A 57,671-nucleotide genomic window follows, 5' to 3' on the forward strand; every position below is an offset into this window, starting at 1 on the left:
CCCACGGAATTTTGAGCAGCATAAGTGCGTAAACCTGCAAGGTATCGTGAGAGAATATCCTGAGCCTGATGCTGTTGGGTGGGTGTTACAGTAGCGCTAGTAGAAGAAGCTATTGCCTGACCATACAGAGTATCATAATCTTTCCAGTTGGGTAGTTTTATTGGCGCCACACCGCCAGTAACATAGCGAATAAAATTGGCTGCTTGTTGTGCTTGGCTATCTGCAGTTAACCCTTGTGTTGCACCTTGCTGTTGTCCTCCTGATGTTTCTTGGCTTTGAGTTGTATACAGTAAAGGAGCTGTTAATGAGTTGCTGTTAAGCTGCCCTAAAAACTGTTGAATGTAATTATAAGAAAAAAAGGTAGTTGCATCGGGAAGAGTTCCTATGACATTGTTAGAAACAAGAGTCTCTGTAAGGTAATTGCAGCTTTGATCCCAAGTAGTCCCATCATAGCTCATGCAGTAACTGTAATCGGGGGTACCCAAAATATTTAATACAGACTGAGTTACAGGATCTGAGATTTGACTTGAGTTTGTTGCAATGCCTTGAGTTGAGCCTTGGCTTGATGTTTGATCGATTAAAGGATTAACACCCACCCCAGTTGAGGATTGGCTCGAATAATCTTGAAAAGTAGCATTAGCATAAGGATTTATCGTTCCTGCACTGTTCACATCAGTAGGGACAAATTGTCCAAAAGAACTGCTGTTAAAACTATTAAACGGGATTGAACCTAAGAAGGTATAAAATAAAGAAACTTGTGCAATTTGTGTTGAGGTTAAGTTAAGAAGGGTTTGGCTAAGGTTAAAGTTTTGAATTGTATTTGAGGGGGATTGGGTTATATCATAACCTATATATTGTCCCCAATTTTGTAAATATTGAACTATTTCTTGCATGTTGGTAGACATTTGTTGCGAATTATACAAGCCTGTTGCATTATCTGCTGCGGCAGGAAAAGTCGTAAGGCAAAGCAGATTAAACAATGCAAATTTAGATGGTAATTTCATTTATTCTTCCCCTTCGAGTGCACGTAAAACAAGTTTTAGACGATACTGACAAAAAACTCGAGACAATAACCTTAAGCGTTCAAACACAATGTTTCTTTTGAGAAAAACTCCCGCGGGATCATTGCTTCCAGTGCTAGTCTCTTCTGCATGTATTAAAATACGCGAAGCACTACCGGGGTGAACTGTATCAATTGCTTGGAGTAAACGAAGTCCCCTGCCGGATTTGATATTTCCCACAATGCGAATAAATTTTTCTTCTTCTGCTAAGAGGCCCATATCTATTTTTTCTATGTCATCAAGTTCTTTGCCTAATTGCTCCATAGCTTTTTCAAATTCTGGATTTCCATCCAGAGTCCAGTCTTCAACGCTCTCCATAAACGTGATAACTCTATAAATCATAGGATCAATATATTCAAACCAGTACTTGGCTGAGGCTTCATGGCTTAAATCAGGCATTTTTTACTCTTTCTTTACTGTAAATATGGAATGGACGAACTCTATACTTACTACTATAGTATATTATGAAGGGTAAAAGAAAGAAGTAAAAAATATGAAAAAACACCGTCGCTCACGCATTGGAACTTTATTCTCACAAATATTTAAAATTCGCATTTGGTTTGATTGGGAGCGAATAAAAGCAATCACTGTAGCTTTGGGGAATGGGATTAAACACTTATTTGTACCTCATCAAAATATTGAAACTGAGGAGTCATTTACTGATGCTACAAAGAAATTTGGGCTCAGTGATGAAAGTTTGCTCTCCAAACAGAAAGCATTATTTCGTCTGAGTATGCTAATGGTATTTCTCGCAGTTTTAATTTTGGGTTATGCAAGTTATCAACTTTATCTGGGGTCTATAAAGGCTTTTATTGTGAGTCTTGTAGTTACTTTAATCGCATTGGTTTTAGCCTTCCGCTATCATTTTTGGTATTTTCAAATTAAACAGCGAAAGCTTGGATGTACTTTTAATGAGTGGTATAAGCAAGGTTTATTGGGGGAGAAGAAATGAATAAATTGGCAGTGTCTCTGCTTCTCTTTTTAGTTCCTGGTTTGGTTTTAGCAGATGGTTCTTTAAGTTTTGCACCTCCTGCCAGTGATTATTCTGTCGTATTTCTGGGCAATTTATTCGGTGTTGTTGATGGAGTTTTAAGTGGGACCGGCAGCCAAATTATGGGAAGTATATTTGGCGTATTTAATGCGGCAGTTCTCGCACTTGGTGGAATTGTAATTTTATATACGCTCATAGTCGCTACCATGAACACGGCCCATGAAGGACAAATGCTTGGCCAAAAGTGGTCCTCCATTTGGATTCCAATACGTTCTACAATCGGTTTGGCATTATTGATTCCAAAGGCATCTGGTTATTGCATGATGCAGATTTTTGTGATGTGGGTCGTAGTACAGGGGGTAGGGGCTGCAGACAAAGTTTGGGATGCTGCGTTAAGCTATTTAAATCGTGGGGGGTGATTATTCAGGCCCAACAGTCAAATCCTGCGTCACAGCTCACCCAAGATTCGAGCTCCGGAGTTGGGGGTATTGCTACTGGCGCAGAAACCATACTGGCTGGTCAAGTATGTATGCTAGGTTTACAGACTCAACTACAAAATGCAAGACAAACATATCTCGATCAACAATCCAAAAATACAGGACCTTGCAATAGTGCTACTTCAGGCTCAAGTATGGATACGTTTTGTAAGACAGCTGTTCCTGATTTTCTAAGTTCAGTCAATGTAGTCGCGGTGCAAAATGCAAATCCAAATCCTAAAGAGAAATTCTGGACTGTGGACATGCCTAATTTTGATACCACCTCCCCTTATTATTTCTTAAATGGAATCTGCGGTAGTATCAAGTGGAACAGTATTACCACAAATCCAGCATTCAGTAGTTTACCTACCTATACGAATGGAATAAATCCAAATGCATCTAAAGATGGGACAAATAATACAAAAGTAGGTGACACTACTCTATCTCCTTCAGAGGTGACCTTAACATTAATGTCTCGGGCCATTGCTATTCAGCAAATGTACTCTGATTTGTCGGGTACTGCTCGGTCAATCATTAGTAATGATCCTCAAATGTCGACAAACAATAATAGTAATAATAATCCTGCTACCACATGGGCAAATCAGCAATTTGGCATACCTTTCACGCAAAATGGGACGGCGTGCTCCGCAACAGCAAGTAGCTGCGTTTCTTGGGGACCTTTACCAGGCTATGCAGGTGGAACTTTATTTACAGGGTTAGAGTTAATCAATGCGATTAGTGATTATAATGGTATTATGATGCCAACAATTAATTTGGCACGTATGATAAACGACGATAGTGATGAACAATCAGCTACTGAGTTCATTTCTAAGGCATCCACCCAGGGATGGCTGATGGCTGGTGCCTACTTTTATAATTTGATAGAAATACAAGGTTCTTCAACAAAGAATGCAGGCCAAGTTGATAGCAATACAGGTTTGAATGGCAGCTTATTTACTCCTTCTTCAGTAACGAGTCCATTTACAGTTACTGACCCCAATACCGGTGCCTCTACCTGTAATCAAGGAGATCAGACAGGCAATGGAAAAGATTTTACTAATTTGTGTGTTTGGTTTAATCAAAATGTGACAGCTGTAAACCAGCTAAAACTTCTAATAACTAATACTTCAGCATCTAAGGTGCCGGCTCCTTCTGCAAAAATGAATTTAGTGAATGGTGATAGTGCATCAACAGTATTTGGTTTTTTGAACAATTCATTGATGATGCAAACTCCTGGTCAGCCAGGAGCGGCAAAAGTGAGTTTTGCTCAAATCCCTGATTTCAATATAAATCCTCAGCCTTATAAATTGCAACGACAATCTTTTTCTTGCGGTGGAGTAAAACCATTTTACTCCATCTGTATTGGACGTATCATAGGAGAGGTTGTTTATAATCTAATTATAGTGACTATATATAATCTATTCATTGAATTATTTGGGGGTATTATTGGTATTGTCATCGCGGCATTCTTAGAGACTCCGCTAAAAGGATTAGCTGAAATTTTTCAGCAAGGTCTTAACGTGATTGCTCAGCCCGGAGTTAACCCAGTAATAGCTTTGGCCAATATGGGAAGTCAATATATTAATTTTGCTGGTAATTTATGGATGTATTTGTTGGGTTTAGCTGTTACCAGTGCATTAATCCCTATATTTGGTGTATTTATTTTCGCACTATTGACTCTGGCAATGCCACTGGTAATTGCTTGGGTGGGGATTATGGTTAGTATAGGTTTTGTCACGTCATATTATATTCCTGTATTGCCCTATATTATATTTGTGTTTGGTGGACTAGGTTGGTTGATAGTTGTCATTGAAGCAATGGTTGCTGCACCAATTGTTGCTTTAGGAGTTACCCATCCTGAAGGGCACGATGCCTTTGGTAAAGGCGAGGCTGCTATTATGCTCTTGCTTAATGTATTTTTAAGACCGGCGATGATGATTATTGGATATATTGCGGCTATAGCATTGACTTATGTGGGTGTGTGGATTTTGAATGCAGGCTTTGATCAAGCGATTGGATTTGTGCAAGTGTTACAAAAACAATCCCAGAGTACTCTTACTGTGCAAAGTACTATTTGGAAAGAAGTTGGCGGGGGAGGAGATTATTCGGATTGGAGTGGGGTTTATGCATACTTCTTCTCCATATTAATTTATACATCCTTGTATTTAACGATCGTTCAAAAGTCGTTTACGCTAATTACTTATTTGCCAGATAAAGTCTTGCGTTGGATAGGAGGTACTCCTGAAAGTATTGGTCAAGAAAGCGCTCAATGGGGTGAGGAAGTAAAAGGTAAAGTGCAGGAGGCGGGTAAAGAAACGCAAACAGCACAAGGAACTATGGAAAAAACCATGGGTGGTATCGGTATGAAGGCTGTTGGTAAAGCCAAAGGGGCCTTGGGTAAAGCCTTTGGCGGTAGCGGAAGCACGAGTGGAGAAGGTATACAAGATGGTGGAGAGGCCGGAAGCAGTAATACTGGTGCCAAAAATCCAGGGCCATCTTCTAGCTCAGTAGAATCGACACAACATGCAGGCGCACCACCCGGCGCTGGTGGCGGCGGTTCACCCCCACCAGTTTCAAAATAATATATGAGGAACTTTAAATATTATGCCAGAATTATCCGCCCCGAATAGTACGATAACAAGTCATTCTGATATGATTAATGACAAGCTTAAAGAGCAAAATGCAAAGGCAGATCAAGAACGGTTTATGCTCGAATTATTTGCATTTTTGCAAAGAAAGAATGACTTACTTTTACAGCAGCAATTTGAACAATTGCAAGCTTCATTAAAAGATATTGCTCAAGACTGTGGCTATCAAGATCTTCCTACTGCATTGAATCTGGCAAAAAATGCGCGTGGGCAGACAGCATTAGTGAAAGCATTACAAGATCAAGAGTTTGGCTTAGCAAATACTTTGCTCAATTCTGGTGCACAATATGATGATCAAGCTAGGGCTGAATTTGATATTGCGATAGATAGTGAACGTGGGCGGCAAGCATTAGCGAATCATACGATTAGATCTCCATCTTCTTATACGCCATCAGATCCACAAAAGTTGCATGTAGTTAAAGAATATGGTTTAGTCTTAGGTGTGGAAATGACCAGTAAGGATGGCACTCCATCTCAACGAGCACACATAGGTCCTGCGTATAGTTTGATGACGAAATCGGTCGCTGATTACAGTAAAACTTGTACTAATCAACCGGTTAAAGATGACTTTAAACAAATTGCCAATGCATTTAATTTTACAAATAATGTATCTAAGTTTCAAAGCAGTCATCCTACTGGAACTCCTGAGGCGGGCAAGGAACTCTCGAAACGAATTCAAGCAGGAGAAGTAACAACAGTTCCTGTAAGTTGTAAAGGTCATGCTATGGGGTTGTCTTTTGCTCCAGTGGCAAATGATCCTAATAAAACGTATTTAGTATTTACCAACCGCGGAGAAGGGGCTGAGAAATCAGGTAAATTTGGAACCCAAATCTACGAAGTAGATAAGCGTGATGTGACTCCCGAGTTTATCAATAAAATGATGAATGGTCATTTTAAAGGGAACTCGCATGATGAAATAATGGGTAATATTCAGCGAGTTACTAAAGGTAAAGAACCTATTTGTCATATTGAACAAAGTCCTCAAAAGTACGACAATTGTTCTATTGCTAATGCTCGTTCTAATATCCAGGGAATACTTTTTTGTCAAGAAGCTAACCGTAAAGGAGGCTTTGATAAAGTGAACAAAGAAGAGGTCAAGGAGCGTTATAAAGATTTTAGTGACGACATGAAAAGTAAAAAAGTTCAAGAATTGGCAAAAGCTATCACAAAAGATCCAGAAAATTCGGATTTAAAAGCTTTAGCCCAAGGTTACTTAGATAAGCCAGGTAGTAAATTTAAGCATCATTTAGAATCGGTAGTTTCTGAAGAGCCATCCGTGCGCATGAAATCCCCATAATTGTAAGCAGGTCACCGGGAGATGATGAATCTTCTGAACAGGCAGGTTCAAGAGGTGCTAAAAATGATCGTTCCTTGGTAGGAAATGACCTTTTAGCCTAATTTTAAATTTATCTCGAATCAAATGATAATTACTATAATTGGCGCAACTAATATGGATTAGAGATTCCACGCAAAAACTCACTCATTTCAATAGGTTCTTGACCAATCCCTAATGAATGACGAACATAATTTGCTGCTTTTAATATATTTTCTAAATTGTATTTTTTGAGTTGAATCGAATGTAAATAGGCAACAAAAAACTCTGTTTTTAAATTTCCTATTCCCCTCCCCATTCCTGCCAGCGTGACATCAATAAAACGTACTCCAGCACTTATAGCAGCTAATGCATTGGCTTGAGCTAAACCAAGATTATCATGAGCATGAAATCCGAAAGAGGTTGTAGGGTAGAGGTTCATGTATCTATCATAAAGTGATTTAACTTGTGGTGGTAATAAACTGCCATTAGAGTCAGCAAAGTAAATAATATCTGGTTTGTAATCATTGATTTTTTTCATTACTTCATCAAGCTCATTCTCTTTATAGCAAGAAGAATGAGTTAAATTAATTGCAACATCTATATTTGCCTTTCTAGCCATTTTTATTTTAGGTAGGGCTGATTCGAGATCACCTTTTGGAATACAGATTCTTAATAAATCAATACCACATTCTTTTAATTCGATTAGATCGTTTGGGGTTATATTATTGGGGTAAATCATTACGGCTATTTTAGCGTGTTTAATTAAGGATCTACAAAAAAATAAATATTCTTTCGTACACCATCCCGCTCTACCTATGTCCATAGGTACTAAAGAGCCGTTACGATAGCCAATTTCTATGTATTCGATGCCAGAGTTATCAAGAGGTTGAAGGATTTCTTTTAATTCAGTGTCTGTAAAATTAAAATTAGTTCTATGTCCTCCATCCCTTAACGAGGTATCTAAAAGTATTATAGGCTCGCTCATATCATTCCACATACAAAAATATGCTTCTTTATTAATTATAGCTAAAATAACAACACTTCAATAAAGAGAATGATTGACGTGGTATTAATTAAAGTATAAAAATGCTGGGAAGGTTATTGTTGATATTCTTTTGCACCAGCAATAATTAATTTATATACTCGTTCACTAATAATGCCTTGCTCGAATTTTGCTTTGGCATCCCAAGTCATGAGCTGACCTTTTTGACGAACTAGTTTACGCGTGGCGGATGTGACTTCGTTAGGATCACCTTCAAGTAAGATATCACGAACTTCTTCGTCAAATACTAAATACTCTCTTAAGGCAACTCTCTTGTCATCTACAGTAGGTACTAATTTTTGCCATATACATAATCTTATTGTTTCTAAGATATCTATCGTTCTGCCAAGTCGTTCTTCACCAGAGAATGAAGTAACGAGTCGGCGCATGGTTTCTGCAACTCCTGAAGTATGCAAAGTTGTATATACAGGATGTCCAGTGAGTGCAGCTTCTAAGGCAGCGCTGATCGTTTCTGCATCTCGGCACTCTCCTACCATGATTAAGCGAGGCTTTCTACGTAAAGCATTTCTTACTCCATCTGCAAAACTTGGTAAGTGTCTTGGTATTTCGGATTGACTCACTACTGCGGATATGGTTTCGATTTCATCATAGACGAATTCAATAGGTGATTCATAGGTTAATACTTTGCGATGAGAATCTTCAAACTCGATTAACTGTCGAATAATCGATGCTAATAACGTTGATTTACCTGAACCTGTGGCTCCGGTAATAAATACAATTCCTTCTTGAGGCGCAATTGCTTGAAGAACGTTATCTGGCAGATGCATCGTTTCTAATCTGGGTGGCGTTGTGGGAATTGTTCTTAAAGTGATTTGGATTGCATCATGTCCTTCTACCAGACAGGCTGTTCCATTCACCCGATAGCGGTATCTAACACCTCGATTAGGGCGAAATTCATAGTGTGTATCTATATCCTTACCTGAAAGAAGCTGAGTCGTCGCATTAGGTCCATAAATGGCATTAATTAAATCACCAAGCTCCGTGTTTGATAAACGTCGATTAGTAATGCGGAATAATTTACCATAAACTTCCGCATAAATAGGTTCGCCTGTTTGAATAGTAATGTCCGAAGCATTTAAACGTTCAGTGTGTTCCAACATTCGATCCATGAATAATGGAGTAAAACGAGTAGGCTCATCAGGCATTAAATGAATATTGTTACTCATATGTTTTCATTAATGAATGTTATTGTTGTCGTTTACTGGGGCAATCATAGGTTGCCACGATTTATCTGTTATTATAATTTTAGACCGATTTGCCAATTTTTCCATATTTTTGAAATGTTCTAGAGCGTTTTCGTCTTTAGAAACAGCTGCTCGCCATTGCTCACTATTTACATTAAGAGCCGGTAATGCAGTTATTCTTAAGACTCTATCATCAATATGGATTTCTGATGCATCACCTGTTACTCCTAAGTCAGTATGAGAAACATATGGAGGAGAGACCATATTCATTGCTAATAGTTTTCTATATAAGATCATGCCACCAAAATCTTCTTTAATTCTTGCAATGTTTTCCTCAAGAATAGTATTGGCCTGATCAACTCCTTGCCTCCAGCCCTTAGCCGCATAAATACACCATATTTTCTTTTCGACTTTTGTTTTAGGAAGTAAGGTATAGTTAGGATATTCTGGCTTTACATAGTCCAGCCATAAATATTGGCGCCAAGTAGGGGGAGTGGTTACAAAATGAGCCTGCTTTGCTACTTTATAGGTACGATCAGAAATACGAATCGTTTGTGTATCTGCAAGATTAAGTGTATTTCTTCCTTCCAATAAGACTGGAGGTAAAATGTTATGCTCTAATATGAGTGAATTAAAATCATAAATCGCGTCAAGTCTTCGCGATTGTCTAATAAGGTGTTCATCAATAACTTTCGCTCTCCATGCTAAGCCTCCTTGTGCCCCAAGACTTAATGCAGTTTCTTTGATAGCCATTTGACGAAATTTACCTTTGAGCTTCTTATTTCTCTGGTTTTTATTGACATTAGCCATGGCTTGTATACCAGCCAATGAGCCAGTATCACCTACGTATTTTGAGGAGGTGCATGCCAGCAACAATGCAGATAATACAACTGTTATACTACGAATAAATTTTGCCATAGCGTAATTCAACTACTTGACTGTTAGGGTAAACGTGAATATCTGCTTTTTTACCAGCTTGGTAATCAATATCACGCAAAATTTCAGCTAAACTTTGATCTTTTATATTTATACTAATTAAAACGGGAATCGATGGTGCTTTTCCTAATACGCGAAATCTGTAATGAGCCGATTTGGCAATACGAGCAGCAAGTTCTTCTATTGGGCCTGACCAGTCTACGCTAGCTCTAGCTTGTAGATTATAGGCATTGGGTATGGTCAAAGTATTGTCTTTATGGGGTGGCATGATCACCTTTTCAACACGTGCCATTTCGTGCATGGAATCACTTACAGATACCGCAGCTTCTGCTAACTTAATTGTGGCATCATCACTAGGATTATTGACAGGTGGCTTTTTAAAAAGCGTACCGGTTGTCTTGCATCCTACAAGCAGGACAGAGGCAATAAACAGCATCAGAAGCTTATTGTTCATTCAATTCTTTAAATGTTTGGAAATCTTCGTTTGATTGAAACAGGAGCTAGCCTCCTTGTCAAGCCTATCGAGAGTGAATTATATGAATTTAAATAGAAACTATTTTTAAAATTCATTATATGAACAGTTTTCGTAACATGGAATGAAGCTTAGAGTTATTTGTAGTGAAGCAACACAAAATTTATAATTTTTCAAATAATCCGTAAGCTACTTGTCCTGCTTGCTTCATTTTAACTTGTCGCCAGTCTTGCTCATCAAGATGAATTGCAACTGCTGATTCCAGATAAACAAGGCCACCCGTTTTAATAATCTGGCTATGAGTGATATCTGCAATACACTGAGGCAGATAATTTTTTGCAAAAGGTGGATCAAGAAAAATCAGGTCAAATTCTTCTTGGCTTTGTTTCAGATAGGATAATGCGTCTGTTTTTAAGAGTTTGAGTTTAGGGCTGTTGAATGCACTAATGACTTTTTGTAGATGTGTAAATGCTTTGGGTGATTGCTCTAGGAAAACAACACGTCCCGCTCCTCTTGAAAATGCTTCCAGGCCTAGAGCTCCGCTGCCTGCAAAAGCATCCAGGCAACGCGCCTCTCGAATATCGTGCATTAACCAGTTAAATAAAGTTTCGCGTACTCTATCTGGTGTAGGACGTAATCCTTCTTCAGTAGGGAAGGACAGCTTTTTACCCCGATAAATCCCACCAATAATGCGTATACTGTGTTTCATGATTGCCCTACAGTGATGAGTAAAAATTTATCAGGATTCACTTGTTTTTTAAATGCTTCTTTTACTTGTTCACTGGTGACTGAATTAATATGAGCAGTATAATTATCCAGAAAATCATCAGGTAAATGGTAAAAAGCCATACGTAATAAAATGGTGGCAATACTGCGATTACCGGATAAAGAAAGTGGAAAACTTCCTGTGAGGTACTGTTTAGCAGCTTCCATTTCTTCATTACTAGGACCATCATTGATGTAGGTAGCTAAAGTTTTTTGAATAATGTCTAAGGAATTTTTGGTTTGTTGATTTTTAGTAGAGTAGCTGATGAGAAATGGTCCTCTTCCTGGCATAGGTATAAATTGGCTGTCAATACCGTAGGTTAAGCCACGCTTTTCTCTGATTTCAATGGCGAGTCGAGAAACTAAAAGCCCCCCTCCTAAAATGTAATTTCCTACTATGAGAGGAAAATAATTCGGATTGTGGTGATCAATACCGATTTGACCAAGTCTTATGATCGTTTGTGATGATGGAAATGGGATATTGATTGCTTGAGCCTGGGACAGTTGTTGGGCTTTAGGGATTTCTGGAGCTGGCTGACCTTTGGGAAGCTCTTGAGTCAATTGATCTGCGAGTTGATGAGCAGTTTGACTTGTAATGGCGCCTACCATGACTAAAACAGCATTATTACCTACATAGTAGCGTTTATAAAACTCAATAATCTGGTTTTTATTGATTGCTTTAACCGTTTCAGAGGTACCATTGACCGAGTGTGCATAGGGGTGTTGTTGGTATAATGTTTTGAAAAAATTGAGATTTGCTACCTCTTCTGGTGATTCTTGGCGTTGTTCAATGGCCAGCAATTGTTGTTTTTTTTCTCTGATGAAAGCTTCGTCAGGAAAGTCAGGATGATTGATAATCTGAGTAAACGTTTTACTGGCTTGTATGAGTTGATCTTTGCTGACCAGGGTTTTAAGATGTAAAACGACCATATCTCTATTAATTTCAACATGGTATTGAGCTCCGGTATCCGCCAATGTTTCAGCAATAGTAGTTGCCTCTTGGCCTGAGTTTCCTTGATTCATCATCTGGCTTGTCAATGCAGCTAGACCATATTGAGGGCCGTCATTTGCAGACCCTGCAGCAAAAGCTAAGCTGATATCCAACATAGGCACTTCCATGGCTTGGTAGAAAACCACTTGAACTCCATTTTGAGTTTTCCACCTTTCTGTTTTAAATGTATTTGCTGTCGCTGTGTGTGACAAACCAATCATTAATGCCATAATGCATGTGCTAAAAATTCTCATGGTGTTACCTTGTATTTTTGAGGTTCTAATATTGCAATTGTTTTATTTTTTTCTTGAAAATAACGTTGTGCGGTTTGCTGAATTTGTTCTGGAGTAACCGCTTCAATTGCTTTGGTATATTCCCCTGCTTTTTGCCAACCTAGACCAATTGTTTCTAAAAGACCTATTTCTGAGGCTTGTCCGAAAATTGAGTCCTTTTCAAAAGTTTTTTGTGCAATAATTTGATTTTTAATTCTTTGCAATTCTTCCTGACTCACTGGCTTTTTCTTCAAATCATCCAATTCTTTAATAAATGCTTTTTGTAAGTTGCTTAATTTATAGTTTTGACTTGGAGTACCATAGATGATGAATTGTGTTTGATATCGTGTATATGGGTTATAATATGTATCTGCTCCTGCAGCAATATGATTGCCACGAATTAAGTTTTTAGCAAAGCGAGAACTTTCGCCTGCATCTAATATTCCAGCAATTATTTCTAATGCATAAGGTTCATAGGCTTTATGAGCAGTACGTGTACTGGGAACAGAATAGCCAAGCATCAGCAATGGTAGTTTTGCTGATGCTTGCACATGAACACTTTTTTTACCCAACATAGGGGGTTCTTTTTGTACTTTGCGTTCGGGAATAGCTTTCTGAGGCAATGCACCAAAATAGTTTTCAGCTAAAACACGAACTTGCTCTGGATTAACATCACCCACCACAACTAAAGTAGCGTTATTAGGAGCATAGTATTTTTTGTACCATTCTCTTAGATCTTCAATATTCATCTGTTTCAGATCACTCATCCAGCCTATAACAGGATGATGATATGGAGCACTGAAATGAGCAGTTGCAAGAAAACGCTCAAAGGCTAACGCTTGCGGATTATCATCAGTACGCATTCGTCGTTCTTCTTGGATTACTTTAATTTCTTTAGCAAATTCATTAGTATCAAGGGTTAAATGATTCATACGATCTGCTTCTAATTCAAAGCTAGTTGCTAGTTTTGAGGCATCTATTTTTTCAAAAAAAGCAGTATAATCATTGTTGGTAAAGGCGTTAGCTTGCCCCCCAATTGATGCAATCGTTTTGGAGAAGACACCTAACGGGAATTTTTCTGTTCCTTTGAACATCATATGTTCTATGGCATGAGAAACACCTGTAATTCCACCGGGCTCATCCGCAGAGCCTACTTTGTACCAAATCATTGATACGACAATAGGAGCTCGATGATCTTCTTTGACCAATATTTTTAATCCATTATTCAAGATATACTCTTGAACTTGGCTAAAGGTCTGGCAAGATAGTACCATGAGTAGCGTAAAGAGTATTTTGCGCACAACTTAACCTCAAAGTAAAAAAGATGATAGAATTTCACATTTTTTAGGATTTGTACACTATATGATTAAATGGTTCAAACGCAGTCATACTCCCGCTGCTTCAGAAGCTGATGAGTCCCAGCATAAAGAAGAGTTACTACCACAAGCTCCTACGAAAGATGTGGAGCAAGAGCAAGAGCCTGTAAAACAAGGATTTTTTGCGCGTTTTAGGAAAAGTTTAAGTAAAACGCGCCATCAGTTAGGTGATGGCATTGGCCGGTTATTGTTAGGAAAAAAAGAAATCAGCCAAGATTTGCTGGATGAGTTAGAAACTCTTTTAATCAGTGCTGATTTGGGTATAGAAACAACACAAGCAGTATTAAAGCAATTGACAGAAGGTTTAGCGCGTAAGCAATTATCTGACGGTGATGCGGTTTATGAGGCACTGAAATCTCATTTACAAGCAATTTTAAATCAAAAAAATCAATCACTGACTTTAGAAACTCCTGATCATTCTCCTTTTGTTATTTTAATGGTTGGCGTGAATGGGGCCGGTAAAACAACTACAATAGGAAAATTAGCAAAGCAATTTCAACAGCAGGGTAAAAAAGTGATGTTAGCTGCTGGAGATACCTTTAGAGCTGCAGCAGTAGAACAATTGCTCGTTTGGGGGGAGCGAAACGATATTCCTGTTATTGCCCAACATACAGGTGCTGATAGTGCCTCGGTTATTTTTGATGCCCTGCAAGCAGCTAAAGCACGAAAAATGGATGTATTAATTGCGGATACGGCGGGACGATTACATACCCAAAGCAATTTAATGGAAGAATTGAAAAAAGTAAAAAGGGTATTACAAAAACTTTGTCCGGATGCGCCTCATGAAACAATGTTGATATTGGATGCAACTATAGGGCAAAATGCATTAGTTCAAGCAAGGCAATTTAATGAAGCGGTTGGATTAACGGGTATAACCATGACCAAATTGGACGGAACAGCTAAAGGTGGAATTTTGTTTGCTATTGCTAATGAACTAGGGATACCCTTTCATTATATAGGGATTGGTGAGGGAATAGAGGATCTGCAACCCTTTGATGCTGCGCAATTTGTTGGTGCATTATTTAATGATCACATTTGACCAAGTCAGTAAACGTTACCCGGGTGGTTTTGAGGCTTTAAGCCAAGTTAGTTTTACCTTACAAAAAGGAGAGATGATTTTTCTTACTGGGCATTCAGGAGCAGGAAAAAGTACTTTACTTAAATTGATCGCTCTATTGGAAAGGCCTACTTCTGGCCAATTAACAATGAATGGCATACGTTTGAATCATTTAAAAAAGCGCGATGTGGCTGCTCATCGCAGTCAATTAGGGATTACTTTTCAATCACCTTATTTACTGAATGATCGGACAGTTTTTGATAATGTAGCTTTGCCTTTGCAAATTCAAGGCATGGCTTCTCCGATGATAGTCAAAAGAGTACACGCAGCACTCGATATGGTGGGTTTGCTTAGTAAGGAAAAAATGCTGCCTATTCACTTATCTGGTGGAGAACAACAACGTGTGGGTATTGCCCGCGCTGTAGTTCATAAGCCTGCATTGTTGTTAGCGGATGAACCTACTGGAAATCTTGATCCCAAACTTTCAGCAGAAATTATGCTGATTTTCGAACAATTTAATCAAGTAGGAGTGAGTATCTTAATTGCTACCCATGATTTGCCATTAATTGCAGGAATGAAACATCGAATCGTGATGCTTAAAGGAGGCCGGATGTGTTAAAGGGAATGCGAACAATCCTTGCCTATCACCTGCAAGCAGCAATACAAAGTTTAAATTTATTATGTCGTAGGCCCGTAGCGACCCTGATGACCTCCATTGTGATTGCTATTACCTTAGCGTTACCCGCTCTTTTTTGGATTATTTCTGATAACTTAGCTCACCTAACAGCAAATTGGCAACGTGGTGGCCACATTTCCCTTTATTTAAAACCTGGCTTATCTGAAGCAGAGCAACAAAATATAGTGCAGGAAGTACGTAAAACTGATGGAGTAGCACACGTTAGCTTAAAGTCTTCCGCGGAGGGACTGTCGGAGTTGACACGACAAGAAGGGATGCAGGATATTATGCGCTATCTTCCTGAAAACCCTCTGCCCGCAGTGATTGATGTGATACCTGATTTGGTGGCTAACTCACCTGCTAAATTGGACTTATTAGCACGACAGTTGCAAACGATAACTCAGGTTGAGCATGCAAAAGTTGATATGGAGTGGATAAGCCGTTTGCATGCTCTTTTGAGTTTTGCGGCTACATTTGCTGATTCATTACTTGCTTTATTGGCAATGGCTGTAGTGGTGATCGTTGGTACCACTCTTCGTTTAGCGATTCATAGTCGACAAGAAGAAATTCAGGTTTTAAAACTAATCGGTGCGCAAGATCCTTTTATCCTCAGACCTTTTTTATATTCTGGAATTTGGTATGGGGCAATCGGAGCTATTTTTGCAATCTTTTTGGTTAATATTTTTATATTCAGTTTAGGTGCTGCTCTTAATCAATTGGCAGTCGTTTATCAAATGCACTATCCGCTAGCAGGGTTGTCAATGCGCCAGATCTTGCTACTTGTTTTGTTTGCAATTATACTAGGATGGATGGGGGCAAGATTATCTGTGAAGCGACAGTTAGCCTCTATAGAGCCTCAAATATGAGCTCTTTTATACAGCGAAATTTTAGAGGAAGAAGCATGAGCCAATATTTGCAACTTGCCGGAATAAATTTACCTGTGGGCAGTATTGATGCGTATATTCACAGGGTAAATCAAATTCCTATGTTATCTTTAGAGGAAGAGATTGCTTGTGCTGAGCGTTTCCATTCTGAAGGTGATTTAGAGGCCGCAAGACGCTTAGTACTTGCTCATTTGCGTTATGTTGTTCGCGTCGCTCGTGGTTATTTAGGATATGGCCTACCTTTGAATGATTTAATTCAAGAAGGTAATATCGGTCTGATGAAGGCGGTAAAACGTTTCGATCCTAAGATGGGCGTACGCCTTGTTTCTTTTGCAGTGCACTGGATTAAAGCAGAAATCCATGAGTTTGTTTTACGCAACTGGCGTATTGTTAAAGTTGCTACCACTAAAGCACAGCGTAAGCTATTTTTTAATCTTCGCCAAATGAAAAACCGCCTAGGCTGGATGAGCCATGAAGATGTGACTGCTGTAGCGAATGATCTGGGCGTAAGCCGTGAAGACGTGCTTGTTATGGAACAACGCTTGAATGCAATGGACACACCTTACGATGCTCCAGATGCAGATGATCATGATGATTTTCATACCGCTCCTGAACGTTATTTATTTAATCCAAATGACGATCCTTCTGTGTTGTTGGAAAATGATAGCACTAGTGATCAAGGACGCGAGAAGTTGATGTTAGCCTTAGAACAATTAGATGAGCGTAGCCAGGATATTTTACAGCAACGTTGGTTGTCAGAAGAAAAATTGACCTTACATGATTTAGCTAAAAAATATGATGTATCTGCCGAGCGTGTTCGACAATTAGAAAAAAATGCCATGAAAAAGCTTAAGCAGTATATGGAAAGTTAGGTTTTTCAGTAAACGTGCCTTGTCTGGGGATAATAAAGAAAACTTGGGTAAGGCTTTTAATCCCTATCCTCTAAAAAATCACAAACTAAGCGTTCCACTCGTTCATCCATTAATACACTGATATGATTCGCCTCTGGAAGTAAGCATAATTTTGCATCAGGATACTTCTTACAGAACTCGATGGACTCTTTAGTACTAATCGTTTTATCCAGTTCTCCATGGATACATAAAAAAGAAACATGCGGTGTTTGTGAAATAAAATGATTTAATCGTATCAATTTCAGGTCAAATTGCGCTTGCTGACGCATCACTTGTCTTAATTGAAGATACCCATGTCCACTCAGCTTAAATTTTTTTGCGATACGGTTTACAGGACTTCGCATTTGAGTTGGTGATGCAATTAAAATGGCGCATTCTGGTTTATATTTTAATTGCCAATCGGGAAGCTGGCCTGACACATTCAATGTGTTAAGTAACATGGAACCACCAAATGAATGTCCGATAACTGCATAGAATGGTCCATATTGATTGATCGTATCTCTCAAAATGGTTATTGCATCTGTCCAGGGTAATTGCAACCCTTTAGCTTCTCCATGCGCTGGAAAATCGAGGGCATATACTTCATATCCTTGTTGATATAAGGAGTCGATTAAACGAGCCATATAAGCTGCACGCGATATCCACCCGTGAGCAATCAGCACTTTTTTATTGTTTGTATCGTGTTGAGGCGCAAAACGATGCAATACATAATGACGAGGCAACTCTTGGTGAATAACTTCAGTGCGGATTCCCTCAATAAATTCACAAGCACGTTTGGCAAAATCTCTGTATGGTTTTTCCAAAGGAAAAAAGATAGGCGTAATAAAAGCCTGATAACACAATTGCGCATGTAATAAATCTCGTACATGGGTTAATGATGAAGTGATCATGATTAATTCCCCCGTTAGATTTTATTTTAAGTGTAGTCGAAAAAAAGGGGCACTACTTATAATTTTTAGACAAATATTCATGACTTTATCTCTGCACCTCAATTAATATAAACTACACTCTTTTTAAACTAAAAATACGTTGAATTCATTCTGAATGACTAGCTACTGGATTTTGAACAAAATAGCTATTCTGATGACAAATTTACGATCTCACTATTTAGGTTTATTTATTTTGTCTTACTTCAGGGAGCTTGATATGCATACTTCAAATCATATTTATCGCGATGGGGAACAGGAACTTCTGGGTTTTTTAGCATATGATCGATCTATTGTTGGAACTCGACCTGCAGTATTAGTTGTCCACGATTGGTCGGGTCGTAACGAATTTGCGTGCGATAAAGCAAAAATGCTTGCGGAGATGGGCTATATTGGTTTTGCCGTAGATATGTATGGTCAAGGGAAACTTGGTGCTACTGTAGAGGAAAAGCAAGCCTTAATGACTCCCTTAATGTCACAACAATCTTTGTTACGCCAGCGGATAAAGGCCGGATTAGCTGCTGTTTGCTGTATTCCTAAAGTAGACGGTAACCAAGTTGCAATTATAGGTTTTTGTTTTGGTGGTTTATGTGCCCTTGAATTAGCACGTTCTGGTGCGGATCTTAAGGGCGTGGTGAGTTTTCATGGGCTATTACATCAACCTGGAACTCTTAAATCAGAGCCTATCAAAGCGAAGATTTTAGCTTTACATGGTTATGATGATCCTATGGTCCAGCCCGAACAGGTACACGCATTTTGCAAAGAGATGACGGATGCCAACGTGGATTGGCAAATGCATATGTACGGACATGTTCAGCATGCATTTACTAATCCAAATGCACATGATACTCAACTGGGCACTATTTATAATGAAGTTGCCGCACAACGCTCTTGGCAAGCGATGAGCTATTTTTTGCAACAAATTTTTGCTAAATAACATGTTCGACATCAAAGGCATGAAAATACCTTTGATGTCGCTCCCCAAATGCCGCCGCGAATGTAATTAAAAAATTATTATAATGGGGTCGATTGTGATGGAACAAAGAATTATAATTCGCAAAAATAATTTTGCTTCTATGCGTTTTTCCGTAAGCTCCAATACTAGTGATGCGAATTATAGATATTGAAATATGTTTTGTCTGCTTCGCTTTATTCAAATAAGCATTAAAATTAATGAATCATGGAAAATGACGCAATAAATAGGAGCAACCCATTTGAGCTTTTCATCCGGTTATAACACTATGCAATTGCATCATTTTTTTGAACGTTCCGTGGATCATTATTCAAGTAATATTGCTTTAATTTGTGATAATGCATTTATTTCCTATCAAGAATTAGAGTGTCGTGCGAATCAATTGGCTCATTACCTTTATGAGAAAAAAATAACCAAAGGGAGTGTCGTAGGGATCCTATTAGAGCGATCCGTAGAATGCTATATTGCCATCTTAGCTATTTTAAAAACAGGGGCAGTGTATGTTCCTATTGAAGTTGATTATCCAGACGAACGAATTAACTATATTCTCTCTGATCTGGCGTTTGATGCTGTTTTAACCACATCGCTGCAAGTGGCAAATAAAAAGTTGATTTGGCCAGTTTTTTATACGCTTGATACGCTGAGTGAGGAAATCGCCAAACAACCTACAATCCGCTTAAGGCCTCATTGCAAACGAAGTGCTGATGATTTGTGTTACATCATTTATACCTCAGGCTCTACTGGAAAACCCAAAGGGGTAGAAATTACGCAACGCAGTATTTGTCATTATGTTCAAATTGCTAGTGAACTCTATAATATGGACAGTAATGACCGTGTGTATCAAGGTTTTTCTTTGGCTTTTGATGCCTCATTAGAAGAGTTTTGGATGGCTTTTGCTAATGGAGCTGCTCTAATTGCATGTACTGCAAAAGAAATACGCTCCGGGTTGGGCTTAATTTCTTTTTTAGAACAACATAAGGTCAGTGTTTTTTCAACGGTACCTACTTTATTAGCTACGTTGGAAGAGCAACTACCGAGTTTACGGCTGTTAATTTTGGGTGGGGAAACTTGTCCCACAAGTTTAGTCAAACGTTGGAGTAGAGACGGATTACGGATTGTCAATACTTATGGCCCTACTGAGGCTACAGTTATTGCTACTTATGCTGAATGTCATCCTGAAAAAGAAATTACCATAGGCCGGCCTTTACCGGGTTATGAAGTGCTTATCGTGGATGAGCAATTACAAGAAGTAGAAACAGGTGTAGAAGGCGAGTTATGTATTGCCGGAGTTGCTTTGGCGCGGGGTTATGTAAATCGGCCTGAGAATACAGCAGAAAAATTTGTGTTGAATCCAAAAAATAAAAAGCAACGCTTGTACCGAACAGGTGATCTGGTTTCAAGAACGGCTCATGGGGAATTACGTTTTGCAGGGCGTGTAGATGATCAAGTCAAGTTGCGTGGATTTCGTATTGAATTAAACGAAATTGAAGCGGTCATTATGAGCTATGTTGGAATTAAACAAGCAGTGGTTTCTTTGCAAGTACTGGAGCAGCCTACTTTAGTTGCTTATTTAATTCTTGATAAAAGCCCTATATTTGACGCCAATAAGCTTAAGGCTTTTTTAAGATCTTGTCTGCCTGATTATATGATTCCCTCAATAATCGAAGTTTTAGAAACTTTTCCTGTTTTGGCAAGTGGCAAAATAAATAGAAAAGAGTTGCCAAAACCTGCACAACAGAAAACTGAAAAATTAAAAAATACACCCACTTCTACACTTGCCAAAGAAATCGCACTGGTTTGGGAAGAGGCATTAAACTGTTCAAACATTTCAATGGATGATGATTTTTTCTATGATTTAGGTGGCCATTCGCTGTATGCAGCTAAAGTCATTTCTAATTTGCGCAAAATACCTGCTTTGCAAAATATATCAATTTTAGATTTATATAAAAACCCTACAATTAGACAGTTAGAACAGAAGTTTCATGATGCGAAGACTCATTCGAACTCTCATAAAGAAGAGATCGTTAAGGAGAAGTACAAGGTCCCAGCATGGAATTATTATTTGTGTGGTTTGGGGCAGGTATTTGGTTGTTTCTTACAATATGGTTTAGGAACTTTGCAATTATTAGCGGTGATTCTGTGTTATAGCTGGGTCAGCTCTAAATATTCAATGATCTCAAAAGAGTCAGAGCTTGTATTTTTTGCTTTATTTTTATCGATGCCATTCATTTCTTTATTTATAACAGTAGGATTGAAATGGCTATTATTAGGGCAAGTAAAACCAGGAAAATATCCCTTATGGGGGTGGTTTTATTTTCGTTGGTGGTTGGTGCGACGACTGCAACATAATTTGTTTCTGCCTAAATTTTTGGTTGGCTCTTCTTTGATTAATATCTATTATCGATTATTAGGCGCTAAAATAGGAAAAAATTGTTATATAGGGTCTATGTATGTGGGAACTCCTGATTTATTCAGTGTAGGAGAGAATACTTCTATAGGCACTGACAGTAAATTAAATGGTTATATCGTTGAAGATGGTTGGTTAAAAATAGGAACTATAGCTATAGGTGATCATTGTTACGTAGGCCCTCGTTCGGTAATTGGGATCAATACAACAATTGAAAGTCATGCCGTTCTGGACGAAATGTCGATGCTTCCTGATCAGGGCGTACTCCCGAAAAAGACTTATTTTTCAGGTTCTCCGGCAGTATCTGGCGCTCTTCCTGCCGATCATATTACCCAACGACAAGTAAAGATTACAGAGCCAACTAGAGTGAAGAGTATCTGTTTTGGTCTTCTTCATTATCTAGGCATAGTCTTTGCCATCATGGTGTATTACTTGTGTCTCATCCCATCAATTTCATTAATTAGCTATTATTATGATCAAGGACGTTATTTTACTACCATGTTTTTTGCCATCCCTTTAGGGAGCATATTATTTTTAAGCTCTTATTATCTTTGTACCCTAATTTGTAAAAAGATTATTTTGCATAAGGTAAAACCCGGCCATTATCCTTTAAAAAGTTGGTATTATCTTCGCCATTGGACGTTTATGAAAATTTTTGATGTTAATGAAATACACGTTCTGGCAGACTCCTTGTATCTTCCTGCTTTTTTGCGTTTGCTTGGGGCAAAATTGGGCAAAAAAGTGGAAATGGGTGAAACACCGCATCTTATACCTGATCTTCTTACCATTAAAGATGGAGGATTTACCGCCAGTTCGGTTGCTCTAGCTTGGCCTAATGTTTACAACGGCTTTATTTCTTTTGCGCCAGTGTCTATTGGACAAGAAGCATTTGTGGGTAATGTAAGTTTGTTACCTGCAGGCCAATCAATTGGTGATGGGGCACTGTTAGGGTGTCTTTCTGTGACTCCTCCTGGTGAGCAAGCAAAAGAACCCTATTCTTCCTGGTTGGGTTCCCCGGCTGTTTTTCTCCCTCGGCGGGAATTAGCGGTTGGATTTTCTGAGCAAGAGAGATTTAATCCGCCCCTTAAACTTTATTGTCTACGCTTGCTTATTGAGTTTATAAGAATTATTTTACCAACAGCATTTTCACTAATCATTTTGTTTAATTTATTGTATGTTGTGGATTATATGCTCATGGAGCACTCCTGGTTTGTTACGGCACTTGTATTACCTCCAACTGAATTATTTTTTACTGCCAGTCTGATTAGTTTATTAATTGCTTTAAAGTGGATAATGTTGGGTAAATTGAAACCTTTAACTAAACCATTGTGGGATCCTTTTATTTGGAAAAATGATGTGATTGAATATTCGTATAGCTACTTTATTAACCCCCATTTTACTGAAAAAGTTTTAGGGACTCCTTTTGCGCTTTGTGTTGAACGTTGTTTGGGAACTAAAGTAGGCAAACGAATTTATGTGGGTACGGAAGGATTTGCAGAGTTTGATTTAATTACTATTGGTGATGATGTATGTATTAATGACGGGGCGAGAATACAGACTCATCTTTATGAAGATCGAGTATTTAAAGTCTCTCATTTAACAATTAACTCTGGATGTAACGTAGGGGCTGACTCCATCATTCTTTATAATACGCTGATGGAAGAAAATTCTACCTTAGGAAGCCTTTCTTTATTAATGAAAGGTGAGCGTTTACCTGAAAATACTCATTGGGCCGGTATTCCTGCGCAATCAGCTGCACCTAGTTTTTCATCTCAAGCTATTAGGGTCCAGCCTGTCGTAGAAAAAGATAAGGAAGAGGCGATTCCAGAGTTATTATAGGGGTAAAAGCGAAGAGGTCGATCAATAAATCTTGCGATGATTTCACTTTGTGGCACCTCCTCCATCTCTGGTGTTCGCAAAGAGTGATGTTCTTCTCAATGCCACTTTCCAATATACCTGTAATAGCCCCCTGCGATTATAGAGGGCTTATATGTAATAGGCTATTCGTTGGTTATTGTATAATTGTCAATCAAGCGGATATCACCAATTCGTACTGCTGCATATCGACGACCTTGATGTTCTTCAACATACTCCACAACAATATTTTTTTGAGTTAATTCTTCAATGATTTGTGTGCACGATTTATCTTTTTGTTGAAACAAAGCGGCAAATTTCTCAGCTGTAGTTTTTTGCTCTTTGCTAAGGCGATTATTGCGCGAACTATAGGCTAATCCACTGGGCTCACGCAGGGTTGAACATACTTTGATTTCTGTATCCAGAAAGAATGCTTTGGCCATTCCTTGGATTAGTTGGTATTGTTGATAATCTTTTTCTCCAAAATAGGCTCTATGCGGTTTGACCAGATTCAATAATTTAATGACTACCGTCAATACACCGTTAAAATGTCCAGGTCGATGTTTGCCCTCCATCAACTGACATAGTTGATGTTCATGTACTTGATAATTATATCCATCTGCATACATTGCTTTGTCGTCAGGAAGAATACAAAAGTCTACACCCGAATCCTCCATAATCTTCACATCTGCTTCTAAGGTGCGTGGATATAATTTAAAATCTTCTGCTTGATTAAATTGCGTTGGATTTATAAATAAACTAGAAGCAGTGTAGTGATTTTCTTTTTGGCTTGCTAAAAATAAAGATGTATGTCCTGCGTGCAAATTACCCATGGTAGGTGCAAAACCTAGAGTCAATTCAGTGGATAATGTTTTACGGAAAGTCATCCATTCTTCAAGATTATGAAAAATTTGCATCAAGATGTTCCTCATTATGTGAGTTCGATATAGAGTCTATTTTATTACATCGAACTGATTGTTTTGAATGGATCCTGTATAAAAATATTACGCATTTTTACGGGATAAGTTCACTGAGTGACATAAAGGATATGCACACCCTTTATGTCGAGCTCACGTCATTTAAAATGCATGCTCAGATGCTGGAAAACTAACCTGTTGTACTTGCTGTGCATAAGCGTTTAACGCATTCAGCAGTATTTCTTTACCTTGTATGTATCTTTTGACAAACTTGGGATTAAAATCAGTTTGTAAGCCCAACATATCATGCCAGACAAGGACTTGACCATCAGTATCAGAACCGGCCCCAATGCCAATAGTAGGTATGCGCAATGACTGAGTAATCTCTTGAGCTAATGGTTGAGGAACGCATTCAATTACAAGAGCAAAACAGCCAGCTGCTTCTAAACGAAGTGCTTGTTGAATCAGTGTTTCTGCTTGCTCTGGCTTTCTTCCCTGTACTTTGTAGCCGCCTAATTGGTGAATGGATTGAGGTGTCAAACCAATATGGCCCATAACAGGAACACCAGCACTGACCAGATAGGAAATGGTTTGACAGGTATCTGCATCAGCACCCTCGATTTTTACAGCATGTGCTCCTGAGCGTAATAGGTTTTTCACATGTTCTACAGTTTGAGCTAATGAAGTTTTATGACTTAAAAAGGGGAGGTCGCTAATTAAAAATTGCTGTTTTAAACCACGCGCTACGGCTTGGGTATGAAGCACCATCATTTCTATGGTCGCCATAATGGTTGTTTCGTGGCCATGTACTGCCATAGCTACTGAATCACCAACAAGGACACAATCTACGTTAGATTCAGAGACAATACAGGCAGAAGGATAATCATAGCATGTGACCATGACGATTTTTTGTTGTTCTTCTTTTTTACGTTTGAAATCATGAATTTTCATTTGTGTTACTCCTTAATTTAAGAAACTGGAGCAAGCATGATTTAAGGAAAGCAATATGCACTACAGGTACCTGTCGCATGGATCAAGTCCTCCAAAAGTTAAAAATTTAAAGTCGCTGCCAATCGGTCAACGCGTTACGTATCATAATTTAAATTCTGAGAGTTGAGAAGTAGCGTTAAATTAAGAGGTCTATTTTGTTCCTTTAAAATTCTGAGGTATCATTCCTATTTCACGTAACAGCCCTATAGTTGCGAAAAATAAAATACTTCATGTTGACAGGTTTTTATGCAAATCATTGAAAAATTAGCTATTCCAGGCGAGCATCCCCTATTGTTGCAAGGCATGATTGGTAAGTTAGAAGCAGTTTTGACTGTGCCTGAACAAAATGAGACCGCATTTATTGCTTTTTTAGGACACCCGCATTCCCTGCAGGGCGGTACAATGAACAATAAAGTGGTTACTACTCTGGCGCGTGTTTTTAAAGAATTAGGTATTCCTTCATTGCGTTTTAATTTTAGAGGGGTGGGACAGTCTGAAGGATCTTATGATGCGGGACAGGGTGAAAGTGAGGATATGCTTGTTTTGGTTCGTGAGTTGCAAAAAGAGCGCCCTGAAAAGAAATTAATTTTTGCGGGTTTCTCTTTTGGATCTTATGTTGCTTATCGGACAGCAGCACAAGCTAATGCAGATTTATTAATCACGATAGCTCCACCAATACATCACTATAATTATCGTGAGTTTACTCCTGTACCTTCTCCCTGGATTATTGTCCAAGGTGATGAAGATGAGGTCGTTCCTCCTGGGTTAGTTTTTGATTTTGCAGCGCAGTTACATCCTGAGATTCCAGTCATTCGTTTTGCAAATACGAGTCATTTTTTTCACGGAAAATTGATAGAACTTAAAACAAGACTGATTGAATATATAACTTCTCAGGTTGTTCTACAATGACGTTAATCACTCAATATGAAGCGGCGGTTGCTCGTGGCGAAATTGACGATGATTCGTTACAAAGAGGCATATTACAGCATTTTCAGCGGCTTGCTGAGGAAATAAAAAAATCAAACTCTTCATGGTTTTATCCTTTGATTAAATCTCGAATCAAAGGAATATATCTTTATGGTCCTGTTGGAGTGGGAAAAACTTATTTGGTTGATCTTTTTTATGAGTTTCTTGAGGAAAAAAAGAAAGCACGTTTTCATTTCCACCATTTTATGCAACAAGTTGATGCACAATTAAGATTGTTACAGGGACAAAAAAATCCTCTACTTCATATTGCTAAGAAACTTGCCAAAAAAACTCGGATACTCTGTTTCGATGAATTTATGGTTCATGATGTGGCTTACGCCATGATCTTGGCTGAATTACTCAAGGCTTTAGTTGCTCATGGTGTTATTTTAGTAATTTCATCAAATATCCCTCCAGATGATTTGTATCGAGATGGTGTTCATCGTAAACGATTTTTACCTGCCATCACTGCTATTAAAGAAAATTGTGAGGTTCTTTGCTTGAATGAACAAAGAGATTATCGAGTGGGACGTGCGCCATTATTAGATGCATACCTATGTCCACTGAATCAGCAAACAAGTCAGGCGATGGAAAAACAATTTGTGTTATTAAACAGTGAATTTCAAGAGCATGGCATTATTACGATCCAAAAACGTGCAATTCCCTATCTGAAATGTGGAATAAAATCAATTTGGTTCGCTTTTGATATTTTGTGTAATCTTCCGCGTAGCCAATTAGATTATTTAGAGTTAGCAGATAAATTTGACACTATTTTTTTAAGTGACGTGCCTGTTTTGACTGTAAATCATACATTACAAACTATTATGTTCATTCATTTGATTGATGTGATGTATGATCGTGGCATTAATATTATTATATCTGCTGAAGTTACTGCAGAACAGTTATATGTTGAGGGTGAAATGATGGAAACTTTTAAACGAACTTTAAGTCGTTTATTGGAAATGCAGTCTGTAGATTATTTGGCACGCCATCCGAAACGAGAGTTACAACAGTTGGTTTCGGATGATTCTGAATCGTAATAGGACTCAGTCGGAGTCTAAAGTGGAGCAAAGCCCTCCGTAACAACGTGTTATTTCTTAGGTAAGTGATGCCCCTTGAATTATCTTTTTTACATTAACGATAACAGTGTGATCAAAAATTTTACGATTTAAAGCCCAAAATACATTACTTTTTCCTTAACTGAGAATGATTCTCGATTCCATTTATGCTAAAATAAATGTATTTCCTTATTTGCTTGTTCGCACATGGTAAAAATTACAGAGCTAGTCCAAGGTGATAAAGTACGATTAACAAGTTTTGGTCCAACGGATATGCAGTATCGACGTAGGCTTTTATCTTTAGGTGTAACGTGTGGTACCGAGTTTTCAGTTGTTCGTATTGCTCCTTTAGGTTGCCCTATACAAATTGAAGTCAGAGGAACTGCTTTAACTTTGCGTAAAGAAGAGGCGAATCAATTGGTTTTGGAGTATGTATGACTCATGTGTTACTCGTTGGTAATCCTAATTGTGGTAAGACCACTTTATTTAATGCATTAACTGGAGATAATCAACGTATAGGAAATTGGCCTGGTGTTACTGTTGAAAAGAAAACCGGTGAATTTTTCCTCGATGAGCAACGTATAAAAATAACTGATTTGCCAGGAGTCTATTCATTAGTCGCTAATGCTGATGGAATCAGTCAGGATGAGCGAATTGCAGCACAAGCGGTTGTTTCTACGCAAGCAGATTGTATTATTAATGTGATCGATGCTTGCCATCTCGAGCGACACTTATATTTAACCAGTCAAATTCTAGAATTAGGCACACCCGTAATACTTGCGCTCAACATGATGGATATTGCTCAGCAACGAGGCATAACTATAGATATCAATGCCTTATCTCAACGACTAGGTTGTCCTGTAGTCGCAATCCAAGCTCATAAAATGGTAGGTATTCCTCTACTTAAACAAGCTCTGACGCAATTACCGCAAGTCATTATGCCTTGGACACTTCCCTTGTCTAAACCAATACAAGAAGTATTAATAGCTTTGGAAAACCAGTTAATTAATGAGGGCTATAGCCAGTCGCTTGCTTTTTATCAAGCGCGTAGGATTGCAGAAGGAGACGTATTGCTGTTGGGACAAGCCTTGTCTAAGAATTTAGCTTCATTGAATCCAGAAGAAGCTAATTTAGATATCTTATTGGCTGATGCTCGATATCAAAAAATACACGAAATCGTGATTTCAGTTCAGAAAAAACGTAGTGATGCCAGTGAGCATTTTACCGCAAAAGTCGATAGAGTTGTATTGCATCGTTTTTGGGCGCTACCTATATTTTTTGCCATGATGTATTTGATGTTCTTATTTGCAATCAATATTGGTGGCGCATTTCAAGACTTTTTTGATATTAGTACCGATACCCTATTTGTCCAGGGAACTGCTTGGCTATTAGAACAAATTCATGCTCCGAATTGGTTAATTGCCTTATTAGCCAATGGGGTGGGAAAAGGCATTAACACCACACTAACATTTATTCCTGTCATTGCGGCAATGTTTTTCTTTTTATCATTACTTGAAACGTCGGGATATATGGCAAGAGCTGCTTTTGTTGTGGATAAGGCGATGCGCGCTCTGGGGTTACCAGGTAAGTCTTTTGTACCGATGATTGTGGGTTTTGGTTGTAACGTACCCGCTATTATGGCTGCGCGTACATTAGATTCAGAACGTGATAGATTATTAACTGTAATGATGAGCCCATTTATGTCATGCAGTGCTCGCTTGGCCATTTATGCAGTATTTGTTGCCGCATTTTTCCCTTCAGGTGGCCAAAACATTGTTTTTTCTTTATATATTATTGGCATTCTAATGGCTGTATTAACTGGCTTCATATTGCGAAAATCCACTTTAAAAGGGCATGCATCGCCATTGATTTTGGAACTCCCTGCGTATCATAAGCCTGCATTGAAACGGTTATTTAAAGAAACATTGATGCGGTTGCGTTTTTTTGTGCTGCGTGCAGGAAAATTAATTCTACCTGTTTGTGTTCTTTTGGGTGGATTAAATGCGATTACCATGGATGGCGGTATTAATTCAGGTGAGGCAAGTACGCAATCATTATTGTCTTTAATGGGACAGTGGATTACTCCTTTTTTTGCTCCTATGGGTATTCATCAAGATAATTGGCCTGCAACAGTAGGACTGTTAACGGGGATGCTGGCCAAAGAGGTAGTAGTCGGTACCTTGAACTCACTTTATGCTCAAGTAGGTCATGTAGGTGAGATAGCTGCAGCACATTTTGATCTTTGGGCAGGTATTAAAGCGGCTTTTTGGTCTATTCCAGAGAATTTATCACAATTAGGCTCTGCATTAGCAAACCCTGTATTAGCAAGTGCGGCAGATAGCCCGGTATCTCAATCTGTATATGGAATTATGGCTCAGCGTTTTGATGGTCAAATCGGCGCCTTCGCTTATTTACTTTTTGTACTTCTTTATATTCCTTGTGTGTCTACTATGGCAGTAATTAGGCAAGAAGCAAACAGAAAGTTAATGTGGATTTCAGTAATCTGGTCTTTTGTGGTTGCTTATATGGCTGCAGTTTTATTTTATCAAACAGCGAAATGGATTCAGTCTTCAGGAGTAAGTATTTCTTGGATCACTGGATCTTTGTTTGTTCTGATTTTTATTATTGTCATACATTTTTTGAAAAAGCGAAGTATGAGGAGAACTAATGCTGCTGCAAATACGTGATTATATTCGCCGAAAAGGTGTAGTAAGTACGCAACAATTAATTAGAGAATTTCATTTGGACTTCCAAGCATTGCAACCGATGCTTAATCTATGGATGGGTAAAGGAGTGATAGGTAAGTGTCAGGAAAAGGTTCAATGCAACAGTACTTGCTTTAAATGTCGCCCTCAAGAGCTTGAATATTACCAATATCTTTCATAAACTTTTTCAACTGATAAAATAGGTTGCTTCATGAGAATTTTTACAGTTTTTTTACTGATGCGACTTTAACTTGCGTGCCCCGTGGCGAAATTTGAGCTAATATAGTCTTATAGCTTGATTTTTATGTGATAAATAAATGGCTGATAATACTGATACCCCTGAAACTCCAACGATTGGCATCGATATTGGTACACGTCGATTAGAAATGGAGGCAGATTTAAATGATCCGGTAGTTCTAGTTGAGAGAGTTTATCAAATTTGGTGGCGGTGGGCGGATTTTCAGTTATATATTGTGTCTCCATTTATTAATATTATTTCACCTCCTGTGATTATTAAGCCTGAGCTAATTCCAGGTACAGATGAATATGAATTCGTATATCCTATTCATGATTCCGGATCAAAACTAGCTACTTCAAAAAGTGTCGAAATGTATAGTGTGGGCATGTCCATGCACAAACTCTATATGACCATAGAAAAAATGATTTACATTTTGGTGGAGCGTTTGAAAACAGAAGGTATTGCCACAGATACAGAAGTTCAAGTATCTTTTGGAGGACATTTGATGCCCCAAAGAAAGGCTTTTGAATCCATTATTAACCTGGCTTACAATGTGGTAGTTACTAACTTTGATCCGGGTGAGTGGGGCGAGCGTTATTTACAAATTGTGAAACAAAATGCAGACAAATACGGATATCCTCCTGAGTCACCGCGAGATACATATAAACAACCCCATAAATCAAATCCTTCATCTCCTAAGAGATAAGAGTTCTTATTTCTCACTTGCTGAGTGAGTAGACGTTGTTCCATGTTTTAATAGCGAATATACTGAATTTACGAATAATAATAGAAAATTGTCTAAAATACAGATACTGTTTACTTTTATTCAAATTCCATAGAGACTTAATCTTGCGTGATAAAAACAGAGTGCTATACTCGCATTTGTACTTTATTTAATAACTTTCTCTAAATTAAGGAAGAAACTTACAGTGAATAAAAAAAGACCCATTAATCTAGATTTGGTGAGTTTGAAATACCCTCCAATGGCAATCGCTTCTATATTACATCGGATTTCAGGGGTGATTTTATTTTTATTATTGCCCATTATGTTATTTATTTTGGGTCAATCAGTACAATCAGAAGAAACGTTTCTTCACGTGAAAAATTTATTATCTCAAGCATGTTATAAAATGGTGGTTTGGGCATTTGGTACGGCCATGATTTATCATTTGCTTGCAGGGATACGGCATCTTTTGATGGATATAGGATTTGGTGAGCATCTTAATGCCGGCCGGAATTCGGCAGTTTTAGTCATTGCTCTTACCGTTATTTTGACAATTTTTCTAGGAATCTGGATATGGTAACTAATGTCACTAGCTTGACAGGAAATGGGTTAAAAGATTGGTTAATTCAACGAGTAACGGCTGTTTATTTTGCTGTGTACACTATTTTTATAATCGGTTTTTTGTTATCTCATCCTGAGCTGAGTTTTGTTCAATGGCATGCTCTGTTTTCTAATATCGTAGTTCAGATTGCATCCATAATTGCCTTATTTGCTCTTTCTTTGCATGCTTGGATAGGTATTTGGACTGTAACTACAGATTATATAAAATGTACTGCTCTGCGTGTATCAGTACAAATGATAGTTATTTTATGGCTCCTTAGTCAATTTATCTGGGGCTTAATGATCCTTTGGGGGCGGTAGCATGGCAATTGCACGTAATGAATTTGATGCAGTAATTATAGGTGCAGGTGGAGCTGGAATGCGTGCTTCACTGCAGATGGCTAAATCGGGTTTAAAAGTTGCACTCTTATCTAAAGTATTTCCAACCCGCTCACATACTGTTTCGGCACAAGGCGGTATTACATGTGCATTAGGAAATGCACATGATGACGATTGGCGCTGGCATATGTATGATACTGTAAAAGGGGCTGATTATATTGGTGATCAAGATTCGATTGAATATCTTTGCAAAACAGGTCCTGAAGCTGTCTATGAATTGGAGCATATGGGTTTGCCTTTCTCTCGCATGGATAATGGTAAAATTTATCAACGCCAGTTTGGAGGCCAATCTAAAAATTTTGGTGGTGATCAAGCAGCCCGTACTTGCGCTGCGGCAGATAGAACAGGACATGCGTTACTTCACACTCTTTATCAACAAAATTTAAAAGCAAAAGCGTCCATATTTAGCGAGTGGTATGCTCTTGATTTAGTTAAAGATGCTCATGGGCGTATTTGTGGTGTAACCGCAATGAGTATTGAAACAGGTGAAGTAGTCTTTTTTCAAGCACGAGTATGTATTTTGGCTACTGGTGGAGCTGGTCGTATTTATCAATCGACTACGAATGCTTTTATTAATACAGGTGATGGATATGGTATGGCATTAAGAGCCGGCATTCCTTTACAAGACATGGAAATGTGGCAATTTCATCCTACGGGAATTGCTGGAGCAGGTGTTTTGGTAACGGAAGGGTGTCGCGGTGAAGGAGGTTATTTAATTAACAAAGATGGCGAGCGTTTTATGGAGCGTTACGCACCTCGAGTTAAAGATTTGGCTTCCCGAGATGTCGTAGCGCGTTCTATGGCTTTAGAAATACGAGCAGGGAAAGGATTTGATCCTAAGGGTATTGATCATGTTAAATTAAAATTAGATCATTTAGGTGCAGATCTGATTAAGTCTCGTTTGCCCGGAATTCGTGAGTTATCGCTTAAGTTCGCAGGTATTGATCCGATTGTTGAGCCTATTCCTGTCGTTCCTACTTGCCATTATAGTATGGGAGGCATCCCTACCAATATGTATGGACAAGTGATTACCAAAACCAAAGGTAAAGAACATGTAGTAGAAGGTTTGTATGCCGTAGGTGAGTGTGCTTGTGTATCAGTACATGGGGCAAATCGTCTAGGTGGTAATTCTTTGCTTGATTTAGTTGTATTTGGGCGAGCAGCAGGCTTACATGTTGAAGAATTATGGCAATCAAACCATTTACCAGATGTGGCCTATGTTAGTGATGATGATCTTGCTCCGTCTTTAGAGCGATATAATCGATGGAACAATTCAAAAGAGGGTGAAAGTCCTGCGGTAATTCATGATGAAATGCAGCGTGTGATGCAAGAGGATTTTGGCGTGTTCCGTACTGGTGATGTCATGGCTTCTGGATTAAAACGCCTTCAAGCTTTACGTGAACGTTTAGCACATGCCAAATTAGCGGATAAAAGCAAAGTATTTAATACTGAACGAGTGAGTGCGTTGGAGTTGGATAATTTAATGGCAACTGCATATGCTACGGCACAATCTGCCATGGTACGTACTGAAAGTCGTGGTGCACATAGTCGAGAGGATTATCCAAATAGAGATGATAAAAACTGGATTAAACATACACTTTATTTTGAGGAAGGGGAGACGATTGATTTTAGACCAGTTAATGCATCACCTAAGCATGTCGATCCTTTTATGCCCAAAGAACGTGTTTATTAAAGAGGATACATTACATGGCAGATAGTAGAAAATTGACCCTATCAATATATCGCTATAATCCAGAAGTGGATGCTAAGCCATATATGAAAGATTATGAGCTGGACATTCCAGCCAAAAGTGATCCTATGCTACTTACTTTACTTGAGCGTTTGAAGGCAGAACAGGATCCTTCCATTACTTATAGACGATCCTGCCGTGAAGGAGTCTGTGGTTCTGATGGCATGAATATTAATGGAACTAATGGCTTAGCATGTATTACTCATATCTCTCAATTACAGACAGATAAAGTAGTGATTCGTCCTTTACCAGGGTTTCCAGTGATTCGAGATTTGGCTGTTGATATGTCCCAATTTTATCAACAATATGAACGTATAGAACCCTATTTACAAAATGATGAAGTTGCTCCTGCGCGAGAACGATTACAATCTCCGGAGGAACGAGCACAACTTGATGGATTATATGAATGTATTCTATGTGCCTGCTGTACTAGTTCATGCCCTTCATTTTGGTGGAATCCTGAAAAGTTTGTGGGACCTGCTGGGTTATTACAGGCAAGACGATTTTTAGCAGATAGTCGAGATACAGCAACAATGCATCGCCTGGATAAATTGCAAGATCCTTTTAGTGTATTTCGTTGCCGTAGCATTATGAACTGTACAAATGTTTGTCCTAAGGGGCTCAATCCGACAAAAGCGATTGCAGATATTCGCGTACAGATGTTAAAACAAGAAACTTAAGATATGGTTTTATTTTTTGGGTACCTAGTAAAGAATCGTTAAACCTATATTGAATTGAACTGGAAGTTTAATTTCAAAATAACTCGCAGAGTTATTATCTTAGGTTTTTGACTTGCACTAGGATAAGGACGAATCCCTGCTTGCAGGGATAGCCGTTTTATCCACGTGGATGAGTGGAATAGCCAATTTTAATGGTGGTAGTGATCAATACCCCTTTGGAGAGAGAGAAAATGAGCAGTTCCAATCTGCAAAATGAATGGGCCTCTTCCTATTTATCTGGTGGAAGCATGGCTTATATTGATAGTCTTTATGAGGATTATCTTGCTGATCCTAACTCGGTTTCGGCTGATTGGCGAGCAGTATTTAGTGCTTTACCTAAAGTGAACAATGCTGAAAAAGAGCTTTCTCATAGAGATGTTCGCGAATATTTTTTGCAGAATGCAGATAAAAAAGCAATACCTGTTGTTCAATCAACTGACAATCAACAATTCCGGATTGCCCACTTAATTAATGCATATCGATCAATGGGGCATCATGCTGCCAGGTTAGATCCACTGGAAATGGCGGAGCGTCTCCCCGTTCCAGCGCTGGAGTTGGACTATCATCATTTGTCTGATGTCGATAAAAGTCGAAAGTTTTTTGCAGGAACCACATTTAATGGACCTGAAATGACATTGGGTGAAATATATCAAGCGCTGCGGGAAACATATTGTGGCAGTATTGGTATTGAGTACATGCATATTTCTGATACTCAAGAAACAGAATGGTTGCAACAACGAATGGAGTCCGTGCGGGGGCGCCCAACCTTAGCTACGTCCAAAAAAATCGAAATTCTAAAAGATCTCATTGCAGCGGATGGATTGGAACGTTATTTGGGTACGCGTTATGTAGGACAAAAACGATTTTCGCTTGAGGGTGGAGATTCTTTAATTCCTATGATGAAGGAAATTATTCAATGTGCCGGAAGAGATAATGTCAAAGAGGTAATTATTGGTATGGCACATCGAGGACGGTTAAATGTTCTTGTGAATGTATTGGGTAAAGAGCCTAATGCCCTCTTCCAAGAGTTTGAAGGAAAAATCAAATCGGAACGAACTGGAGATGTAAAATATCATTTGGGTTTTTCATCCGATATCAAAACAAACTCAGACTCCGTGGTTCATTTAGCATTGGCATTTAATCCATCTCATTTGGAAATTATTGGTCCAGTAGTTGAGGGATCAGTACGTGCTCGTCAAAGACGACGCAATGATCTCGACAAAAAAGAAAAAGTAGTGCCAGTTGTTATCCATGGAGATGCTGCATTTGCTGGCCAAGGTGTCGTGATGGAAACGTTTAACTTTTCTCAATCGCGAGGGTATTGTACTGGAGGTACAGTTCATATCGTGATTAACAATCAAATAGGTTTTACAACCAGTAATCCTTTAGATGCGCGTTCGACTTTATACTGTACTGATGTTGCTAAAATGGTTCAGGCACCTGTGATTCACGTAAACGGTGATGATCCCGAAGCAGTAGTATTCGCTACTCAGTTAGCATTTGATTTTAGGATGAAGTTTAAACGCGATGTTGTCATTGATCTCGTATGTTACAGAAGACATGGGCATAATGAAGCCGATGAGCCAGCAGTAACGCAACCTGCAATGTATAAAAGAATTAAATCGATGCGTCCTTTACGAGAAATCTATGCAGATCACCTTATTAAAGAAGAGGTGTTAACCAGCAAGGATGTCGAAAAATTAATAGATATGTATCGTGATAGTTTAGATAAAGGTAAAGCGGTTGTGGATTTGGTACATGGTGATTATGAAGGCAAATATGCGATGGATTGGACGCCTTACATTGATGCAAAATGGACCAATAAAGCCGATACCACAATTTCTAAAACCAATTTACAAAAATTAGCGAAACAATTAAGTGACCTCCCTAAAGGTTTTTCATTGCATCCTGTGGTCCAGCGTTTATTAAATGAACGTGAAAAAATGACAGCGGGTGAGTTGCCTATGAACTGGGGCTATGCTGAAACCATGGCTTATGCAAGCTTAGTTCAGGAAGGTTATGGTGTACGCTTATCAGGCCAAGATTCTGGAAGAGGAACGTTTGCTCATCGTCATGCTATATTACATGATGTTGAAACTGGCGATACATACATTCCTTTGGAACATGTAACGAATGAACTTAGCCGTCCTTTTTCGGTAATTGATTCCGTACTGTCGGAAGAGGCTGTGCTGGCTTTTGAATATGGATATTCTTCTTCCGACCCTAATTTTTTAGTATTGTGGGAAGCTCAGTTTGGTGACTTTGCAAATGGTGCTCAGGTAGTTATCGATCAATTCATTAGTTCAGGCGAGCAAAAATGGGGCCGTTTATGTGGTTTAGTTATGTTGTTACCCCATGGATATGAAGGGCAAGGGCCAGAGCATTCGTCAGCTCGTTTGGAACGATATATGCAACTTTGTGCACAGCACAACATACAAGTATGTACCCCAACAACTCCAGCACAGATTTTTCATTTATTACGAAGGCAAGTAATTCGCAACTTCCGAAAACCTTTAATTGTCATGACTCCAAAAAGTTTATTGCGCCATAAATTAGCGGTTTCTCCGTTAGAGGATTTATTCAAAGGAAAATTCCATACCATTATTCCCGAAATTGATGATTTAAATGCAAAAAAAGTTACTCGAATAGTGCTTTGTTGTGGGAAAGTCTATTATGACCTATTACAAATGCGTCGTGATAAGAAGTTGAATCATGTTGCTTTGGTGCGTGTAGAGCAATTGTATCCATTTCCTAAGAAAGCACTTATTGCTGAGATCAAGAAATATCCTCAAGCAAAAGAAGTAATCTGGTGTCAAGAAGAGCCACAAAATCAGGGAATTTGGTATTCTTCTCAACATAATATAAAAGATTGCTTGCATGCAGATCAAACATTGCATTATGCCGGTAGAGAGTCTGCTGCGGCACCAGCTGTAGGCAGCCCTGCTTTGCATGCTGCGCAACAGCAATCTTTAGTTGAACAAGCTTTATTGGGGTAAATTTGTATTTATCGTAGCTGGAGTTAGGGGGATTACCTGTCTCCTGGCTACAAATTTGTTAATGAATCTAGGGTTTATTTACAATTTGCTAGCTTGGGTCAAAATTTCTTGTTTTTGAGGTAATGAAGCTTAGCATACAGGAAGTGTGTGAGTATCATAGCGTAGAAAATCAAGCTATTTGGGCCAAGAAAGTCGAGTTGCCAATAAACCCTAATAAAATAAGAAGGTATAACCATGTCGATTGAAGTCAAAGTCCCTGTTTTGCCTGAGTCAGTAGCTGATGCAACAGTAGCTGCTTGGCATAAAAAAGTGGGTGATAAAGTTTCCCGTGATGAAAATTTGTTGGATTTAGAAACAGACAAAGTCGTTCTTGAAGTTCCAGCTCCCGTTGATGGAATACTCAGTGAAATAATGTTTCAAGAGGGAGATACCGTAAATTCTGGACAATTGCTCGCAAAAATAAAAGAAGGCGATGCAGCAGAAGCTAAAGAAGAAAAGAAGGCTGAATCTAAAGAGGAAAAAAAGGCTGAGCAGGCTGATGCCACGAAAGAAAAGGTTAGCGCCAAAGAAGATAAATCAACAAGCCCTGTAGTAAGACGAATGATGGCAGAGCATGATCTTCAGCCAGGTCAAATCCAAGGCAGCGGTAAAGATGGTCGAATTACTAAAGAAGACGTTCTTTCCTATATAGAATCGAGCAGAGAGAAGTCGTCAAAACCCGCAGAAAGTAAAAAAGAACAAACAACACAAGTACAGATGGGGTTACGTGAAGAGCGCCGTGTGCCAATGACCCGATTGCGAGCAAAAATTGCAGAGCGCTTATTAGCAGCACAACATAACGCAGCTATGCTGACTACTTTCAATGAGGTTAATTTAAAAGCAGTGATGGACATGCGTGCTCAATATAAAGATAGTTTTGAGAAAAAGCATGGTGTAAAACTTGGATTTATGTCTTTTTTCACTAAAGCTGTCGTTGAGTCTTTAAAGCGTTTTCCTGCGGTAAATGCCTCTATAGATGGTCAAGATGTGGTGTATCATGGCTTTTATGATATAGGTATTGCAGTATCTACGGAGAGAGGGCTAGTTGTTCCTGTAATTCGCGATGCCGATCAAATGAGCATGGCTGACATTGAGCTTGCAATTAATGATTCTGCAACAAAAGCCAGACAAGGCAAATTAGCTATGGAAGATATGCAAGGCGGTACATTTACTATTACTAATGGCGGAGTGTTTGGTTCTTTATTGGCTACTCCAATCATTAACCCCCCACAAACAGGTATTTTAGGAATGCATAAGATAGAAGAACGACCTGTAGTGGAAAAAGGACAAATTGTGATTCGTCCTATGATGTATGTGGCTTTGTCTTACGATCATCGTTTAATAGATGGTAAAGATTCAGTCCAATTTCTGGTGAGTGTGAAAGAGCTATTGGAAGATCCTGCTCGTCTTTTACTTAATGTTTAAGTTTCATTTACACTTATGTGCTGATGAATTTTGCTTTTTTTAGAAAGGTAATTGCAATGAATTTACATGAATACCAAGCCAAACAATTGTTTGCAAAATATAATTTACCAGTTCCAAATGGCCAAGTTGCCTATAATGTTGATGATGCACTACAAGTAGCTTCTCAATTATCGACAAATCGTTGGGTTGTTAAAGCCCAAGTTCATGCTGGTGGAAGAGGGAAAGCAGGGGGAGTCAAAGTAGTAGCCAATAAAGATGAATTAGCCGCTGCAGTTAAAGCCTTATTAGGAACTCGTTTGGTGACTTACCAAACTGATGCACATGGCCAACCTGTTAATGCAGTTCTCATTGAAGAAACTTGTGAGATAGGAAGAGAATTATATCTTGGTGCAGTTGTGGATCGCGCTACCCGTCGAGTTGTAATCATGGCCTCTACTGAAGGTGGGGTTGAGATTGAAAAGGTTGCAGAAAAAACACCTGAGAAAATTTTTAAAATAATTGTAGATCCTCTAGTGGGTGTTATGCCCTTTCAATGCCGTGAGGCAGGATTTAAATTAGGTTTACACGATGATCAAATCAAGCAATTTACCCATTTAATGATGGGATTAGGCAAAATGTTTGTTGAGTGTGATTTGAGCTTATTGGAAATAAACCCGCTTGTAGTGAGTCAATCAGGACAATTAATTTGTTTGGATGGAAAAATTAATATTGATGGTAATGCCTTGTATCGTCAACCTCAATTAAAGAGTTTGCGTGATGCATCACAAGAAGATGAACGCGAAAATCGTGCGAGTGACTGGGAATTAAATTATATTCCACTTGATGGAACTATTGGTTGTATGGTTAATGGCGCAGGCCTTGCTATGGCGACTATGGATGTGATTAAGCTCCATGGAGGCGATCCAGCAAACTTCCTAGACGTCGGGGGTGGTGCTACGAAGGAGCGAGTGAGTGAAGCACTGAAAATTATTATATCTGATGAAAAAGTCAAAGGTATTTTGGTTAATATTTTTGGTGGTATTGTCCGTTGTGATCTCATCGCTGATGGTATTCTTGCTGCAGTGAAAGAAGTGGATGTAAAAATTCCTGTAGTTGTGCGTCTTGAGGGTAATAATGCACAGCTCGGTGCTGATATTTTAAATAAAAGTGATTTAAATGTAATTGCTGCAACCAGTTTAACTGATGCTGCAAAGAAAATTGTTGCGGCTGTGGCTTAATTACTAATTTATAACCATTCAGCACAATTTCAAAATCTTGGGGAAAAGTTAGATTTGAACATCGGTCGAACAAAAAGAGTTCTTTTTGTTCGGGATGTGCCAGATATAGCTGTGGTGAATAGTTATACTAATTTTCGAGGTTAACAATGAGTGTATTAGTTAATAAACAGACTAAAGTACTGTGTCAAGGTTTTACTGGAAAGCAAGGAACTTATCATTCAGAACAAGCAATTGCTTATGGTACACAAATGGTTGGCGGTGTAACGCCAGGTAAAGGTGGCCAGATGCATTTAGGCTTGCCAGTATTTAATACGATGCGAGAAGCAGTTCAAGAAACAAAAGCAGAGGCGAGTGTGATTTATGTTCCAGCTCCATTTTGTAAAGATTCGATTTTAGAAGCTGCGGACGCTGGGATTCAATTAATCGTTTGTATTACTGAAGGTGTACCTGTATTAGATATGTTACAAGTAAAAGTATATTTGGAAAATAATACTCAAGCGCGATTAATTGGCCCAAATTGCCCAGGCATCATTACTCCTGGAGAGTGCAAAATTGGTATTATGCCAGGCTCAATCCATTTACCCGGAAAAGTTGGAATTGTTTCTCGATCAGGCACATTAACCTATGAAGCTGTAAAACAAACTACCGATAAAGGCTTTGGGCAAAGTACTTGTATTGGTATTGGAGGAGATCCTATTCCCGGCACCAATTTCATTGATGCTTTAGCTTTATTCGAGCAAGATCCACAAACCCAAGCAATTATTATGGTTGGTGAAATTGGTGGCTCAGCAGAAGAAGAGGCAGCTGAATACATTAAGTCGCACGTGAGTAAACCAGTAGTTTCTTACATTGCAGGAGTCACTGCTCCAGCGGGTAAACGTATGGGGCATGCGGGTGCAATTATTTCAGGCGGTAAAGGAACAGCAGCTGAAAAATATGCTGCCTTAGAAGCTGCTGGTGTGCGAACAGTTCGTTCTCCAGCTGATTTAGGGGATGCAATAGCTGAAGTAACTGGCTGGAAATAGATAAGAAAATAGCCTGGATGGATCAATGATTATCCAGGTTATTTATTGAGAATCAGAAATCAGGTATATGTATACCTTCCTATGTTAAGTGATATTTCATGACAAATTTTCGAAGCATCGCGGATATCAGACGTGAATATGGTGAGTTGAATTTAAGCGAAGAATTGCTTCCTGATGATCCCATAGTGCAATTTATGCAATGGTTTGAAGATGTCCTAAAGAATGAGAAAAATGATCCTACAGCCATGGTTTTATCTACGGTAGATGATCAAGGTCGTCCTGATTCTAGAGTTGTATTGTTAAAAGGTTTGCATGAAGGCAATTTTGTTTTTTATACAAACTATCAAAGCGCAAAAGCAGTACAAATCAAAGTAAATCCTTATGTTGCACTTAATTTTTATTGGCCGCAAATGGCAAGACAGGTTAGAGTGCGCGGTCAAGTCCAACACGTTGAAGAAAAGCAATCTGATCTTTATTTTTTATCCAGACCAATTAAAAGCCAATTTAGTGCGATTGTCTCACCTCAAAGCCATGAGATTAAAGACAGACAATCATTAGAAAATGCTTTAAATGAATTAATAGAAAAGCATGGGCAACAACCCATCGTACGCCCAACTTATTGGGGTGGATTTATGATTATTCCTGACCAAATAGAGTTTTGGCAGGGAAGAGACAATCGGTTACATGATCGAATTCAGTATTTTCGGCAAAATGAGCAATGGAAATACCGTCGTTTAGCACCATGATGGCAAAATTTGCCGGCAAAAAGTAAAGTTACACCACATACTTATTTTTAATCTCCCTTTTTGTTCTTCTTCTAATTTTTTTGTTTTTTTAAGATACAGAAAAAGTTGGCCCAGAAATTGCTTCTATAATTATAGAAATATAAAAATGAATTATTATTTCTTAGCAAAATAAAAAATTGTCAAAAATTAGTAAATGTTTTGAATTGGTAAATAAGCGTTAATTTAAAGTCGTAAAATTGTTTTAAATGTAGAAATTATTGACAGTATTAAGAAACATACTGAATACATAAATAGAGGGTACAATCATGAACGACATAACAGCCTTACTACCACATATTAAATTACGTTTTAACATTGAGCATCCAAGTTATGAAGACAGTTACGCATTTGGTTACGAATGCGCTCTTGCGGATGTTGCCGAAGAAGATAATCCTTTCCATATCGGTAGCCAACAAGCGGACCATTGGTTAGAAGGATGGTGGGATGCAATGGAAGGGGAACAACCACTTTTTGAGTTAAACTCTGAAGCACCTGAAGTGCTTTCAGTAGCAAGTGAAGTTGCTGCAAATGATCAAGTGTATTGTCATAAACACAGTTTTTTGTCACTGGTTATTGAAATTAGTGGTGCTATAGCTGCTTCTGCGTTAGTTGGATACCAATTATTTGAATTGGTAGCCTAATTTTAGAAGAATCGATACTATAGTCTAAAAAACATAATTCGCCTATTTATGTAGTGTTGCCCATTAGTCCAATTTCTCTTCTCCCCACAGGGAGAAGGAAATACCATCCTAAAAAAGGAGGAGTAGGGCTGTTTTTTAGGATGATAGATAGTGAGTTATTTTTTGAATAGTTTTAATACAATTGACCGCATACGAGTAATTTCAGAAGGGTTAAATTCTTTATATATTTCACTGCCTATATTGAGGCATACAGTGACATTGTCGCCAAGCCCTTTAAGTAAATCTACCCCAGATAATTTGAGTAGCTTAATTTCTTTAGCTATTTCAGAAGCCCACGAATTAAGATAACTTATCTCGGTAAATACAGGCAAAAAAATATGGTCATTTTCTTGCAAGAATAGCACTATAGGCTCTTCGTTTTCAGTGTTTTGTTCAATGGGAATGATAAAGTTAGCTTTAATAAACTCCAGATAAGCCTTATTCGCCTCTTTCGTATTTCCTGCTGAAAGAAGAGCTTCTTTTATTGCTAGATTAAGAGCATTCATTTTAAGCCTTAAAAAAATTAAATTAGCACGATTATTATAACCATATTCTTTATGTAGAGTAACACTTAGTATATAACTAGGGAGCAGGAAGAGGTTCATACAAAAGAAATCAAGCCATGTGTTGAAATAAATGACAACAACAGTATAATGTGATCCTTGCTTTGCAGATTTTTTGCTCATTTTTGTATAAATATTAGGGCTTATTGATATTTATACTACAGTCGATGTTCTAGCATTAGTAGAAAATATAAATAGCCCTGATACGGGGCTTTGCTTTTTGATATACCAATGCGGTTAGTACCCTTCGATGAAACAAAGCGAATTAGAATTTTTATTAAAATAGAGAATTTATGAACAAAATGCATGAATCTAGAGTAGAAATTTATAACCGTAAGAGTTATCTAGCATTTGCTTGGTTAGTTTGGGGATTGGCTGCTGCTTTTTATTTCTCAGATTATATGGCTCGTGTGGCCCCTGGAGTAATGCACCGTTACTTGCAAATTGATTTTGGAATTAATGAAGCAGGTTTTGGTATATTAACTGCTTCATTTTATGTGCCCTATATTTTGATGCAAATCCCTGTAGGGCTTACTGTAGATCGTTTAAGTATCCGTTGGTTACTTACTGTAATGTCGTTAGTCACTGCTTTTGGTTGTTGTGTTTTTGGCTTAGCAGGAAGTCTATTTATGGGCTCAATTGGTAGAATGCTCATAGGCTTTAGTGCTGCGTTTGCTTTTGTATGTTCGCTACGATTGGCTACATCTTGGTTTCCACCCACAATGCTAGGTTTACTAGCCGGTTTAACCCAAGCATTAGGAATGTTAGGTGCTGCAGCAGGAGAGGCCCCTGTTTCCTTTTTGGTAAGTAATGTAGGATGGCGTCATAGCATGCTGATTATTGCTTTCCTATTTATTGCTCTTGCTGCCTTGCTCTATCAATTTGTACAAGATAAACCAGGGGAGCATAGAAGTGAGGTGCGTTCTATAAATCAATTAAGTATCTTGCAGAGTTTAAAAATCGTATTATCTTGCCGACAAACTTGGTATAACGCACTCTATGCTGGATTTTTATTTGGTCCAACAGCGGTTATTGGTGAAGCAATTGGCCCTGCTTATTTGCAATTTGGCAGAGGACTGGGTGTGCATGCAGCTGCTTTTGCTACAGGATTAATTTTTATAGGCTGGGGAATTAGTGGTCCTTTATCAGGCTGGATCTCAGATAAAATGGGACGTCGCAAGCCACTCATGATTCTTTCAGCGATATTCGGTATCATTTTTACAAGTTTGTATGTATATAGTCCAACTTTAAGTCAAAATTCAGCTTATTTGCTGTTCTTTGCTTTTGGTCTTACTAACACAGGTGTTGCGATTGCTTATGCGGTTTCTACTGAGATACATGATAGAAATGTGATTGGAACTTCAATTGCCTTTACCAATATGATTTCAATATTTGTTGGTGCTTTATTACAACCTTTAGTCGGGCGTTTAGTGGATATGGTGTCGGGGGCTCGTGCTTATAATGTTGAAACCCTGTTATTGTCAGATTTTCAGGCGGGTTTAAAAATATTGCCACTTTGTTCTTTGATTGCATTAATATTGGCTTTTATGGTTAAAGAGACTTATTGCAAATCAGTAAAACATCCTTAATCTTGTTTATTCATTGCCGCAAAATTACTAGGGGTGTTTTTTTATAAGCGTATCGCACTCCTATGTTATTTGCTGTTATACTTCGTACTGCAGTTTTGTTGTAGCGAATTAATAACATGGAGAACAGAATGAAAAAATTTGCAGGATTAGTGATTATCCTGGCCGTTCTAATTCTAGGCGGATATTATGGTATGGGTGTTCTTACTGAAAAGTCAATTAGAAAGACTATTGAGGTAATTGATCAATCAAATGGTTTATATGCTGATATTGAACAATACCACAGAGGATGGTTTGATTCTGAAGCTAAAATTAAATGGCGTTTACATGTTCCTGAGCGCGTTGTAAAAGATGCTAATGGTCAATCTCAAACTCTTCCTGCTCAAGATTACAGGACAGAGATGCCATTAACCATTCACCATGGTCCGATTATTGTTGCTAACAATCATATACGTTTTGGATTAGGATATGCAGAAGCAGTTTTCCCATTCCCACCACAATATAACGATCAGTTTAATGCACAATTCACACAAGACTCGATAAAGCCACAATTGGATTTAAGCATATTTGTTAATTACCTTAATGAAAGCACCGTCGACTTTAAAGTTCCTACGTTCAAATTAGTTGCAAAAGATGGCTCTGGTAACTTTGAATGGTTAGGGATGAATTCTAGTACTACTATGACTTCGGGAGTGACCAAAGTTAAAGGTAACGTTATTTTGGATGGATTGAATGCAATTAAAGAAGATACCAAAATTACTTTAAGCAAGGTCACTAGTGATTATGATTTGCATGAAACACCTGCCGGCTTGTATTTGGGTGATGCAAACTTTAGTTTACCAATTTTTGATGTTTTTGTTAAAGATCAAAAAATGTTTGAAATTAATGGCCTTGTCGTTAAATCAGATAGCGATATTGAGCAACATCTTTTTAATACACATTTTAATGTGAGTTTAAAATCCATGTTAGCCAATGGCCAAAATTATGGTCCAGGAGATTTAGAAGTCGCCTTAAGAAATCTTGATGCTGATGTATTAGCTAAAATCAATGAACAAACACGGGCTATGCAAAATGGTGATGAGGTGCAACGCCAACAAGCAATGCTTGCTTTATTGCCTGAATTGCCGAAGTTATTTAGTAAGGGTGCAGAGTTTGAAATATCTCAACTCAGCTTCAAAATCCCTCAAGGGCAGATTGAAGGAAACCTTTATGTTACTTTGCCTAAAGGAGAGAATTCTAATCCTTTTGAATTAATGCAAAAAATTCAGGGTAAAGCTAAGTTACAAGTACCTGCTGAAGCAGTAAAAGAGATTATGAAGCAGTCAATAATACAGCAGTTAGCTAAGGAGCCTGATTTACAACAAACTTTAGTGCAACAATTACAGGCAAATCAAAATGCTAATCAACCTACAGACAAAACCAATCAGCCAGCACTAACTCCTGAACAATTAGCGGATATGCAGACTGAAAAACAATTAAAGGCATTACAGCAATCTGGTTTAATTAGTGTTCAAGGTACAGATTACATTATCGACGTCTCTTTAGAGCAGGGTAAATTTATAATTAATGGTAAACCTTATGATCCTTCAATGATGAAATTCTAAAGGGAAATTAAAGTGCTTTATAAGGTGTAGTTTGCAAAAGCAGTCTACACCTAATTCGAACTTTTTGAATCTGTAATGAATATTGATTATTGATTTTTAATGTGGATTTTTGAGTTGGGCCTTGTTTCAAGTGGCTTGATTCGGTAATATACTTTTTTTAAAAAGAGGAGCTAATAATAATGACAACAATCAGTAATGAAGTAGTGGATAACACCGCTTCTCTGGCTGAAAGCGTAACTCTTTCAGTGCAAAAATACTTTTCAGAACTTAAAGGAACTGATCCTGTTGACTTATACCAGTTTGTACTCGAAGAAATTGAGACCCCATTATTTCGTGCTGTTATGGAGCATTGCAAGTATAATCAATCCAGAGCTGCAATAATGCTAGGTATTAGTCGAGGAACATTGAGAACTAAATTGCGCCGTTATTTTGATGATAAATATGTAGGCACTCGCGATTAGTAGTTTAAGTTCTAGAGTTTCATAAGGAGCTAATAAGCTCCTTTTTTATTTAATTAAAGAAAGGTACATGGTCATTGATTGATCGCTACCCTCCGCGACAGCGGCGTTGTTGTAGAGGGTGACTTAATATTCCTTCTGGAAATTATTTAATACCCCTCGTGGAAATTAGAATTTATTTAACTCGACTTTAGGAAAAACTCCAAGTGAATCCCCGCAGGGTCCAGATGGATCTTCGAAACGGATGGAAGCAACCATGGAAAATAACTCGTATTCAAAAAATGAATCCTGATTAGAAGGATTGATACCAGGATATAATTCAGTAAAGGGCCCCCGCGATCTGTGCCGCGGGGATTCGGTATAAACTCGATGATTTATACCAGGACATATGTTGATCCTTGCAACAACGCTGTGAAAACAGAGGGTTTACTAAAGGTTATGCTTTATTCAGCAAACATCGAGCTGACTGATTCTTCGATGTTAACTCGTTTAATAGCTTGTGCAAGCATTTCGGATAAGCTAACAACCCGAATTTTTTTACATTCACGTGCCTCAGTGGATAGAGGGATAGTATCCGTTACTACTATTTCATCAAGGCCAGAGTTTCTAATATTATTTATCGCTTGTCCCGATAAAACAGGATGAGTAATGTATGCTCTTACACTGTGGGCACCATTTTTTTTGAGCTCATGAGCAGCAGAGCAAAGAGTGCCAGCAGTATCTACAATATCATCAACAATAATACAGCTTTTATTAGTAGGATCACCAATTATATGCATTACTTCAGATTTATTAGGGCCGCTACGTCGCTTATCAATAATGCATAATTCCGCATGATCCAATCGCTTAGCTACAGCTCTAGCTCTAACAACTCCACCGACATCGGGAGAAATTATCATTATGTTTTTTAAATTTTGTCTTGTGATATCGTCAAGAAGTATTGGCGTGGCGTAGACGTTATCAACAGGCATATAGAAAAAGCCCTGGATCTGATCCGCATGTAAATCAACTGTAAGAACACGGCAAATGCCCACGGATGCCATCATGTCAGCAACAACTTTTGCCGTAATGGGGACACGTGCGGATCGGACACGTCTATCTTGGCGAGCATATCCAAAGTAAGGAACTACCGCCGTAATACGCGCAGCAGATGATCTTCTTAATGCATCTGCCATAGTTAATAGTTCCATTAAATTATTATTTGATGGGGCGCAAGTGGATTGAATGATAAAAACATCTTTACCGCGGACATTTTCTAAAATTTCAATCATGGTTTCTCCATCACTAAAAGTACCGACTGTGGCTTTCCCAATAGGTATTTTTAAATGAGAAGAAATTTGTTGTGCTAACTCCGGATTTGCATTTCCGGAAAAAATCATCATTGTGGACATGTGTATGAAGCCTTCGATCCAGGTTAATCATTTAACTTAAACACATAGCAGAAGACAGCCAAAAAGATATTATTATTATTTGAGCATTACAAAAACGCATCCTTCCAGGTTATCTTCTGCTGTCTGTTTACTTGAATCAACAAGAAAGTGGCAGGGGTGCTAGGATTCGAACCTAGGTATGCAGGGATCAAAACCCTGTGCCTTACCGCTTGGCGACACCCCTAAAATTTGTAGATTCTTAAATACTCCGTGCATTAACTACGTTCATCCCTACAAATGTGTTGCGTATTTTGCAGTGGTTTTTGAAACATGTCAACTTTGAAAGCAATAATTTTTTGTAATTTTTAAATAATCTAGGAATTGACATCAAAGAAAGAATAACATATAGGATGAGCCTTTGATAGGGCTCATCACATAGATATTACTGGGAAAATTTATACAGTCCAATTTTGAATGACCACTTTAACCATTACTCCATTTCCTTGGAGATGAATCATACTTGGAAGATCGGTGCCTTTAACGGAAGTGTATTTAGCAAAATTAATTGTATATCCACTTTGTTTTAATTGGGTTAGATGGTTATATTGATCTCGATGCTCTCCTGCAACAGAACCAGGGGCAGGTAATCCTCTTACCCAATAATAGAGGTTGTTTACAGGTAGTTTAATTCCAGTTTGTTGGGCAAGTAATTCGTCCGCATTATGAGAGGTGATTTTTTTAGGACCATCTTGGAAGGTAATTGTATTCCCTTTTTTGTCGATTAGTACCGTTCCGCCTCCTAAAGGACCCATTAAACGAATTTGATAAGTATTTGGGCCGTTTTGAACCCAATTCATAGTCGCGGACCATCCTTTGGATTTGCTTTTAGCGGCCATGGCGCCACGAATTTCCCACGATGAAATTGTTTCGGTTTTTTCTTTACGTTGCTCTACAGGCATGACCTTATTTTCAGGTAATTCAGCTGCTGGTCGAGGAGGAGCACAGGCGGTTAAGAGACAAATAGGAATGATTGCTAATTTTTTAAAATTATTCATTGATCACCTCAAGTCCTTTTTTGTAGTTTTTCAATTAACAATACGCTAGACTGTTGATATATGCAATTAGTCTTAACCATAATGAAATTAAAAGCAATTTATCCCGGTACATTTGATCCTGTTACGAATGGACATGTTGATATTATTAGCCGAGCAGCTAAAATTTTCCCTGAAATTGTTGTGGGTGTAGCAAGCAATAAGGCAAAACGTCCTTTTTTACCCCTGGAGACAAGAATCAATCTGTTGAAAGAGTCTCTTGCACACTTACCAGGAGTTTGTGTTCTAGGTTTTGAGAACTTATTAATTGATTTTGTATTAGAGCAAAATGCGGGGATTATTTTGCGGGGTTTACGAGCGGTATCTGATTTTGAATATGAATTCCAATTGGCTGGAATGAATAGAAAGTTATCAAAAAAAATAGAAACTATCTTTTTGACCCCATCAGAAAACTTAATGTTTATTTCTTCTACTTTAGTGCGGGAAATCGCATTTTTAAATGGAGATATTTCTCAGTTTGTTCCTTCTTGTGTCGTTAGAGAATTAAAAAAGAGACAAAATGAAAATCAAGCTACGAAAAATTCATAAGAGTATTTGTTTTGTACTTAGCACTAATTTATTGTGGATCAATACGAATAGTTTTGCGGAGCAATACAATGCACAACCTCCGGGTTATGCGGTCGCAAGCGCTCATCCATTAGCTACAAATGCGGGACTGGAAATTTTAGCTGATGGCGGGAATGCTTTTGATGCCGCAGTAGCTGTATCAGCGGTGTTGGGTGTCGTTGAACCTTATCATTCTGGTTTGGGTGGAGGAGGATTTTGGCTGTTGCATCAAGAAGAGCAACATAAAAATATCTTTATCGACGCTCGTGAAACAGCACCTATGGCTGCTAAAAAAGACATGTATTTGGCACCCGATGGTAGGGTGATACCAGGTTTATCACTCAATGGGGGATTGGCGGCAGCAATTCCTGGTGAACCTGCTGCTTTAGCATATATTGCCAAAAACTATGGACGATTACCTTTGGAAAAAACTCTTGCTCCTGCTATTCGATTGGCAGAAGAAGGTTTTATTGTGGATAAACAGCTTTATACTTTCTTGAAGAATGAAGATAGATTTAAGCAAATTAAAAAATATCCGGCTACCGCAGCAATTTTTCTAAACGAGGGTCGACCTTATTTAATCGGCGAGCGCCTAGTACAAAAGGATTTGGCGAAGACATTAAAGTTAATTGCTAAAAATGGAGAACAGGGTTTTTATACAGGTGAAGTAGCAGAACAATTAGTTAAAGGGGTTAATGCAGCAGGCGGGATTTGGACCTTGGCTGATTTAGCTCAATATCGGATTAAGGTAAGAGAGCCTTTAATAGGGGCCTACCATAATATGCTTATTATTACGGCACCACCGCCTTCAGCAGGTGGCGTTGCTTTATTAACAATGCTGAATATATTGTCTCACTATTCTCTTGCTTCATTCTCTAAAGTGCAATGGATACATTATCTGGTCGAGTCTATGCGGCTTGCTTATTGGCAAAGGGAGCAATTTTTAGGAGATCCTGATTTTGTGAGTATACCTGTAGCGAAGTTAATTTCTGCAGAAAATGGTAAGCAATTAAGTACATTAATTTCTCCAGATAAAGCTACTGCAAGTTCGGTTTTACAAGGGCAATCAAAAAAAACTACCGGTTCTACAAGTACAACACATATCTCGATTATTGATGCCGAAGGAAATCGTGTTGCTGCAACGATGACCATAAATTATATTTTTGGCTCTAGCGTTGTTGCTGAAGGAACTGGCGTCTTGTTGAATGACGAAATGGATGATTTTTCAAGCAAAGTCGGCGAAGAAAATGTGTTTGGCATTGTTGGGGCTGATAAAAACTCCATTGAACCTGGCAAAAGACCCTTATCAAGTATGACGCCTACATTTCTCGAGTTGCCGGGACGAGTTGCGATTTTAGGCACTCCAGGAGGTAGTCGCATCCCTACAATGATATTAATTGCGTCCTTGGTGTTTAAAGACGCGTATGGAGCAATCAGTATGGTTTCTGCTATGCGCTTCCACCATCAGTATTTACCTGATATTTTGCAATTTGAACCTGATACATTTCCACCAACAATTCAAGAAAGTCTAAAAGCGATGGGCTATCACCTGATGCCATTAGGACAATATTATGGGGATATGCAAGCAATTACGTGGGATAAGCAAAGCAATGTATTAACTGCCACATCTGATCCACGCAATATAGGCTTGGCCGCATCAATTGTGAATCAACAAAGAGGATATGGGGTAGGGTATTAATGATACTTCAGGAATTCTGTTTGGATCCTCTGCTTGCGCAGTATCACTATGTCTTTTAATTTAATGGCAGTGCATATTATGGTGTATTACTTTCTCCAACCAACTCTTTGATTGCAATAAAAGTTTGTTTAATCAACTCTTCTTTATTTCCTAAAGTAAATTGCGAAGCATCAATTGGTTTGCCTATATGAATTTCTGCCTTTTGCTTTAAATGAATATTAAAGCTTCGGGCAGGTAGAATATTATTTGCGCCACGGATTCCTATAGGAATAATTGTGGCTTTAGATTGAATCGCCGTAATAAAGCCTCCTTTTTTAAAAGGGCCGAGTTTTCCATCTTTAGAACGAGTACCTTCAGGAGCAATCCACATAATAATTCCACTTTCCATGAGGTGCTGGGCAAAAGCTAAATCCTTAATAGCCTGGTATTTATTCTTTCTATCTATAAAAGGAAACTCTGCTGCTGCCATTGCTTTACCCATTAAGGGTATTTTTGCAAGCTCCTTTTTTGAAAGCATACGAATGGAGTGATTTGGAAAGGCCTTAAAAGCAAGCGGAATATCGTAGGCGCTTGAATGATTACACATAATAATGGTCGCTTTTCCTGCTTGCGGTTGAATATTGAAGGGATTAATGACTTTATATTCAACTTGCACTTCATTCAATAATTGATCAACCCAATGGTGTAGTGCCTTATCAGTCCACGAGCGATTTAAAGTACTAAGAAAATACTTAGAGATACAGCGAATACTAGTTACTGCCGTATAAAACATTAAAGCGCAAATAACCCAGGCAGTTCTAAATTGATTTATTTTCATTATCGTTAGGATAAAGTAAGTTAGCGCTAATATAACGCATGTTGAATGGATTGCCCAGCGTGTTTTTAGTATTATAGAAAACCTATTCGGCCATTGTGAATGAAGTTTTTCGTGTTAGAGTCCCCATTTTTGGCATTTAGGACAAAAACTAGAGTTACGCCCGCCAAGGATAACTGATTCAATTGGATGTTGGCACTCCATACACGGTTGATTTTTTCGGCCATATACTTTAAGTGAAATGCTAAAATAACCGGGTTTCCCATCGAATGCATAAAAATCTTTTAAAGTAGTACCTCCACATGCTATAGCTTGTTGGAGTACCTCTTTAATGTGCGCGGCTAAGTTGAAGTGAGCTTCTTCAGAAAGCATTTTTGTGGGGGTGCTCGGATGAATTTTAGCTAAAAAAAGACTTTCTGTAGCATAGATATTGCCTACGCCTACAACAATTTCATTATCCATAATGAATGATTTAATCGGTTTATTTTTATTTTTTCCTTTTTGAAATAAATAATGGCCATTAAATTCTTCTGAAAGCGGTTCTTTGCCTAAATGAACAAGAAGAGGGTGTTCATATGGGTTTTTATCGATATAAAGAAACAAACCAAATCGCCTAGGATCATAAAATCGTAAGAGAAGATCATTGTTTAGCGCTACGGTAATATGATCGTGTTTTTGGAGAGTACTACTACTTTCGGCCATTCTTAAGTGTCCTGACATTCCTAGATGAATGAGAAGATAGCCTTGGGATAGGTGGATTAATATATATTTTGCTCTACGAGTAACCGCAATAATTTTTTTCCCAACACACAGTTCATTTAAGTGATTAGGAACAGGTAATCTAAGTCTTGGATTATGAACGCTAATCCTACTAATTGTTTGTCCCTCCAGATGGAGTTTAACTCCCTCTTTTGTGGTTTCAACCTCCGGTAATTCAGGCATTATTTTTTATCATTATGTTCTATAATTCTGCCTTCGCTTTTTTTGACTACTTCTGTTGTCGTCTTAGTGTTTGAAAATAGAACTTGTCTTATTGCCGCTATTACCCACAGGGTGCCGCCGATGATAATGCCCCAAATTAAAACATAAGAGAACATGAATAACAGACCTAAGAACAATGCAATTGCCATTCCTGCTATGACGAAAGGGACTAGGGTCTCAAAAACTTTTGCAAATGGAAATTTCTCATTCATATCATTATTCCTAATCTTAATTACTATAATTATCGGCTACTTAATGAAATGTTGCAATGTAAAGCGTAAAATTGTGTTATTCTTATTATCATATGTATAATATATAAGGACGTATGAGAATTATTGAGATTCAACTAAGGGAAGAGTTTTTTTAATTTGCATGTTTTGCATTTGAAGCGGGGTAATTATGGTTTTTGGTTATTTAAACCTGTCTTTTTGGGGATATGTTGTTGCGACATTGATTTTGACGCAAATTACTATCGCAGCAGTAACGTTGTATCTTCACCGAAATCAAACACATCGAGCTCTGACTTTACATCCTCTTGTCAGTCATTTTTTTCGTTGTTGGTTATGGTTAACTACTGGCATGGTTACAGCAGATTGGGTTGCGATTCATCGCAAACACCATGCATCAGCAGATGTAGAAGGAGACCCCCATAGTCCTGTAGTTTTTGGTATTAAAAAAGTATTTTGGGAAGGAGCGGAGCTTTATCGCGCAGCTCGTAAAGATAGAGAGATGGTTGCTAAATACTCTCACGGCACGCCTACGGATTGGGTGGAGCGGAAGGTTTATTCGTGTCATTCTGCCAAAGGAATTTGGCTCATGTTCTTAATGGACTTGTTTTTATTTGGTTTACCTGGAATTACCATTTGGGCAATCCAAATGATGTGGATACCTGTTTTTGCTGCTGGAGTCATTAATGGTATTGGACATCATTGGGGATATAGAAACTTTGAGTGCCATGATGCAGCAAGAAATATTTTTCCTTGGGGATTTTGGATCGGAGGGGAAGAGCTGCATAACAATCACCATACTTTTGCTTCTTCAGCAAAGTTCTCAGTGAAATGGTGGGAGTTTGATATAGGTTGGATGTATATTCGCATTCTTTCTTTTTTCGGTTTGGCTAAAGTTAAAAAATTACCACCTAAACTTGCTATGGATGCAGGTAAATTACAGATCGATTTAGATACAGTGAAAGCAGTGGTTTCTAATCGATTCCAAGTGATGTCAAATTATTATAAGAGCGTGATTAGACCAATACTTCAACAAGAAAAAAGCAGTGGTGTTGAAAGTAAAGAAGAGAAAAAGCTATTTTCTCGCGCAGGAAGCCTTTTGAGACGTGAAAATTGCTTGTTGACTACGAAAGCGAAAATTCGTTTATCGAATTTGCTTGAGGCTCGTGAACAATTGCGTGTTGTTTATGCCTACAAGCAGTCATTGCAAAATATTTGGCTAAAAACAGCGTCTACTCAAAAAGAGTTAGTGGAGGCCTTGCAGCAATGGTGTCGACAGGCAGAAGAGTCTGGCCTTGAAGTTTTAAAACAGTTTGCGCAACAAATAAAAGGATATGTACCTGTTTACAAGTAATTTACTTTTGCCGACCCATCATTTCAATGACTTAAAAAAGTGATGGGTTTTTTGTTTTAATTTTATATAGTACTATTTTATTATCGTAATAACAGGGAGTTGTTTATGATGAAAGGCGTAGCAATAGTAACTGGAGGGACGGGAGGTATCGGTACCGCTATTTGCCAGCGATTGGCTTCCGACTTCCAGGTTGTAGCATGTTATTTTAAGCACGGAAAACATGAAGAAGCGAAACAATGGCAAGAAGAACAAAAAAAGCTAGGTTTTGATGTTGATATTGTTTATGGAGACATAGCTCAATTTGCAGATTGTGAAAAACTAATCTCTCTTATCATGGAGCGTTATGAGCGTATTGATGTATTAGTGAATAATGCAGGCATTACCAATGATTGCAGTTTGCGAAAAATGACTCCGGAACACTGGCATAGCGTGATTGAGGCTAATTTAACGAGTGTATTTAATATGACTCGTAATGTGCTTCCAATAATGATTGATAAAGGCTATGGTCGCATTGTAAGCATTTCCTCCATCAATGGACGAAAGGGGCAATTTGGCCAATGTAATTATGCTTCCACTAAATCTGCTTTATATGGTTTTAGTAAAAGTCTCGCGCTGGAAGTAGCAAGTAAAGGGATAACTGTGAATACGATTTCTCCGGGTTACATAGAAACTCCCATGCTTTCTTCTTTAAAAGAAGAAGTACTTAATTCAATAATATCAAATATTCCTGTTGGACGTTTAGGCCAGCCTAAAGAAATTGCAGATGCTGTCGCTTTTCTAGTGTCTCCAGATAGTGGTTTTATCACGGGAGCTAACTTGGATATTAATGGTGGCCAGTATATGTAAAAGATAATATCCTGGTTTTTAAAACCAGGATATTATGGCTCACTTTAATCTGTCTTTTTTTAAAGAATAGAGAGTTATATGCACAAAAATAATATGGCGTTGATTACTGGTGGTACTGGTGATATTGGTACTGCGATAGCCCAAGAATTAGATGCATTATATAAGCATGTTTTTGCTCTGGATTTAATTTCCGAAAAGCAAGGCCAAGCATGGGAAAATGAATTAAAGGAACAAGGATATAAAAATATTCATTTTCGCCATATGGATGTGACGGATTATGAGCAATGTGGCAAAGTTATTTCTTCGATTATTAAAGACTATGGCAATATTGATGTATTGATTAATAATGCAGGAATTACTCGAGACGCCGTATTTACTAAAATGACAAAAGAGCAATGGGATGAAGTCCTTACTGTTAATCTTGATGGAATGTTTCATGTAACTCGTCATGTAGTTGAAAACATGAGACAAAACGAATACGGTCGAATTGTTAATGTTTCTTCTGTGAATGCACAAAAAGGCCAATTTTCACAAGCGAATTATGCTGCATCAAAGGCAGGTGTTTATGGGTTTACAAAAAGCTTGGCGCAAGAGTTAATGAGTAAAAATATTACTGTAAATAGTCTTTCTCCAGGGTATGTGGATACTCGATTAATGAAGGGGATTAGACCGGATATTCTCGAAGCAATTATTGACCAAATTCCTGCAAAACGATTAGCTCAGACTCAGGAAATCGCCTGGGCAGTTGAGTTTTTGATTAGCGAAAGAAGCCGGTATATAACTGGGGCTAACTTAAGTATCAATGGCGGCCTTCATATGTATTAAAATTTCAGTATTTATTTATGAATGAATTTAACTAAAATCTTTTCGCTATATCATGAGAGAATTATGACGCGTTTAATAAAAAAATATAAGAATCGTAGGCTTTATGATACTGAGACTAGCCAATATATAACTTTAGAAGAGTTACAACATTATGTTGTAAATAATGTATCGTTTAAAGTAGAAGATTCTCTAACAGGAAAAGATTTAACTAACTCCATTTTATTGCAGATTCTCGTTGAGATGGAGGCGGGTCCTACTCAATTTTTATCTCCTGAAATTTTGCGTCAAATTATATCCTTAGCGAATCATCCCATGCAGGCTTCTTTAAAACAGATGATGGAGCAGATGTTTCAAGTAATGGAGAAGCCATTACAAAATAATCCTTATGTCCAGGCAACTGAAACTTGGAATCAACAAATGCAGAAAGTGATGCAACAATGGCAAAGCTTATTTAAAGGTTGATTCTTAATCCATTATTTTTATGCTGCATTGCAAAAAAAAATATTCTAACCCATTGACAAATTTATAGCTTATGGACTAATATAAAATTGTGCAATGCAACATATTGGAGAATATCATGTATCAACAAAACTTTGAAAGATGGACTGAAATAGCCAAGAAAATCCAAGAGCCTTTTCAAGCGATGGCTGAATTAAATGTGAAAACGTTACAAGGTATTAATTACCTTAAACCTGAAGAAATCGCAAGTATCAAAAAGCCAGAAGAATTATTAGAGAAACATATTAATCTGGCTGTTGAAAATGGCCATAAAACTTTGGATTACCTTCAAAAATCTTTTCAAATTATTGAGAAAGCAATGTTAGGTTTTGTTCAAGAAGCCAAAAAAACTGCTGCTGAGACAAAACATTAATATACTATTTCTTAAAAAGCAGCCCAACTCATTAAGCTGGAGCTGCTGCCATTCTTTATGTGTATTCCTCTAATTCAAATAATCATGTTTTCGAAGAAATTATGGTAAACTCAATTTCACGCATTTTCATCACAAATGCATCAAATATGGCTTTCGGTGAACTATGTAGAGGGTTCAGGCTAGACTGTATTCTGCCATTGCTGGGGGCATAAAAGTTATTTTTATGCCTTTTATTATATCGAACTCACGTTAATTTAGTAGATTCAAGCGCTTTTTCTGGGTTAAAATGCGTAAAGTTATCTCATCTTTAGGTAATCTCTCAATAAGTCTGGGGAAAGAAATAG

General features: G+C 38.2%; 52 protein-coding genes, 1 tRNA gene and 1 pseudogene (1 of these 54 cut by a window edge). 35 read left to right on the plus strand and 19 right to left on the minus strand.

Annotated features, from left to right (window positions below; all coding sequences use genetic code 11):
- Nucleotides 1-1,004, minus strand: the 5' portion of a protein-coding gene (icmX, locus tag DYH34_RS01775; RefSeq protein WP_058463927.1) for a type IVB secretion system protein IcmX. Its footprint begins 397 nt before the window's first position; only the first 1,004 of its 1,401 coding nucleotides appear in the window; it begins with the start codon at nt 1,002-1,004; the stop codon falls past the left edge of the window.
- Nucleotides 1,005-1,460: a type IVB secretion system protein IcmW gene (icmW, locus tag DYH34_RS01780; protein WP_058463926.1), complete on the minus strand. Its 456-nt coding sequence runs from the start codon at nt 1,458-1,460 to the stop codon at nt 1,005-1,007.
- Between the two features lie 94 nt (nt 1,461-1,554).
- On the opposite strand from icmW, the gene icmV reads away from it, so the two are divergent.
- The 3 genes and pseudogenes from icmV (at nt 1,555) to ankD (ending at nt 6,473) form a co-directional block, all read left to right on the plus strand.
- Complete coding sequence (icmV, locus tag DYH34_RS01785; RefSeq protein WP_058463925.1) at nt 1,555-2,013, plus strand: type IVB secretion system protein IcmV; 459 nt, start codon at nt 1,555-1,557, stop codon at nt 2,011-2,013.
- Nucleotides 2,010-5,110, plus strand: a pseudogene (gene dotA, locus DYH34_RS01790) (type IVB secretion system protein DotA). The gene icmV and the pseudogene dotA overlap by 4 nt, the downstream one beginning before the upstream one ends.
- Nucleotides 5,111-5,132: 22 nt before the next feature.
- Nucleotides 5,133-6,473 carry a Dot/Icm T4SS effector AnkD/LegA15 gene (ankD, locus tag DYH34_RS01795; protein ID WP_058463924.1) on the plus strand — a complete coding sequence of 447 codons (1,341 nt, stop codon included), beginning with the start codon at nt 5,133-5,135 and terminating at the stop codon, nt 6,471-6,473.
- A 148-nt stretch (nt 6,474-6,621) separates the two neighbouring features.
- On the opposite strand, the gene DYH34_RS01800 is transcribed toward ankD, so the two are convergent.
- From DYH34_RS01800 to DYH34_RS01830, 7 genes are all read right to left on the minus strand, one after another.
- On the minus strand, nt 6,622-7,476 hold the full coding sequence (locus tag DYH34_RS01800) for a beta/alpha barrel domain-containing protein (protein WP_058463923.1): 855 nt from the start codon (nt 7,474-7,476) through the stop codon (nt 6,622-6,624).
- 113 nt (nt 7,477-7,589) lie between these two features.
- Nucleotides 7,590-8,720: a Dot/Icm type IV secretion system ATPase DotB gene (gene dotB / locus DYH34_RS01805; RefSeq protein WP_058463922.1), complete on the minus strand. Its 1,131-nt coding sequence runs from the start codon at nt 8,718-8,720 to the stop codon at nt 7,590-7,592.
- A 9-nt stretch (nt 8,721-8,729) separates the two neighbouring features.
- Nucleotides 8,730-9,656 carry a type IV secretion system DotC family protein gene (locus DYH34_RS01810; RefSeq protein ID WP_058463921.1) on the minus strand — a complete coding sequence of 309 codons (927 nt, stop codon included), beginning with the start codon at nt 9,654-9,656 and terminating at the stop codon, nt 8,730-8,732.
- On the minus strand, nt 9,637-10,128 hold the full coding sequence (gene dotD, locus DYH34_RS01815) for a type IVB secretion system lipoprotein DotD (RefSeq protein WP_058463920.1): 492 nt from the start codon (nt 10,126-10,128) through the stop codon (nt 9,637-9,639). The genes DYH34_RS01810 and dotD overlap by 20 nt, the downstream gene beginning before the upstream one ends.
- Nucleotides 10,129-10,309: 181 nt before the next feature.
- On the minus strand, nt 10,310-10,855 hold the full coding sequence (gene rsmD, locus DYH34_RS01820) for a 16S rRNA (guanine(966)-N(2))-methyltransferase RsmD (RefSeq protein ID WP_058463919.1): 546 nt from the start codon (nt 10,853-10,855) through the stop codon (nt 10,310-10,312).
- A complete protein-coding gene (locus DYH34_RS01825; protein WP_058463918.1) occupies nt 10,852-12,156 on the minus strand; it encodes a M16 family metallopeptidase in 1,305 nt (434 codons plus the stop codon). Before DYH34_RS01825 ends, rsmD begins: the two co-directional genes overlap by 4 nt.
- On the minus strand, nt 12,153-13,448 hold the full coding sequence (locus DYH34_RS01830) for a M16 family metallopeptidase (protein WP_420795576.1): 1,296 nt from the start codon (nt 13,446-13,448) through the stop codon (nt 12,153-12,155). The genes DYH34_RS01825 and DYH34_RS01830 overlap by 4 nt, the downstream gene beginning before the upstream one ends.
- 88 nt (nt 13,449-13,536) lie before the next feature.
- Here DYH34_RS01830 and ftsY point away from each other — a divergent pair, with 88 nt between their 5' ends.
- The 4 genes from ftsY to rpoH are packed head-to-tail and all read left to right on the plus strand — an operon-like array spanning nt 13,537 to nt 17,039.
- Nucleotides 13,537-14,589: a signal recognition particle-docking protein FtsY gene (ftsY, locus tag DYH34_RS01835; protein ID WP_058463916.1), complete on the plus strand. Its 1,053-nt coding sequence runs from the start codon at nt 13,537-13,539 to the stop codon at nt 14,587-14,589.
- A complete protein-coding gene (gene ftsE, locus DYH34_RS01840; RefSeq protein WP_058463915.1) occupies nt 14,576-15,226 on the plus strand; it encodes a cell division ATP-binding protein FtsE in 651 nt (216 codons plus the stop codon). The genes ftsY and ftsE overlap by 14 nt, the downstream gene beginning before the upstream one ends.
- A 5-nt stretch (nt 15,227-15,231) precedes the next feature.
- Nucleotides 15,232-16,149, plus strand: a complete 918-nt coding sequence (gene ftsX / locus DYH34_RS01845; RefSeq protein WP_420795575.1) for a permease-like cell division protein FtsX — start codon at nt 15,232-15,234, stop codon at nt 16,147-16,149.
- 35 nt (nt 16,150-16,184) lie between these two features.
- Nucleotides 16,185-17,039: an RNA polymerase sigma factor RpoH gene (gene rpoH, locus DYH34_RS01850; protein WP_058463913.1), complete on the plus strand. Its 855-nt coding sequence runs from the start codon at nt 16,185-16,187 to the stop codon at nt 17,037-17,039.
- A gap of 56 nt (nt 17,040-17,095) precedes the next feature.
- On the opposite strand, the gene DYH34_RS01855 is transcribed toward rpoH, so the two are convergent.
- Nucleotides 17,096-17,968: an alpha/beta hydrolase gene (locus DYH34_RS01855; RefSeq protein WP_058463912.1), complete on the minus strand. Its 873-nt coding sequence runs from the start codon at nt 17,966-17,968 to the stop codon at nt 17,096-17,098.
- Between the two features lie 256 nt (nt 17,969-18,224).
- Here DYH34_RS01855 and DYH34_RS01860 point away from each other — a divergent pair, with 256 nt between their 5' ends.
- Nucleotides 18,225-18,941: a dienelactone hydrolase family protein gene (locus tag DYH34_RS01860; protein ID WP_058463911.1), complete on the plus strand. Its 717-nt coding sequence runs from the start codon at nt 18,225-18,227 to the stop codon at nt 18,939-18,941.
- A 277-nt stretch (nt 18,942-19,218) separates the two neighbouring features.
- Entirely contained in the window at nt 19,219-23,223 is a 4,005-nt protein-coding gene (locus DYH34_RS01865; protein WP_238589429.1) for a Pls/PosA family non-ribosomal peptide synthetase, read from the plus strand.
- Nucleotides 23,224-23,384: 161 nt separating this feature from the next.
- On the opposite strand, the gene panC is transcribed toward DYH34_RS01865, so the two are convergent.
- Nucleotides 23,385-24,155: a pantoate--beta-alanine ligase gene (gene panC / locus DYH34_RS01870; protein WP_058463909.1), complete on the minus strand. Its 771-nt coding sequence runs from the start codon at nt 24,153-24,155 to the stop codon at nt 23,385-23,387.
- A gap of 162 nt (nt 24,156-24,317) precedes the next feature.
- Entirely contained in the window at nt 24,318-25,106 is a 789-nt protein-coding gene (panB, locus tag DYH34_RS01875; protein ID WP_058463908.1) for a 3-methyl-2-oxobutanoate hydroxymethyltransferase, read from the minus strand.
- 285 nt (nt 25,107-25,391) lie between these two features.
- Here panB and DYH34_RS01880 point away from each other — a divergent pair, with 285 nt between their 5' ends.
- From DYH34_RS01880 to DYH34_RS01955, 16 genes are all read left to right on the plus strand, one after another.
- Entirely contained in the window at nt 25,392-26,054 is a 663-nt protein-coding gene (locus DYH34_RS01880; protein ID WP_058463907.1) for an alpha/beta hydrolase, read from the plus strand.
- A complete protein-coding gene (gene zapE, locus DYH34_RS01885; RefSeq protein WP_058463906.1) occupies nt 26,051-27,151 on the plus strand; it encodes a cell division protein ZapE in 1,101 nt (366 codons plus the stop codon). The genes DYH34_RS01880 and zapE overlap by 4 nt, the downstream gene beginning before the upstream one ends.
- Nucleotides 27,152-27,376: 225 nt before the next feature.
- The gene (locus tag DYH34_RS01890) at nt 27,377-27,607 is read left to right on the plus strand and encodes a FeoA family protein (RefSeq protein ID WP_058463905.1); all 231 of its coding nucleotides are present in this window, start codon (nt 27,377-27,379) and stop codon (nt 27,605-27,607) included.
- Entirely contained in the window at nt 27,604-29,856 is a 2,253-nt protein-coding gene (gene feoB / locus DYH34_RS01895) for a Fe(2+) transporter permease subunit FeoB (protein ID WP_058463904.1), read from the plus strand. Before DYH34_RS01890 ends, feoB begins: the two co-directional genes overlap by 4 nt.
- Complete coding sequence (locus tag DYH34_RS01900) at nt 29,837-30,055, plus strand: FeoC-like transcriptional regulator (RefSeq protein ID WP_058463903.1); 219 nt, start codon at nt 29,837-29,839, stop codon at nt 30,053-30,055. The genes feoB and DYH34_RS01900 overlap by 20 nt, the downstream gene beginning before the upstream one ends.
- Before the next feature lie 136 nt (nt 30,056-30,191).
- Entirely contained in the window at nt 30,192-30,818 is a 627-nt protein-coding gene (locus DYH34_RS01905; RefSeq protein WP_058463902.1) for a hypothetical protein, read from the plus strand.
- Nucleotides 30,819-31,041: 223 nt separating this feature from the next.
- A complete protein-coding gene (gene sdhC, locus DYH34_RS01910) occupies nt 31,042-31,416 on the plus strand; it encodes a succinate dehydrogenase, cytochrome b556 subunit (RefSeq protein WP_058463901.1) in 375 nt (124 codons plus the stop codon).
- Nucleotides 31,410-31,757, plus strand: a complete 348-nt coding sequence (gene sdhD, locus DYH34_RS01915; RefSeq protein WP_058463900.1) for a succinate dehydrogenase, hydrophobic membrane anchor protein — start codon at nt 31,410-31,412, stop codon at nt 31,755-31,757. The genes sdhC and sdhD overlap by 7 nt, the downstream gene beginning before the upstream one ends.
- Nucleotide 31,758: 1 nt before the next feature.
- Nucleotides 31,759-33,528 (plus strand): succinate dehydrogenase flavoprotein subunit, encoded by a 1,770-nt coding sequence (gene sdhA, locus DYH34_RS01920; RefSeq protein ID WP_058463899.1) that lies wholly within the window; start codon nt 31,759-31,761, stop codon nt 33,526-33,528.
- 14 nt (nt 33,529-33,542) lie between these two features.
- Nucleotides 33,543-34,265 (plus strand): succinate dehydrogenase iron-sulfur subunit, encoded by a 723-nt coding sequence (locus tag DYH34_RS01925; protein ID WP_058463898.1) that lies wholly within the window; start codon nt 33,543-33,545, stop codon nt 34,263-34,265.
- Nucleotides 34,266-34,495: 230 nt separating this feature from the next.
- Nucleotides 34,496-37,300 (plus strand): 2-oxoglutarate dehydrogenase E1 component, encoded by a 2,805-nt coding sequence (locus tag DYH34_RS01930; protein ID WP_058463897.1) that lies wholly within the window; start codon nt 34,496-34,498, stop codon nt 37,298-37,300.
- A gap of 234 nt (nt 37,301-37,534) precedes the next feature.
- A complete protein-coding gene (gene odhB / locus DYH34_RS01935) occupies nt 37,535-38,764 on the plus strand; it encodes a 2-oxoglutarate dehydrogenase complex dihydrolipoyllysine-residue succinyltransferase (protein ID WP_058463896.1) in 1,230 nt (409 codons plus the stop codon).
- A 56-nt stretch (nt 38,765-38,820) separates the two neighbouring features.
- Entirely contained in the window at nt 38,821-39,981 is a 1,161-nt protein-coding gene (gene sucC / locus DYH34_RS01940; RefSeq protein ID WP_058463895.1) for an ADP-forming succinate--CoA ligase subunit beta, read from the plus strand.
- Between the two features lie 146 nt (nt 39,982-40,127).
- Nucleotides 40,128-41,006, plus strand: a complete 879-nt coding sequence (gene sucD, locus DYH34_RS01945) for a succinate--CoA ligase subunit alpha (protein WP_058463894.1) — start codon at nt 40,128-40,130, stop codon at nt 41,004-41,006.
- Nucleotides 41,007-41,104: 98 nt separating this feature from the next.
- The gene (gene pdxH, locus DYH34_RS01950; protein ID WP_058463893.1) at nt 41,105-41,752 is read left to right on the plus strand and encodes a pyridoxamine 5'-phosphate oxidase; all 648 of its coding nucleotides are present in this window, start codon (nt 41,105-41,107) and stop codon (nt 41,750-41,752) included.
- Nucleotides 41,753-42,057: 305 nt separating this feature from the next.
- The gene (locus DYH34_RS01955; protein ID WP_058463892.1) at nt 42,058-42,432 is read left to right on the plus strand and encodes a hypothetical protein; all 375 of its coding nucleotides are present in this window, start codon (nt 42,058-42,060) and stop codon (nt 42,430-42,432) included.
- A 155-nt stretch (nt 42,433-42,587) separates the two neighbouring features.
- Here DYH34_RS01955 and DYH34_RS01960 read toward each other — a convergent pair whose 3' ends face one another.
- Nucleotides 42,588-42,977: an SseB family protein gene (locus DYH34_RS01960; protein ID WP_058464320.1), complete on the minus strand. Its 390-nt coding sequence runs from the start codon at nt 42,975-42,977 to the stop codon at nt 42,588-42,590.
- 350 nt (nt 42,978-43,327) lie between these two features.
- On the opposite strand from DYH34_RS01960, the gene DYH34_RS01965 reads away from it, so the two are divergent.
- The 3 genes from DYH34_RS01965 to DYH34_RS01975 all read left to right on the plus strand — a co-directional run bounded on the left by DYH34_RS01965 (nt 43,328) and on the right by DYH34_RS01975 (nt 46,685).
- The gene (locus DYH34_RS01965; RefSeq protein ID WP_058463891.1) at nt 43,328-44,623 is read left to right on the plus strand and encodes an MFS transporter; all 1,296 of its coding nucleotides are present in this window, start codon (nt 43,328-43,330) and stop codon (nt 44,621-44,623) included.
- 128 nt (nt 44,624-44,751) lie between these two features.
- The gene (locus DYH34_RS01970; protein ID WP_058463890.1) at nt 44,752-46,224 is read left to right on the plus strand and encodes a YdgA family protein; all 1,473 of its coding nucleotides are present in this window, start codon (nt 44,752-44,754) and stop codon (nt 46,222-46,224) included.
- 179 nt (nt 46,225-46,403) lie between these two features.
- The gene (locus tag DYH34_RS01975; RefSeq protein ID WP_003633193.1) at nt 46,404-46,685 is read left to right on the plus strand and encodes a helix-turn-helix domain-containing protein; all 282 of its coding nucleotides are present in this window, start codon (nt 46,404-46,406) and stop codon (nt 46,683-46,685) included.
- Between the two features lie 440 nt (nt 46,686-47,125).
- Here the strand turns inward: DYH34_RS01975 and DYH34_RS01980 are convergent, their stop codons facing one another.
- From DYH34_RS01980 to lolB, 3 genes are all read right to left on the minus strand, one after another.
- The gene (locus tag DYH34_RS01980) at nt 47,126-48,073 is read right to left on the minus strand and encodes a ribose-phosphate pyrophosphokinase (RefSeq protein WP_058463889.1); all 948 of its coding nucleotides are present in this window, start codon (nt 48,071-48,073) and stop codon (nt 47,126-47,128) included.
- 148 nt (nt 48,074-48,221) lie between these two features.
- Nucleotides 48,222-48,296 (minus strand) — tRNA-Gln (locus DYH34_RS01990).
- 211 nt (nt 48,297-48,507) lie between these two features.
- Nucleotides 48,508-49,107 (minus strand): lipoprotein insertase outer membrane protein LolB, encoded by a 600-nt coding sequence (lolB, locus tag DYH34_RS01995; RefSeq protein WP_058463888.1) that lies wholly within the window; start codon nt 49,105-49,107, stop codon nt 48,508-48,510.
- 60 nt (nt 49,108-49,167) lie between these two features.
- Here lolB and coaD point away from each other — a divergent pair, with 60 nt between their 5' ends.
- Both coaD and ggt read left to right on the plus strand, forming a co-directional pair.
- Nucleotides 49,168-49,692, plus strand: coding sequence for a pantetheine-phosphate adenylyltransferase (gene coaD / locus DYH34_RS02000; RefSeq protein ID WP_058463887.1), 525 nt, complete (start codon nt 49,168-49,170; stop codon nt 49,690-49,692).
- Entirely contained in the window at nt 49,664-51,409 is a 1,746-nt protein-coding gene (gene ggt, locus DYH34_RS02005; RefSeq protein WP_058463886.1) for a gamma-glutamyltransferase, read from the plus strand. Before coaD ends, ggt begins: the two co-directional genes overlap by 29 nt.
- A gap of 76 nt (nt 51,410-51,485) precedes the next feature.
- Here ggt and DYH34_RS02010 read toward each other — a convergent pair whose 3' ends face one another.
- The 3 genes from DYH34_RS02010 to DYH34_RS02020 form a co-directional block, all read right to left on the minus strand.
- Complete coding sequence (locus tag DYH34_RS02010) at nt 51,486-52,226, minus strand: lysophospholipid acyltransferase family protein (RefSeq protein ID WP_058463885.1); 741 nt, start codon at nt 52,224-52,226, stop codon at nt 51,486-51,488.
- Between the two features lie 114 nt (nt 52,227-52,340).
- Entirely contained in the window at nt 52,341-53,165 is an 825-nt protein-coding gene (gene mutM, locus DYH34_RS02015; RefSeq protein ID WP_058463884.1) for a bifunctional DNA-formamidopyrimidine glycosylase/DNA-(apurinic or apyrimidinic site) lyase, read from the minus strand.
- Nucleotides 53,165-53,416, minus strand: a complete 252-nt coding sequence (locus tag DYH34_RS02020) for a hypothetical protein (RefSeq protein ID WP_058463883.1) — start codon at nt 53,414-53,416, stop codon at nt 53,165-53,167. The genes mutM and DYH34_RS02020 overlap by 1 nt, the downstream gene beginning before the upstream one ends.
- A 187-nt stretch (nt 53,417-53,603) precedes the next feature.
- Here DYH34_RS02020 and DYH34_RS02025 point away from each other — a divergent pair, with 187 nt between their 5' ends.
- From DYH34_RS02025 to DYH34_RS02045, 5 genes are all read left to right on the plus strand, one after another.
- Nucleotides 53,604-54,785, plus strand: coding sequence for a DesA family fatty acid desaturase (locus DYH34_RS02025; RefSeq protein ID WP_058463882.1), 1,182 nt, complete (start codon nt 53,604-53,606; stop codon nt 54,783-54,785).
- Between the two features lie 105 nt (nt 54,786-54,890).
- Nucleotides 54,891-55,631 carry an acetoacetyl-CoA reductase gene (gene phbB / locus DYH34_RS02030; protein ID WP_058463881.1) on the plus strand — a complete coding sequence of 247 codons (741 nt, stop codon included), beginning with the start codon at nt 54,891-54,893 and terminating at the stop codon, nt 55,629-55,631.
- 78 nt (nt 55,632-55,709) lie between these two features.
- Nucleotides 55,710-56,456, plus strand: a complete 747-nt coding sequence (gene phbB / locus DYH34_RS02035; protein WP_058463880.1) for an acetoacetyl-CoA reductase — start codon at nt 55,710-55,712, stop codon at nt 56,454-56,456.
- Between the two features lie 63 nt (nt 56,457-56,519).
- Nucleotides 56,520-56,918 (plus strand): polyhydroxyalkanoate synthesis regulator DNA-binding domain-containing protein, encoded by a 399-nt coding sequence (locus DYH34_RS02040; protein WP_058463879.1) that lies wholly within the window; start codon nt 56,520-56,522, stop codon nt 56,916-56,918.
- Nucleotides 56,919-57,033: 115 nt separating this feature from the next.
- A complete protein-coding gene (locus DYH34_RS02045) occupies nt 57,034-57,327 on the plus strand; it encodes a phasin family protein (protein ID WP_058463878.1) in 294 nt (97 codons plus the stop codon).
- The last annotated feature ends 344 nt before the right edge of the window (nt 57,328-57,671 follow it).

Origin of the sequence: Legionella cincinnatiensis (genome assembly GCF_900452415.1) — a bacterium.
In the GTDB taxonomy this organism is placed as follows: Bacteria; Pseudomonadota; Gammaproteobacteria; order Legionellales; family Legionellaceae; genus Legionella; species Legionella cincinnatiensis.

Coding starts and splice junctions, on each gene's coding strand:
- icmW (WP_058463926.1), bottom strand. CDS start 1,460: ATGCCTGATTTAAGCCATGAAGCCTCAGCCAAGTACTGGTTTGAATAT.
- icmV (WP_058463925.1), top strand. CDS start 1,555: ATGAAAAAACACCGTCGCTCACGCATTGGAACTTTATTCTCACAAATA.
- ankD (WP_058463924.1), top strand. CDS start 5,133: ATGCCAGAATTATCCGCCCCGAATAGTACGATAACAAGTCATTCTGAT.
- DYH34_RS01800 (WP_058463923.1), bottom strand. CDS start 7,476: ATGAGCGAGCCTATAATACTTTTAGATACCTCGTTAAGGGATGGAGGA.
- dotB (WP_058463922.1), bottom strand. CDS start 8,720: ATGAGTAACAATATTCATTTAATGCCTGATGAGCCTACTCGTTTTACT.
- DYH34_RS01810 (WP_058463921.1), bottom strand. CDS start 9,656: ATGGCAAAATTTATTCGTAGTATAACAGTTGTATTATCTGCATTGTTG.
- dotD (WP_058463920.1), bottom strand. CDS start 10,128: ATGAACAATAAGCTTCTGATGCTGTTTATTGCCTCTGTCCTGCTTGTA.
- rsmD (WP_058463919.1), bottom strand. CDS start 10,855: ATGAAACACAGTATACGCATTATTGGTGGGATTTATCGGGGTAAAAAG.
- DYH34_RS01825 (WP_058463918.1), bottom strand. CDS start 12,156: ATGAGAATTTTTAGCACATGCATTATGGCATTAATGATTGGTTTGTCA.
- DYH34_RS01830 (WP_420795576.1), bottom strand. CDS start 13,448: ATGGTACTATCTTGCCAGACCTTTAGCCAAGTTCAAGAGTATATCTTG.
- ftsY (WP_058463916.1), top strand. CDS start 13,537: ATGATTAAATGGTTCAAACGCAGTCATACTCCCGCTGCTTCAGAAGCT.
- ftsE (WP_058463915.1), top strand. CDS start 14,576: ATGATCACATTTGACCAAGTCAGTAAACGTTACCCGGGTGGTTTTGAG.
- ftsX (WP_420795575.1), top strand. CDS start 15,232: ATGCGAACAATCCTTGCCTATCACCTGCAAGCAGCAATACAAAGTTTA.
- rpoH (WP_058463913.1), top strand. CDS start 16,185: ATGAGCCAATATTTGCAACTTGCCGGAATAAATTTACCTGTGGGCAGT.
- DYH34_RS01855 (WP_058463912.1), bottom strand. CDS start 17,968: ATGATCACTTCATCATTAACCCATGTACGAGATTTATTACATGCGCAA.
- DYH34_RS01860 (WP_058463911.1), top strand. CDS start 18,225: ATGCATACTTCAAATCATATTTATCGCGATGGGGAACAGGAACTTCTG.
- panC (WP_058463909.1), bottom strand. CDS start 24,155: ATGCAAATTTTTCATAATCTTGAAGAATGGATGACTTTCCGTAAAACA.
- panB (WP_058463908.1), bottom strand. CDS start 25,106: ATGAAAATTCATGATTTCAAACGTAAAAAAGAAGAACAACAAAAAATC.
- DYH34_RS01880 (WP_058463907.1), top strand. CDS start 25,392: ATGCAAATCATTGAAAAATTAGCTATTCCAGGCGAGCATCCCCTATTG.
- zapE (WP_058463906.1), top strand. CDS start 26,051: ATGACGTTAATCACTCAATATGAAGCGGCGGTTGCTCGTGGCGAAATT.
- DYH34_RS01890 (WP_058463905.1), top strand. CDS start 27,377: ATGGTAAAAATTACAGAGCTAGTCCAAGGTGATAAAGTACGATTAACA.
- feoB (WP_058463904.1), top strand. CDS start 27,604: ATGACTCATGTGTTACTCGTTGGTAATCCTAATTGTGGTAAGACCACT.
- DYH34_RS01900 (WP_058463903.1), top strand. CDS start 29,837: ATGCTGCTGCAAATACGTGATTATATTCGCCGAAAAGGTGTAGTAAGT.
- DYH34_RS01905 (WP_058463902.1), top strand. CDS start 30,192: ATGGCTGATAATACTGATACCCCTGAAACTCCAACGATTGGCATCGAT.
- sdhD (WP_058463900.1), top strand. CDS start 31,410: ATGGTAACTAATGTCACTAGCTTGACAGGAAATGGGTTAAAAGATTGG.
- sdhA (WP_058463899.1), top strand. CDS start 31,759: ATGGCAATTGCACGTAATGAATTTGATGCAGTAATTATAGGTGCAGGT.
- DYH34_RS01925 (WP_058463898.1), top strand. CDS start 33,543: ATGGCAGATAGTAGAAAATTGACCCTATCAATATATCGCTATAATCCA.
- DYH34_RS01930 (WP_058463897.1), top strand. CDS start 34,496: ATGAGCAGTTCCAATCTGCAAAATGAATGGGCCTCTTCCTATTTATCT.
- odhB (WP_058463896.1), top strand. CDS start 37,535: ATGTCGATTGAAGTCAAAGTCCCTGTTTTGCCTGAGTCAGTAGCTGAT.
- sucC (WP_058463895.1), top strand. CDS start 38,821: ATGAATTTACATGAATACCAAGCCAAACAATTGTTTGCAAAATATAAT.
- sucD (WP_058463894.1), top strand. CDS start 40,128: ATGAGTGTATTAGTTAATAAACAGACTAAAGTACTGTGTCAAGGTTTT.
- pdxH (WP_058463893.1), top strand. CDS start 41,105: ATGACAAATTTTCGAAGCATCGCGGATATCAGACGTGAATATGGTGAG.
- DYH34_RS01955 (WP_058463892.1), top strand. CDS start 42,058: ATGAACGACATAACAGCCTTACTACCACATATTAAATTACGTTTTAAC.
- DYH34_RS01960 (WP_058464320.1), bottom strand. CDS start 42,977: ATGAATGCTCTTAATCTAGCAATAAAAGAAGCTCTTCTTTCAGCAGGA.
- DYH34_RS01965 (WP_058463891.1), top strand. CDS start 43,328: ATGAACAAAATGCATGAATCTAGAGTAGAAATTTATAACCGTAAGAGT.
- DYH34_RS01970 (WP_058463890.1), top strand. CDS start 44,752: ATGAAAAAATTTGCAGGATTAGTGATTATCCTGGCCGTTCTAATTCTA.
- DYH34_RS01975 (WP_003633193.1), top strand. CDS start 46,404: ATGACAACAATCAGTAATGAAGTAGTGGATAACACCGCTTCTCTGGCT.
- DYH34_RS01980 (WP_058463889.1), bottom strand. CDS start 48,073: ATGTCCACAATGATGATTTTTTCCGGAAATGCAAATCCGGAGTTAGCA.
- lolB (WP_058463888.1), bottom strand. CDS start 49,107: ATGAATAATTTTAAAAAATTAGCAATCATTCCTATTTGTCTCTTAACC.
- coaD (WP_058463887.1), top strand. CDS start 49,168: ATGCAATTAGTCTTAACCATAATGAAATTAAAAGCAATTTATCCCGGT.
- ggt (WP_058463886.1), top strand. CDS start 49,664: ATGAAAATCAAGCTACGAAAAATTCATAAGAGTATTTGTTTTGTACTT.
- DYH34_RS02010 (WP_058463885.1), bottom strand. CDS start 52,226: ATGAAAATAAATCAATTTAGAACTGCCTGGGTTATTTGCGCTTTAATG.
- mutM (WP_058463884.1), bottom strand. CDS start 53,165: ATGCCTGAATTACCGGAGGTTGAAACCACAAAAGAGGGAGTTAAACTC.
- DYH34_RS02020 (WP_058463883.1), bottom strand. CDS start 53,416: ATGAATGAGAAATTTCCATTTGCAAAAGTTTTTGAGACCCTAGTCCCT.
- DYH34_RS02025 (WP_058463882.1), top strand. CDS start 53,604: ATGGTTTTTGGTTATTTAAACCTGTCTTTTTGGGGATATGTTGTTGCG.
- phbB (WP_058463881.1), top strand. CDS start 54,891: ATGATGAAAGGCGTAGCAATAGTAACTGGAGGGACGGGAGGTATCGGT.
- phbB (WP_058463880.1), top strand. CDS start 55,710: ATGCACAAAAATAATATGGCGTTGATTACTGGTGGTACTGGTGATATT.
- DYH34_RS02040 (WP_058463879.1), top strand. CDS start 56,520: ATGACGCGTTTAATAAAAAAATATAAGAATCGTAGGCTTTATGATACT.
- DYH34_RS02045 (WP_058463878.1), top strand. CDS start 57,034: ATGTATCAACAAAACTTTGAAAGATGGACTGAAATAGCCAAGAAAATC.